Here is a 55,963-nt window from a genome sequence, read left to right as displayed (position 1 = left end):
CGCGTTGCGAGCCCCCGGGATGTGCCCGGCTCGCGGGTCCACGGGCTCGGTCTCGCCCGCGTACCGCTCCGGCGCGCGAGCGTCGAGCAGCACACCGTCACGAGCCAGTTCGGCGGCCTCGTCGGCGTTCAGCACCGGCATGCCACCGGGCCGCACGACGATGTCCCCGCGCACCGGCAACTCTTCCTCCGTGGTGACCGGCCTGCCCTCGGCTTCCCAGGCGGCGAACCCACCGTCGAGCACGGCGACCTCGGTGTGCCCGGCCCAGCGCAGCAACCACCACGCCCTGGCCGCCACCGACGAATCGGCGTCGTCGTAGGCGACCACCAGCTTGCCTTCGCGCAGCCCAGCCGAACGCAGCGCTTCCTGCAGCACCTCGGGCTCGGGCAGCGGGTGCCTGCCACCCTCACCCGGCGGCCCGGCGAGCGCGGTGTCGAGGTCGGCGAACACCGCCGACGGGATGTGCCCGGCACGGAACGACTCGACCCCGGGAGGCCCGGCGAGCCGCCAGCGGACATCCAATACGGTGGGTCGCGAATCGGGCGGGCCGTCCAGCAGCCCGGCCAGCTCCGCGGTCGTGATCAAGGGGGACATACGGCCATCTTCCAGCAGGCCGGGCCACCCGCGCAGCCCGGTCGCCCGAGCGGGGTTTTCCACCTCACCTGCCGTAGTCGTCGGGGAAAGCGACTACCATGAGAGACGCGGACGAAGGGGACAGACGTGAACGAGCTCATCGACACCACAGAGATGTACCTGCGCACGATTTACGAGCTCGAGGAGGAGGGCGTCGTTCCGCTGCGCGCCCGCATCGCCGAGCGTCTCCAGCAGAGCGGCCCCACGGTGAGCCAGACGGTGGCCAGGATGGAGCGCGACGGCCTGGTCGTCGTCGCCGACGATCGCCACCTCAAGCTGACCGACCACGGCCGGGAGCTGGCCATCGCGGTGATGCGCAAGCACCGGCTGGCCGAGCGCCTGCTGCTCGACGTGATCGGGCTCGAGTGGGAGCACGTGCACAAGGAAGCGTGCCGCTGGGAGCACGTGATGAGCGAGGCGGTCGAGCGCAAGCTGGTCAAGCTGCTCAACAACCCCACCACCTCCCCGTACGGCAACCCCATCCCCGGCCTGGACAAGCTGGGCGCGGGTGACCCCGCCCCCGACGTCGAATCCGACCTGGTCCGCCTGGACGAGTTCGCCCGCGCTGGCGGTGGCAAGGTGGAGATCCGCCGGATCGCCGAGCACGTGCAGCAGGACGAGACCCTGATGACCGAGCTGAACTCGGTGGGCCTGGTCCCCGGCCAGACGGTCAGCGTGAGCCGGGCCAACGGCGCGGGCTCCACGATCGAGATCACCGGCGAGAGCATCAGCGTCCAGGTCGCCCCGTCGGTCCTGCACGCGGTCCTGGCGCAGGCCCGGTGAGCGCTGCAGGCGACGCCGCTGCCACGTTCCGCTCGCTCCACGGCAAGGAGCCCATCGGGGTCTTCTCGGCTCCCGGCCGGGTGAACCTGATCGGTGAGCACACCGACTACAACGACGGTTTCGTGCTGCCGTTCGCCCTGCCGCACCGGCTCGCCGCCGCCGTCGCGCCACGGGACGACAAGGTGCTCACCGTCGCGACCCTCGGTTCGGACGGCCGCGTGCAGCAGGCGGACCCGATGGACATCCCCGCGCTGGAACCGGGTCAGATCGAGGGCTGGGTCGCCTACCCGGCAGGCGTCGCCTGGGTGCTGCGCTCCCAGGGTTACGACCGCGGTGCCGACATCGTGCTGGCAGGCGACGTGCCCACCGGCGCCGGGCTGTCCTCGTCCGCGGCGCTGGAGTGCGCCGTGGCCCTCGCCCTGCTCGGCGCGGCCGGCGAGCCCGACCCCGAAGACGCCAGGCGCACCGAGATCGCCCGGCTCGCCCAGCGCGCCGAGAACGAGTTCGTCGGTGTGCCCACCGGCGTGCTCGACCAGACCGCCTCGATGCGCTGCGTCGACGGCTGCGTCCTGTTCCTCGACGTCCGTTCCGGCGAGATCGAGCAGGTCCCCTTCGACGCCGACACGGCCGGGCTGCGGGTGCTGGTCATCGACACCCGGGCCAAGCACAACCTCGCCGAGTCCGGCTACGGCGACCGCCGCCGGGGCACCGAACGCGCGGCCGACCTGCTCGGCCTCAAGGCCCTGCGCGACCTCGAGCTCGACGGCCTCGACGACGCCTCGGCCCGGCTGCCCGAGGACCTGCGCCCGCTCGTCCGGCACGTGGTCACCGAGAACCAGCGCGTGCTCGACGTGGTCGCCCTCCTGCGCGCCGGCCGCCTGGCCGAAATCGGTCCTTCGCTCGACGCCTCCCACGTGAGCATGCGCGATGACTACCGGATCTCGTGCCTCGAACTCGACGTCGCCGTCGAAGCGGCCCGCGCGGCGGGTGCCCTGGGCGCCCGGATGACCGGCGGCGGCTTCGGCGGCTCGGCCATCGCCCTGGTACCCCAAGCCGACCTGGCGAAGGTCGAGGCCAACGTGATGGCCGAGTTCGAGCGCGCGGAGTTGAAAGCACCCCGCCTTTTTGTCGCCGTCCCCTCCCCCGGCGCCCGCCAGGACCCACCCGGCACCTGGGCCGGATAAGGCAACCCCGGGTGCGCCGGAACGTCGGTCAGGGTGGAGACTTTTCGCCAACCCCGACCCGTTCCGCCGCACCGAAGGGCCACCGAGCAGATGCCTACCGACAACCCGAACACGCCACTCAAGCTGGTCGTCACCGGCGGCGCCGGTTACGTGGGCAGCGTCTGCACCAAGCGGCTGCTCGAAGCCGGCCACCAGGTCGTCGTGGTCGACGACCTGTCCACCGGCCACGCCGACGCGGTGCCCGAGGGCGCCCGCTTCGTCGAGGGTGACGCCGCGGACACGCTGCGCACCCTGCTCGCCGAGGGCTTCGACGGCGTGCTGCACTTCGCCGCGAAGTCGCTGGTGGGCGAATCCATGCAGGATCCGGCTCGTTACTGGCACGGCAACGTGGTCACCTCCCTGAAGTTGCTGGATGCCATGCGCGAGCACGGCACCCCCCGGCTGGTTTTCTCCTCCACCGCGGCCACCTACGGCGAGCCGGAGGTGTCGCCGATCCCGGAGACCACGCCGACCCTGCCGACGAACACCTACGGCGCCACCAAACTGGCCGTGGACAACGCGATCACCACCTACGCACGCGCCCACGGCCTGGCCGCGGTGAGCCTGCGTTACTTCAACGTGGCCGGCGCCTACGGCGAATTCGGTGAGCGGCACAGCACCGAAACCCACCTCATCCCGCTGGTGCTGCAGGTGGTCACCGGTGACCGCGAGCGCATCCAGATCTACGGTGAGGACTACCCCACCGAGGACGGCACCGCCATCCGCGACTACATCCACGTCGCCGACCTCGCCGACGCCCACCTCCTCGCTCTCCGGCACGCCACCGCCGGCGAGCACCGCATCTACAACCTGGGCAACGGCACCGGCTTCTCGGTGCGCCAGGTCATCGACGCCTGCCGCGAGGTCACCGGCCACCCGGTGCCCGCCGTGGTCGCCCCGCGCCGCGCCGGCGACCCCGCCGTCCTGGTCGCCGCCAGTGACCGGGCCCGTGCCGAACTGGGCTGGCAGCCGCAGCGCGCCGACCTGACCGGCATCGTTGCCGACGCCTGGCGGTTCACCCAGGAACGCCGCGGCGCGGCGAACCCGGCCTGACCACCCCGGCACGCTCTTTCGCGCCACACCGACGATCCGGCGCGAGCGCCGAGTCAACCACCGAACGGGCTGCCGGACCTGCTTCCGGCACCCGCTCGGACCGGCCACCGCGCCATGCCGCTGTCTCAGCAGGGTCATTCCTCCTTCCCTCTCTTCCCGGATGATTCCGCGGACAGGTCGAGGTCGAGAGCCGGATTGGCGCGGCCGAGGTCGTTCAGGCGATCCGGCGGCAGCATGGCGTCCATCGCCCTGGACAGCAGCCCGGCGAGCAGGTGCCCGGGATCGGCGTCCAGGGCGTTGTCGATGGCCATGCCCGCGAAGGTGCCGTTACCGCGCAGATAACAGCTGAACGCGAGCAGGGTGCCGAACTGCGCGCGCTCCGGCGGCGGGCATTCGCGCACCATGCTCAGCCACAACTGTTCGGCAGCCGAAGCAAGCTCCTCCTCCTGCTTCGATACGGCCAGCGCGAGGCACGCATCTCGAACTTCGTTGTGCTGCAAGGCGAACACCAGGTTCAGTACGTCCTGATCAGACAGCTCCAAGGTATTCCGGTGGGTGCGGCGAATCGCTTCCCGCACCACGATGAAGCCCTCCTCCGGCCCCATTGCCCGTGCCTCGGGTTCGGCTTGGTCCGCGATCTCGTCGAACAGGCGCGACCGGCGCTCGATCGCCTTGGGATCGGCGGGGTTCAGCCGGGCGGCGCTGGCCTCCCGGCTGCTGTAGGCGACCAGGCCCGCCCGCACCGCCATGGCCGCGACCCTGCCGTGCTCCAGGTCGGGCAGTTCGCCGCGGCATTCCGCGTCCTCATAACAACGCCATGGTGCACCGGTGCGGATTTCGCCGACCCACAGGAAATGCTGTTCTTCCACGCCGACCGCGGCCAGCCGTTCCCGCATGGCCACGACGAATTCCGGGCACGCCATTTCGTTGTCACCCCCGATCACGAGCACGGTGGCGCCGAACTGACCTCGGGCGAGCGGGACGAACCGGTTGGCGGCGAGTTCCGCGTGTTCGGGCGGCGGTAGATCGCCACGGAGGATCTGCCCGACCAAGCCGGGTTTACCGTTTTCCCCGCGCTTGTGCACGATGAGCACGGCGGAGTCCGCCGGGCGGAAACCGAGCAGCGGCGGCACGGCCGCGATCAGCTGACCGGGATCACGGCCGAGGCTGATGCGGAGGTCGTTCTGGGCGGTGGGCTGAGTCGAGGTGGTCATGCCTTCACTGTGCGCCGCTTGGGGAGGTTCTGGGGTGCTCGCGGGCAATCTGTGGACAACTTCGGAGTTGTGGACAACTCGGCGACCTCGCTCGCCATCGGGCACCACAAGCCCTACAGTGAGTGGGGCATTGACCGCGGCAGCCGCGAGCAATGCCCCACTCAGAGTTTGATCAGAGCTGTCATTCGCAGTGTTCGAAGGGGCTCTCGTAGGTCGCCGAGCCGACCGACCCGCCCCATTTCACGCAGGTTTTCGAAGCGGCCTTCTTCACCGGGCCGGCGTAGTAGGTGAAGTTGCCCGAGTCGGTCACCCTGGCCGAACCCTGGACTTCCAGGAACGCCGAAGTGGCCGAGGCCGTGCCGAGCGAGACCGATTTCAGCGTAGTCACGCAGTTGTTCGCATTGCTCGCGTTGTAAAGGAGATAAGCAGTGCCCGAGGTACCCAGGTTGGCCGAGTCCACCACGTCGAAGCCCGCGCCGCAGACCTGCTCGGGGGTGTACGGGTTGCCCCCGCCGCCACCGCAGTTGTTCTTGCTGGTGAAGTTCGTCTTGCCGTAGTACGGCACGGAGACGCCGTTCAGCTTCGCCTTCTGCGCCACCCCGTTCAGCCGCTCTTCGAAGTGCAGGTGGGGACCGGTCACGCCACCGGTCGCGCCCGCCTTGCCGATCTGCTTGCCCAGCGCGACCTGCTGGCCGACCGAAACCTCCTGGGAGGACAGATGTGCGTAGCGAGTGGTCCAGCCGCCGCCGTGGTCGATCTCGATCCACCGGCCGTAGCTGGTGGACCCGGTGTTGCCGACCACGGTCACCTTGCCAGCCGCCGAGGCGACCACCGGCATGCCGGTGATGCCGGACTTCTGGAAGTCGACCGAGTTCGCCGGGTTGTGCCCGCTGAACGTGGCCGCGGTGACGGTGACGCCGCACTTGAACGGCACCTGGAAGTTGGGCGCCGCCGACGCGGTGCCCTGCGTCGCCACCAGGCCCAGCGCCGGCAGAATGACCGTGGCGGCCACTGCCGCGAGCCGTCTCAACACAGACATCGATACCTCCGTGGTACGGGGATTTCGTCAGCGATCAGCCAAGCGATCGCGCGTACACGTTCCGTACAAAACGGGCCGCCCCGCAGCGGAACGGCCCGTTTTGCAGTGGATTCCCTAGAAGGCGGCGCGCAGTGCCGCCTTGCCCCCGAGCACCGGCAGGGTGACCGAGGTCTTGGTCAGGTCGATGGCCACCCCGGCGCCCGGCTTCGGCCGCAGGGTGAAGTCGTGGTCGCTGGACAGCAGCACGAACTCCAGTTTGTGGCCGGCGGCCAGCACGTAGTCGTCGGGCTGCAGCTCGAACGACACCCGGTAGGACTTGCCCGGCTCGATCGGCTCGGTCTTCGCCGGGTCGGTGCGGTTCTGCGGATCGGTCCAGCCGCGGGTGATCACCGAGGACTTGCCGTCGGGCGCCCGGTCGAGGAGCACGCCGGTCAGGTTCGCCGCGGGCCGGTCGAACGAGACGCTCAGGTCCACCTTCGCCGTGCCGCTCAGCCGCACCGGCTGCCGCGCCGCGGTGGTCGAGTAGGCCAGCCGGTTGCCGGAGCTGGCCAGGTCGGCGAGCTGTTCGACGGTCTTCGTGGCGTCATCGGCGAGCCGCTCGATCTGCGGGCGTCCTGGCATCTTGTCGCGCACGTCGAGCTTGCCGCGGCCGTTGCCGCCCGGCCACGGGTAGATCTTGGCTTCCGCGGTGCCGGGCACCGGCCACTCGGCCTCGTCGGTCCACGAGCCGTTCTCACGCTGGATCGTCGACTTCGGCTCCTTCTCGATGCCGTTGTCGAGGTCGTAGAGGTAGTGCGAGACCCACTTGTTGAGCGTCGCCAGCCACTGCTCCTTGCGCAGCGAATACGGGTCCGCGTGGCCGGACTGGTGCCACCAGATCTTGTGCTCCACGCCGTGGGCCTTGAGCGCTTCGTACCAGTTGGCGACCTGGCTGGTGGTCACGTTCCAGTCGTTGAGGCCGTGCACCGCGAGCACCGAAGCCCGCACCTTGCCCACGTCGTTGAGGTAGTTCCGCTCGTCCCAGAACTGGCTGTAGTCACCGGTGACCCGGTCCTGCTCGGCGGCGACCTCGTCGAGCACCGGGCGGCACACGGCACGGTCGGCGCGCGTGTGCACGTACTCGGCCAGCACGTCGGCGTCCTCACCCTGGTAACCACCGGGCGCCACCACGGCACCGTTCTCCCGGTAGTAGTCGTACCAGCTGGAGATGGCCGCGATCGGGATGATCGTCTCGAGGCCCTCGACACCGGTGCTGGCCACCGCGTTGGGCAGGGTGCCGTTGTACGACACGCCCATCATCGCGGTCTTGCCGGTGGTCCAGTTCGCCTTCGCCGCGGTACCGGCCGCATCACGCGCGGAGGTCCGGTTGTTCAGCCAGTCGACCACGGACCGGGCACCGATGGTCTCGTTCTCGCCGCCGGTGGTCGGGCAGCCGCTGGACTGGCCGCTGCCGAGCGATTCGCCGTACACCACGGCGAACCCGCGCGAGGTGAAGTAGGACTCGTAGCGCCAGGTGATCGGTGCGGCGTATGGGCCGACGTCGGCGGTGCGGCCTCGGGGGCCGGCCGCGGGCTTGGGCTGGCCCGGCACGTACAGCTCGACGTCGACGTTGTGGTTGGCCACGTCGTTGCCACCGGCGTAGTACGGGCTCGCCTGGTAGATCACCGGCACCTTGAGCCCGTTCTGCGTGGCCTTCGGACGGACCACCTCGACGTGCACTTCGTCGTTCTTGCCGTCCCGGTCGCTGTCGACCGGCGCGGTGACCCAGACGTTGTCGCGGACGACGTCGGCCGGGTCGAACACCGGCTGCGCCTGTCCGTTCTCGAAGACCGGGCCGGAGGGCGGAGCTGCCTGGGCACCGGCCGGGTGCACCAGCGCCATCGGCAGCAGACCGACGAGCACAGCGGCAAGGCGTGCGGATCTCACACGGACCCCCTGTGAAGGTGTGGTGAAAGGACTGCGATGACACTTGCTCCGGCTGACAGGGGTGTCAAGCCCTTCCCAGCGTTAACCGACGAAAGACGGCACAGGCGCTCCGCGTTTGGGCTAGCGTCGGGATTCATGCCGACCCCCGTGCGCGCCCCGATCGTCGCCGTCACCGTCTATCCGCAGCACGCCAGGATCGTCCGCCGGGCTCGGGCCGAACTGGGTGGTGACGGCCGGTTCGCGGTCGGCGGGCTGCCCCGCGGCCTGCTGCCGGACTCCGTGCGGGCCTCCGGGACCGGGCCCGCTTCGATCGTCGGTGTGGACGTCCGGCCGCAGTACTTCGCCCAGCCGACCGAACGTGAACTGGAAGACCTGCTCGAGCGCCGTCGCGTGGCCAAGCGGAAGCTCGACGAGGTGATCGACGCCGAAGCGGTCGAGACCGGGCGCGCGGACCTGCTGCACACCCTGGCCCAGCGATCCGGCCGGGCGTTCGCCGATGCGCTCGCCGCCGGGTCCACGCAACCGTCGCGGGTGGCCGAGATCGGCGACGCGCTCGCCGCCCAGCTGTCCGATGTGCTCGCCAGCCGGCGTGAACTGGCCGATCGGCACGCGCGGCTGGCGGCGGAGCTGGACGCCGTCGATCGAGAGGTCGCCCTGCGGCAGACGGCGCAGGCCCCCGACCGCACCGAGGTGGTGATCGAACTCGAAGCGGCCGAGAGCGCCGGGGCGGCGGAGGTCGAGCTGGAACTGTCCTATGTGGTTACCGACGCGCGCTGGGAGTCCGGGTACGACATCCGGCTCGATGAGGACAGGGTGCGGCTCACCTGGTACGGCCTGGTCACCCAGCGGACCGGGGAGGACTGGCCGGAGTGCGAGCTGACGCTGTCCACCGCACGACCGGCCGCCACCGTGCACGTGCCGGAACCGGAACCCTGGTACCTCGACCGGGCCCGGCCCGCCGCACCCCTGCGCAGGGGCAACGCCGCCGCGGGCGGGCACGGTGGTGGGTACGGGGGCGCGATGCCGGAGATGGCCATGCCCGCCGGTGCACCGCCGATGGCGGAGCTGACGGCTCAGGTCGAGCAGGGTGCCGCGGCGGCGTCGTACCGGCCCGCCCGGCCGGTCGCGGTGCCGTCCGACGGCGGGTCGCACCGCACCACGATCACCACGCTGGGCCTCGACGCCGAGCTGAGCTACGTGACCGCGCCGGTGCTGGCCGAGGAGGCGTACCTGCGCGCGACGGTGACCAACGGCGGTGAGCACACGCTGCGGCCGGGCAAGGCGTCGGTGTTCCACGACAACGAGTTCGTCGGGACCACCAGGCTGGACAACTGGGCGCCGGGCGAAGAGGTCGAGCTGGCGCTCGGGGTGGACGACCGGCTGCGGGTGAAGCGGGAACTGCGGCGCCGCAGCGCCACAAAAACGGCGCTGACCGGCACGCGACGGCGGGAGCTGGAGTACCGGATCACGGTGACGAACCACGGTCCGCGTCTGGCCCCGATCACCGTGCTGGACCAGGCCCCGGTCTCCCGCGATGAGGCGATCGTGGTGCGTGACGTCCGCACGTCCCCCGAGCCGGAGGAACTGAGTTCGCTCGGGGAGGTCACCTGGCGGTTCGAGCTGGCGCCGGGTGCTTCGGCCGAGGCCGCGTTGTCGTTCCGGGTCGACGTGTCGAAGGGTGTGGAGCTGCACGGCTGGCGTGAATGAAACGCGGCGGGCGGCCGCGACCAATCACCGGTGTGCAAAACCTGACCGGCACGAGACCGCCGCTCGCCGAGCTGTACGCCGAACACGCCCGGCTGCTGCACCACTACCTCGCCCGCCGGGTCGGCGCGCAGATCGCGGACGACCTGGTGGCCGAAGCCTTTCTGATCTTCTGGGAGCAGCGCGCCGACTACGACCCGAGCCGGGCGTCGGCCAAATCCTGGTTGTACGGGATCGCCACCAATCTGCTGCGCAAGCACGTCCGGACCGAAGAACGCCGGCTCCGCGCGTGGACCAAGCACGGAGCCCGGCTGGTTTCGCACGATGACGTGGGAACGCGAGCCGTGGAGACCGTGGACGCACAGGTGCTGGCGGAACGGCTGGCCGGCGAGGTGGCTTCGCTGCGCCCCGAGGAGCGAGACGTCCTGTTGCTGACCGCGTGGGCGGACCTCGGCCCGACCGAGATCGCCGAGGTGACCGGTGTGGCGGTGACGACCGTTCGGGTCCGCCTGTTCCGGGCTCGCGCCCGGTTGCGGGAGAGCGCGCGGGCGTTCCAGTCCGAATCCCACACCTCCCAGGCGAAAGGGGACGGCTATGCGTGAAGACGAACTTGTCGACAAAGCACTCGGAGAAATCCATCGGGAAACCCCGGCGATAAGCGAGGAAAGCTATCAGGCGGGTTATGCCAAAGTTCTGGCGCTGAGCAGTGGTGCCGCGGTCGGCACGGCGACTGTGGTGACGCCCTTGGTGACGCGGCCGCGGTCGCCAAAAAGGAGATGGCTCCCGGTGGCGGCGAGCGCCTTGCTCGTGGCCGGGATCGCGACGCCGATGCTGTGGCAAAGCGGTGGGCTCGAAAGCACGCCGCCCGGGGCGGGCGGCCTTCTCGAACGCGCGGCGGTCGCCGCAGAGCGCGGGTCCTCGCTGGCACCCGGTCAGTACGAATACACCCGGTCGACCGTGCTCTCCTCCGAGGTTCCCCTGTTCGCCACCAGCGCGGTCGATCTGCGCGGTTGCCGGTACAGCGTGCTGACGGGGGTGGAAGTCTGGCGGCCCGCCGACCCGGCGGCGGAGTGGTTGCAGGTCCGGCTTCCGCAGGCAACGAAGTGGCCAGCCGAATGCACAGCCGAGCAGAAGACCGCCATCGAAAACCTCGCACCGCAGGACAGCGCCTCGGCGCCCAGGGAACAGCGTGCCGCGTACGGCAGATTCATCACCTATGCCGGTGATCAGCCCGTCGGCGACCCGCCCAGCGCGGCGCTGGCCCGTTCCGCTCCGCGCGACCCGCAGGCACTGCTGAACCGCATCCACACCGAGCTGGGATCCGCCCCGGGCACGGACACACGCCGCGTAGTGATCAAGGCGCTCGAACTGCTGCACCTGTCCGAGACGCCGCCCGACCTCCGCGCCAGCTTGTTCCGGGTGCTCGCTCTGGTTCCCGGCGCGGAAGTCATCGAGGGGACGACGACCTTCGACGGGCGCCATGCGACCTCAATCGCCTTCACCGAGAGGCCCCATCGCGAAGAACTCCTGATCGATCCGGTGAGTGCCGAGCTCATCGGAAACCGCACCAGCTACCTCGATGAACAGCAACAGCACGTGGTCGACGATGCCTACCGGATCTCCGCGACGGTGGACCGGGAGGGGGCGCGACCGTAACGACAGGCAACCGACAGCAAGTGGTAACCGCAGGAAAACACTCGATCGGGTTATATCGGATGCATGCGATCTCGGTCCGTGGTGTTCGGCCTGGTCGCCGCCCTGGTGGTGGCGGGTGGGTTGACCTCGTTGGCCGTGGTCACCGGGCCGGACCCGAAGTCCGAGCTGGCGTTGGCGCTGCCATCGACGGTGGCACTGGCGCCAGACAGCCCCTCGGCGTCCAGCACGGCTGAGCCGGAGGTGCCGCTCACCGAGGAGGAGCGGGCCGAACTGGCGTCGGCGGTGGTCGCAGCGGTGGAGTCGGCCGCACCGGGCACCGAACTCGGGCTGGCGGTGTTCGACCGGGTGACCGGCTCACCGGTGGCCGCCGACAACGCCGGGTCGCCGTTCTACTCGGCGTCGGTGGTGAAGCTGCTGATCGCGATCGACCTGCTGCACGACGCGGGCTGGACCGCGGACGAACGTGCCGCGGAGATCCTCGGTCAGTTGCTCGGCGCGAGCAACGACGGGGTGGCCGACTCGCTGTGGGCGGCCGGGGGTCGCCGTGACATCGTGCGGCAGGCGGTCGCGTTGATCGGGCTGGCGGACACCACTCCCCCGAACGTCTCGGACGAATGGGAAATGACCCGGATGAGCGCGCAAGACGTGGTCACCACCTACGAGTACATCCACCACCGGATCCCGGAGCCCGCCCGCGAAGTGCTGCTGGCCGCCCTCACCGGCCCGGACGAGCACGCAGCCGACGGGTTCGACCAGTTCTTCGGCATTCCGGCGGCGCTGCCCGGAACGACCTGGGGCGTGAAGCAGGGCTGGATGCGGGCGGCGGGGCACGTCGTGCTGCACACCACCGGGGTGGTCGGTGATCGCTACTCGGTGGCACTGCTGACCCACCAGCCCTCGCGGCTGAGCTACGAGGCGGCGGCGCAGGCCCTCACCGCGGGCGTCGGCGCGCTGGCGCCGGTGTTGTCCGGTGCGGAGAAGGGCTAAGTAAGCTCGCTGTCCGTGGTCACGCCAGAGCCGCCCAAGATCCAGCGCCGGGTGATTTCGGCTGCCGGTATCGCGCTGAAGACGAAGAACCAGGTTGTCCCGCTCGAGGTGCTCAACGCGCTCGGGTGGCTGCCGTCCGCCCGTGTGGACGAGTGGCGGCGGGGGCAGCTCGCGCACCTCGGTGACAGCATCGCCGTCGACACCGGCAAGGTGCGCACCGCTTTGCGTTACTTGAGCGACTGGGCGGCCGAACGCGGACTTCGCGCCACCGAGGCGAGCTACCTGGCCGCCACGCGCGACCGTCGCCCGTTGCGGTTCACCGCTGACGGAGACGACACCCTCGAACGCCTCTTCCACACGCACTGGGTCTCCGCGGAGCTGTCGGAGAAAAGGCTCGAACGGTTGCAGGAGCGGCAGAGCAAGGCGCCGGACCTCGTGGTCGTTCGCGCGGCGAAGGCGTGGGTGTGCGGAGGTTGCGGCCTTCGGGGTGACACGGGTTCGCTGGTGTTCGAAGAGGACAAGACCTCGCTTTGCCTGGCCTGCGCCGACTTCGACCACCTGCACTTCCTGGCCTCGGGCAACGCGGCCCTGTCACGGCGGGCGAAGACGGAGAGCAAGTTGTCCGCCGTGGTGGTCGAGTTCAACCGGCGGCGCAAGCGGTACCAGCGCGTCGGCACGCTCGTCGAGGAGGACGCACTGGAACGAGCCGAGCAGCGATGCCTCGCGGACGAGGACGCCCGCGCCCGCCGCCGCGAACGCGACGCCGAACGCCGGATCACCGCCGACGCCGAGTTCCAGTCCGAGCTGACCGCAGCCATCCGAGAGGCTTTCCCGCACTGCCCCGCCGACCGTGCACGTGCCATCGCCGAACACGCGGGCGTCCGCGGCAGTGGCCGCGTGGGCCGCTCGGCCGCAGGCCGCGCACTCGACGAGGACGCCGTACGTGCAGCGGTGGTCGCCTCGATCCGCCACCTCGACACCGACTACGACGCCCTGCTCATGGCCGGCGTCCCCCGAGCCGACGCCCGCGAACGCATCCGCCCCACCATCGACCGCGTGCTCGCCCGCTGGCAAGGCTGACTCCCGCTTCGCGCCACTGCACCCGGTCTTGCTTCGCTGAACCCCGGCTCTGCGATCGGAACTCATTGTGCCGAGCCAGCTCGGCCTGGACTGACTCGGCTTTGCCTGCCACGGCTGGGCCTCTTCAGTTGAAGCCGCTCTCGGCCGAGTGGGCCAGTTCGCCTTGCTCAGTTTGGTCCGATTACGACGGCTCGCTCACCGCTGCGACGGGCTTGTTCGGGTGGGAGCGCGGGCAATCACCGGCGGTGCAGTGCCAGGCTCAGCGGGCACGGCTGCTTGACGGGCACCGCTGGCTCGACAGGCATAGCGGGCTTGGCGGGCATAGCTGGCTTGGCGGGGGCAGTGGGCTCGCCCGGAGACGGTGGGCTCGCCCGGAGACGGTGGGCTCGCCGGAGACGGTGGGCTCGGCGGAGACGGTGGGCTCGCCCGGGGACGGTGGGCTCGCCGGAAGCGGTGGGCTCGCCCGGGAAGGTGGGCTCGCCGGAAGCGGTGGGCTCGCCGGAAGCGGTGGGCTCGCCGAAAGCGGTTGGCTCGCCGGAGACGGTGGGCTGGGCGGGCGTTGGCTGGTTTCGTTGTTGACGCTGGCTTTGGGGTTACGGCGGCGGCAGAATTCGGCGGAGTGCGGGGGTTACCCCTGGGCGATGTAGGCCTGCAACTGGTCTTGGCGTTCTTCCAGTTCGTTGAGGCGCGTCTTGACCACGTCGCCGATGCTGACGATGCCGGCGAGGCGGTTGTCGACGACCACGGGGACGTGCCGGATTCGGCGGTCGGTCATCACGGCGCTCAGATGGTCGACCGAATCCTCCGGGGTGCAGGTGGCCACCAGGGTGGTCATGATCTCCGACACCGGGCACGCCAGCAGCTCCGGGCCCCGGTCGTGCAGGCGGCGCACGACGTCCCGTTCGGACACGATGCCGACGACGGCATCATCCGGGCTCAGGACCACCAGGGCGCCGACGTTGTGTTCGGCGAGTCCGGCCAGCAGCTCGGTCACACTGGCATCCGGCGCCACGGTGGCCACCAGTGTTCCCTTGCTCCGCAACACGTCGGCGATGCGCATAGCTGCTCCCTCCGCTGGTGACCCGGCTCACACCAGGTTAGGGGCAGCGGGCCGGGTACGAAAGTCGCGAACCGGACACCACCGGGGTGGACGTGTCTCAGCCGAGGAGGTCACGCAGCGCGGCGACCACCTCCTCCGGCCGCTCTTCGGGCAGGAAGTGCCCGCACGCCAGCGTTCCGGTGGTCAGCTCCGGCGCCCACGAGCGCCACACGGCCGCCGGGTCGAACGGCAGCGGGCCTTCGCCCGGGTCCTGCCACAGCGCCAGCGCCGGCATGGGCAGCGTCCGGCCGCGCGCTTTGTCCTCCTTGTCGTGTTCCAGGTCGAAGAACACCCCGGCCCGGTAGTCCTGGCAGATCGCGTGGATCACCTCGGGGCGCCGCAGGGCCTGCAGGTACTCCGCCCGGACACCGCCGGGCAGCGCACCGGGCGCCTTCGTCCAGGAATCCAGGAAGTGCCCGAAGAACGCCTCCGGATCCGCCCCGATCATCCGCTCCGGCAACGGTTCCGGGTGCGCCAGGAAGTACAGGTGGAAGGCGAACACCCCACCGGCACCGGCCAGTGCGCCGAAGACGTCCACCGCGGGCAGCGTGTCGAGCACCGCCACGTGCGTCACCCGGTCGGCGTGCTCCAGCGCCAGCCGGAAGGCGACCAGGCCACCGCGGTCGTGCCCGGCCACGGCGAACCGCTGGTGGCCCAGCGTGGTCATCAGCTCGGCGAACGTGGCCGCCGTCGCCCGTTTCGAGTAGTGCTCGACGCCCTCCCCCGGCGGTCCGCTGTCGCCGTAACCGGGCAGGTCGGGGCAGACGACGGTGTACGCCTCGGCGAGCGCGGGCGCCACCGACCGCCAGGTCAGGTGGGTCTGCGGGAATCCGTGCAGCAGCAGGATCGGCGGGCCCTTGCCACCGATGGCGAAGTGCAGCTCGGTGCCGTCGACGGCGAGGCGGCGGGTGGTGAAGCCGGGGATGCGGGTGGTCATGCAGCCAAGGTGGCACGCGGGTACGACAGTTTCGAACCAGAGCGGGATTCAGTGCAGGAGTCCGCGCAACCGCCCCATGCCCGCTTCGATCCTGTCGAACGGGATGCCGCCGTACCCGAACACCAGGCCCGGCCGGTGCCCCGGCCGCACCGCGTACTCGTCCAGCGTGTTGATCAGCACCCCGGCCCGCAGCGCCCGAGCCGCCACCGGTGCGGCCGGTCCAGCACCACAGGCGCTCACGTGCAACCCCGCCGCCGACGGGATCGGCGTCAGCACGTCCGCGAAATCCCGTTCCAGCAAGGAAACCACCAGGTCGTGCCGCCGCCGGTACTCCCGTCGCATGCGCCGGACGTGCGCGGCAAGGCCACCTTCGTCGATGAACCGAGCGAGCGCCGCCTGCACCGGGCCCGCGGAATGCCAGTCGCTGACGAAACGCGCCTTCGCCACCACCCGGCACAGCGAAGCCGGGGCCACCAGGAAGCCGAGGCGCAGACCGGGTGAGAGCACTTTGGAGAACGAGCCGACATAAGCCACGCGACCGCCGGCGTCCAAGCCGTACAACGGCTCCAGCGGCCTGCCGTGGTACCGGAACTCGGTGTCGTAGTCGTCCTCGACCAGCACCGCCCCGGTTTCCCCGGCCCAGGCCACCAGATCCAGCCGCCGGTCGAGCGACATCGGCAGGCCGAGCGGGAACTGGTGCGACGGTGTGACGTACACCAGTTTGGTGCCCCGCGGCAGGTCAGCCACCCGCAGGCCCTCGGCGTCCACGCCGACCGGGACCACCTCGGCCCCGAGCGCCTCGAACACCAGCCGCGCGGGCGGATATCCGGGGTCTTCCACGGCCACCCGGTCGCCGGGGCGCAGCACCGCCCGGCCGATCAGGTCGAGCGCCTGCTGCGCGCCGCTGGTCACCACGACCTCGTCCCGCCCGGCCCGCACGTCCCGCGAAACCGCGATGTGCCGGGCGATCGCCTCCCGCAATCCGGCGTGCCCGGCCGGATCGCCGTACCCCAGCGAGGCCGCGGCCGACGCACGCACCTCGTCACCGAGCAGCCGGCGCCAGGTGTCGAACGGGAACCGGCCGACGTCCGGCACCCCGGCCTGGAAGTCGTACTCGGCGCGGACCCCGGCCGGCGACGGCAGCCGCACCCGGTCCCACACCGCGGCCGTCTCGATCGGGAACTCGGCGCCACGGGCCGGTCGCCGTTCGCCCCGGCTGGTTCGCACGAAGGTGCCCGCACCGACCCGGCCTTCGAGGAAGCCTTCGCCGGTGAGCCGGTCGTAGGCGGCGCTCACCGTGTTGCGCGAGACCGCCAGCCGTTCGGCCAGTTCCCGCGTCGGCGGCAGCGCCTCACCCGCGCGCAGCCTGCCGTCGAGGATCGCCTCGCGGATCTGCCGGTAGATCTCCTCCCGACGCCCGCGGCCCGCCTCGGTGTCGATGTGGATCTCCACGCGGCTGCCTAGCGGACTTCGCCTTCGGCGGCGGAGAAGGTGTTGCACGCCGAGGTCGACGCCTGGAAGCCCGCCTTGGCCCACTTCACCTGGTTCGGCAGGGTGCCGTGGCTGTCGCTGGCGATGGAGTTCTCGAACTCCTTGACCCCCTGCTGCGCGAGCGCCTTGCTGATCGAGCCGCGGCCGCTGGTGCTGGCCAGGAACAAGCCCGCGAAGCAGTTCGCCTGCAGTTCGAGCCGCCGGGTGACCCGCAGTTCCTCCGGGCTGTCCTCGCCGTGCGCCGACATCTCCTCGAACGCGGCCTCCATGATGCCGCTCAGCGACTGCACGTGGTGGCCGTACTCGTGCGCGAGCACCGCCAGGTGCGCCGCCTGCACCGTGCCCACCGTCTCCAGCAAGCGTTTGCGCGGCATGTGGATGGCGTTGTCGGCCGGGCAGTAGAACGCGGTGGCCTGCTCCTTCGGCGGCAATCCACCGCACGAGCTCTGCGAGTCGTCCTTGATCTGCAGGTTCGGGGTGGAGAACGGCTCGCCGACGCCCTCCAGCACCGGCTTCCACGCCGCGTCGAGGCAGCGCATCGCCGCCTCGTAGTACGCCTGGAGCTGTTCCTCCGAGCGGCGCAGCGACGGCAGCTGGCAGTTGGTCTGCGGCAGTTCGACGCCCTCGGCGAGCAGCGGGTTGGCCGCGGTCTCCAGCACCGGCGCCGGCTTGCCCGGCTCGCGCTGCGAATTGACCCCGGTCCCGGCGGCCTGCGCCTGCCCGGTGACGACCGTCTCACCGAAGGTGAGCACGCCGAGGCCGGGCAGGGCGACCGCGGCCACGATGGCCACCACCAGCACGAGCACCCCCAGCACCCGGACGGGTGAGTTCTTCGGTGGCGGCGCGGGTGGCGGCCAGCCCGGCATCGGCTCGATGTTCATTTCCCCCACCCTCGGCAGCTGTGATGAGGATACCGGTAGGCGAGACTGGAGGACATGAGCGAGATCGACAACGACCCGTACCTCTGGCTGGAGGACGTCACCGGCCAGGAGGCGCTCGACTGGGTCCGGGCCCGCAACGCCGAAACCGTGGCCGAACTCACCGGCGGCGAGCGGTTCGGCGAGCTGCGCGACCGGGTCCGCGAGGTGCTGGACGCCGACGACCGGATCCCGTACGTCCGGCGGCGCGGTGCGCACCTGTACAACTTCTGGCGCGACGGCGAGCACCCGCGCGGCTTGTGGCGGCGCACCACGCTGGAGGAGTACCGCACCCCGCGGCCCGACTGGGAGCTGCTGCTCGACGTCGACGCCCTCGCCGAGGCCGAAGGCGAGAACTGGGTCTGGCACGGCGCGAACGTGCTGCGGCCGGACCTGCGGCGCTGCCTGGTTTCGCTGTCCCGAGGCGGGGCCGACGCAACCGTCGTGCGTGAGTTCGACCTCGAAACCCGCGAGTTCGTCGAGCACGGCTTCGAACTGCCCGAAGCGAAGACCCGGATGAGCTGGATCGACCGCGACCGCGTGTTCGTGGGCACCGACACCGGCCCCGGCTCGCTGACCAACTCGGGTTATCCGCGGGTCATCCGGGAGTGGCGCCGGGGCACGCCCGTCGGCGAAGCCCCGGTCGTCTACGAGGGCAAGCCCGAGGACGTGGCGGTGTTCGCCTACCACGACTTCACCGAGGGTTACGAACGCGACTTCGTCGGCCGCAGCATCGACTTCTACCGCTCCGAGCGCTACCTCCGGGCCGCCGACGGCACGCTCACCCGCATCGACGTGCCCGACGACGCGCAGCCGTCGGTCCACCGCGACTGGCTGCTGATCCGCCTCCGCTCACCCTGGACCACCGGGGGCCGCGAGTACCCGGCAGGCGCCCTGCTCGCCGCCGACTTCGACGCCTACCTCGCCGGTGCGCGCGAGCTGACCGTGCTGTTCCGCCCCGACGCGCACACCTCGCTCGAGTACTACACCTGGACCCGCGACCACCTGCTGCTCGGCACGCTGTCCGACGTCAAGGCCAGGTTGCGGGTGCTCACCCCCGGTCCGGACGGCTGGGCCGACGAACCGCTGCCGGGTGCACCGGAGGTGGGCAGCGCGGACATCGTGGACACCGATCCGGACCACAGCAACGAGTACTTCCTCGACGTCAGCGGCTACACCCAGCCGTCGACCCTGGTGCGCGGGGTGATCGGTGAGCAGGCCGAGCCGATCCGCTCGGCGCCGTCCTTCTTCGACAGCGCGGGCGTCACCGTGACGCAGCACTTCGCCACCTCCGACGACGGCACCGCGATCCCGTACTTCGTGGTCCGCCCGGAGGGTGCCGAGAACGGCCCGACCCTGCTCTACGGCTACGGCGGCTTCGAGGTCTCGCTGACGCCGTCCTACAGCGGGGCCATGGGACGCGCGTGGCTCTCGCGGGGCGGAACGTACGTGGTGGCCAACATCCGCGGTGGTGGCGAGTACGGCCCCCGGTGGCACACGCAGGCCGTGAAGGCCGAGCGGCACCTGGTGTACGAGGACTTCGCCGCCGTGGCGAAGGACCTCGTCGCCCGCGGCATCACCACCCCGGACCGGCTGGGCATCCAGGGCGGCAGCAACGGCGGCCTGCTGATGGGCGTGATGCTCACCCGCTACCCCGAGCTGTTCGGCGCGATCGTCTGCCAGGTGCCGCTGCTGGACATGCGGCGCTACCACAAGCTGCTGGCCGGGGCCTCCTGGATGGCCGAGTACGGCGACCCCGACGAGCCGGACGAGTGGTCCTACATCGGTGAGTACTCGCCGTACCAGAACGTCCACAGCGGACGGGACTATCCGCCGATCCTGTTCGTCACCTCGACCAGGGACGACCGGGTGCACCCCGCGCACGCCAGGAAGATGGTGGCGCGCATGCGTGAGCTGGGCTACCCGGTGCGCTACCACGAGAACATCGAAGGCGGCCACGGTGCCGCCGCCGACAACGAGCAGCTGGCCTTCAAGACCGCGCTGACCTACGAGTTCCTGTGGCAGCAGCTCAGCGCTCGGTGAGCCGGGCCAGCACGATGCCGCCGACGATCAGGCTCAGCGCGGCCAGCCTGCCCGCGCTGAGCGGATCGCGGTGCACCACCACGCCGAGCGCGATCGCGCCGACCGCGCCGATGCCGGTGAACACCGCGTAGGCGGTGCCGACCGGCAGCCCGTTCATCGCCCGGGACAGCAGGTAGACCGCGGCCACCCCGAGCACGAAGCACAGCAGGGTCGGCCAGGGCCTGGTGAAGTTCTCGGTGGGCTTGATGCTCTGCGTCCACCCGATCTCCACCAGGCCCGCGGCCACCAGCAGCAGCCAGCTCACGACACGAGCCGGTCGACCGCGGCCAGCGCGGCGGCGTGCGACGCCCGCCGCTTGCCGTCCAGTTCGGCCAGTGCCGGATCGACCACGGCGTTGGTCAGCTCGGTGTTGACGAAGGTCACGTCGGTGACCCCGAAGTGCCCGGCGAAGAAGTCACGCAGGTAGCGCTCCTGGTGGTCGAACGCCTCGCGCGGGGTACCCGGCCCGTACGCGCCACCGCGTGCGCTGACCACCACGAACGCCCGGCCCGCCAGCGACATGCGCGGAAAGGTGACCTGGTCGATCCAGGTCTTGAGCGCCGCGGGCACGGAGAAGTTGTACATCGGCGCACCGATCAGCACGAGGTCGGCGGCCAGCAGCTCGCCGAGCAGCGGCGAGACGACCGCCCAGGCCGCGCGCTGCGCTTCGGTGCGCACGGCTTCGGCGTACCGCGCCGGCTCGGTGATGCCGTGGGCCAGCAGGTGGTCGCAGATCTCGGTCCACGCCTCGCCGATCAGCGGCACGGGATCGGCGGCGAGGTCGCGGCGGGTGTACCCGGCGCCGGGATGAGCGGCGCGCCAGGACTCGGCGAAGCGCGCGGTCAGCTGCCGTGAGAAGGAGTCGCGGCGGGCGCTGGAATCGAGGTGGAGCAGATGGGCCATGACAGGTACCTCCCAGAAGTGGACACGGTGTCCACTTGCACCGTACGCGTCAAGTGGACACGATGTCCACTACGATCGGAGTCGTGACCGAACGCGCCGACGCCGCCAGGAACCGCGCCAAGGTGCTGGCCGCGGCCCAGACCCTGTTCGCCGAACGCGGCGCCGAGAACGTCACGATGGACGACATCGCCAAGGCCGCCGGGGTGGGCCGCGGCACGCTCTACCGGCGCTACCCCGACCGCGCGGCGATCGCGGTCGCCCTGCTCGACGAGCACGAACGGGCGTTGCAGGAGCAGCTGATCCGCGGCGAGCCGCCGCTCGGGCCGGGCGCGCCGCCCGGCGAACGCCTGGCCGCCTTCTACGCCGCGATGCTCGACCTGCTCGCCGAGCACGGGCACCTGGTGCTGGGCAGCGAGATCGGCCACCAGCGCTTCGGCACCGGCGCCTACGGGTTCTGGCGGGTGCACGTGCACGCCCTGCTCACCGAAGCCGGCCTGCCCGACCCCGACGGCCTGGTCGACGCCGTGCTCGCGCCGCTGGCCCCGGAACTGTTCCGCTACCAGCGGGACCGCGGGGTGGAGCTGGACCGGCTCAAGGCGAGCCTGGCCCTGCTGGCCCGGCGGACCTGCGACCACCCGTGACGGCCACGCGCTGATCAGCGGCAACCGCAGCCGGACACCGGCGGGGGCGGGAACACCTGCTCGGCGGCTGCCTTCTCGATCCCGGCCAGCATCCGCGTGCGCTCGTCCGGGCCGAGGTAGCGGCCGCGGTGCACGACGGCGTGGATGCGGGCGGTGCTGGTGATGTCGGCCAGCGGGTCCTCGTCGAGCACCACCAGGTCGGCCACCTTGCCCGGCTCGACCGTGCCCGTGGTGCGCTCGCGGCCGAGGAAGCGGGCGGCGTCCCTGGTCGCGGCCTGCAGCGCACGCATCGGCGGGAGACCGGCTCGCACCAGCAACGCGAGTTCGTCGTGCAGCGAGAAACCCGGGAAGCAGAAGGCGTTGTTCGAGTCGGTCCCGGCTAGCACCGGCACGCCCGCCCGGTGCAGGTCCCCGGTCAGCGCCAGTTCGGCTTCGAAGAACCGGCGGTGCTCCTCGATCTCGGCCGGGGTGGCCGGTGCGGTCTGCTCGAGTTGCAGCCACCAGAAGTCGGTGATCGCCTTCGGCAGGTAGCGCAGGCGCGGGTCGTCGCGGTCGAACCCGCTCAGGGGCAGGGAAAGCGACCGCAGCACGCTGAGCGTCGGTGAGGTGTGGGTGCCGTTGCGCCGCAAGCGGTCGAACAGGCGGCGCGCGCGGCGGCGGTCGTGCGTGGCCGCGGCTTCCCGTTCCAGTGCGCGGGCGACGGTGTACCAGGCCTGCGGGTTCGCCGGGTCGACCGGTGTCGCCGCGAGCCGTTCACGCAGTTCGGCTTCCTTCTCCGACGTCGCGGTGAAGAAGCCGAACAGGTGCTCCATGCTGTGCTGTCCCGCGTCGGCGGCGTCGAGCGCGGACATGCGTTCCGGCACGTGGCCGACGAAGCGGAGTCCGACGCGCCGTGATTCGTCGGCGACCGCCGTCAGCGCTTCCGCGGACAGCATCGAATACACCTTGACGAAGTCCGCCCCCTGCTCCTTCACCGTGCGCACGGCGGCGCGTGCCTCCTCCGGGGTGCTGACCGAGATCGCGCCGGTGGGCCCGTGCACCGAATGCGGCCCGTCGATGAGGTTGCTCGCGATCACCATGCGCGGGCCGGTCACCGCGCCGCTTTCGATGCGCGACCGCAGTTCGGGCAGCTGCGGGTGGAAGTAGCCGTACATCTCCCGGATTCCGGTCACCCCGTTGACCACGTACAACGGCGGGTAGATCGTGTCCAGGGGCACGGTGTGCACGTGCATGTCCCACAACCCCGGGATGACGAACTTGCCGCGCAGGTCGACCACCCGCGCACCGGTGCGGGTGACCGGGCCGACCGCGGCGATCCGGTCGCCGGCCAGGGCGATCGTGCTGTTGCGGCGGGGTTTGCCGCCGGTCCCGTCGATCAGCGTGGCACCGGTGAGCACCAGTGGCGCGGCGGCACCCGCGGTCCCGGTGGTGGTGAGCAGGCCGCCTGCCACGGCGGCACCGCCTTTGAGGAAGTCACGTCGGCTGGGCATGGGGGCCACCGTGCACCTTCACGCAACGTCAGGGTCAAGCTCGGCTAGCGTGGTGGGGTGTTGGTGCTGCACGGCCTGGGCACCGCGGCCGGGGACGTCGCGTTGTGGGCGGAGGACGCGACGCTGCCCGCGTCGGTGGACGGCCCGCTGCCCGGCGCCGCCGTGGCGCACCCGTTCGCCGTCGGGGACCTGTCCGCGCTGGTGCCGGAAGGGCGGCCCGAGGTCCTGCCGCTGCTGCTGCCGTCGACCGTCCGGGGACCGCTCGCCTCACCCGAACTGGTCCGCGATCCGCTCGCCGAACCGGCGCCCGCGGTCGACGTCCGCCTGGAACCGTGGCTCGTCCCGGCCGTGGTGCTCTCCCCCGGGGTGGCCGCCGGTGTGCTGGCCCGGCTCACCGAAGCCCAGGTGCGCCTCGGCACCTCCCCGCACTACCTGCGCCAGGTGACCGCGTTCGCCGCGGACCTGGTCGACCGCGGGCGGGTGTTGCCGGGCTTGGGCACCGGCGTCGGCGGGCCGCGGGCCCGCTGGCGGCCCGCGCTGTCCGGAGTGGACTCCGCGCGGTTCGCCAAGCTGGCCGCCGCGATGCCGCCGGTCTGCCGTGCCCAGCCGGTGCGCCCCGAGGACACCGACGGCCGGGCGGCCACCGAGGTGCTGCGGTCGCTGCTCGACGCGTTGGTCGACCACGAGGTCCGCGTGCGGCTCGACGGCCTGGAGCTGGCCACGGGCTCCGGCACGACCGACTCGTGGTTGCGGGCGCTCACCGGTGAACCGCGGTTCGAGGCCGGCCGTCACGAAACCCGTGAGCTGCGTGACCGGATCGAGGCGTGGCAGGCGAGCGCGACCCACGACAGCGCCGTCCGCCTGGGTTTCCGGTTGCTGTCCCCGGAGCAGAGCGAACGGGAGGACTGGCGGCTGGAGTTCCTGCTGCAGGCGGTGGAAGACCCGTCCGTGTTGATCCCGGCGGACCAGGTCTGGCGGTCCGGGCAGCACGACGTGCTCAGCCGGTGGGTCCACCGCCCGCAGGAACTGCTGCTGACCGAACTCGGCCGGGCCAGCCGTCTCTTCCGGCGCCTGGACGAGGCTCTGGCCGGAGCGCGCCCTTCGGGGCTCGACCTCGACGCCGAGGGCGCCCACGACTTCCTCACCCAGGCCCCAGCGCTCGACGAAGCGGGTTACGGCGTGCTGGTGCCGAAGTCCTGGCGCCGCCCCGGTGACGTCACCCTCCGCCTGGACACGCACAGCAAAGCGGCCATCGGCGTGGTCACGAAGGACCGGCCGCTCGACCTCAAGCAGCTCGTCGACTACCGGTGGGAACTGTCGGTCGGCGCCCAGCGGCTGTCCGAAGCCGAACTGGCCTCGCTCGCCGCGGCGAAGGTGCCGCTGGTGCGGTTGCGCGGCCAGTGGACCCGCATCGACCAGCGCGGGCTCGCCGCCGGGCTGGCCTTCCTCGACGCCAACCGCCGCGGTGAGATGACGGTGGGCCAGGCGATCCGCCACCTCGGCGCCAGCCGGGTGCCGCTGCCGGTGGCCGAGGTCACCGGCGACGGCCGGTTCGGGGAGTTGCTCGCGGGCAAGGCCGATCGCTTCGTCGAACGCGTGGACACCCCGCCCGGCTTCCACGGCACGCTCCGGCCGTACCAGCGCCGCGGCCTCGCCTGGCTGGCGTTCCTCGACGAACTCGGCCTCGGTGCCTGCCTCGCCGACGACATGGGGCTCGGCAAGACGGTGCAGCTGCTGGCCTTGGAAGCGTTGTGCCGCAAGGATTCCCCGCGGCCGCCGACGTTGCTGGTGTGCCCGATGACGGTGGTCGGGAACTGGCGGCGGGAGGCCGCGCGGTTCACCCCCGGCCTCCGGGTGCACGTCCACCACGGCGCCGACCGGCAGCCGGTGACCGCCGCCGAGCACGACCTGGTGATCACCACGTACGCGCTCGCCGCCAGGGACGCCGCATCGCTGGGTGAGATCAGCTGGGACCGCGTCGTGCTCGACGAGGCGCAGAACGTGAAGAACAGCGCCTCCCAGCAGGCGAAGGCGGTGCGCGGCTTCACCGCCCGCCACCGGGTGGCCCTGACCGGCACCCCGGTGGAGAACCGGCTCGCCGAACTCTGGTCCATCATGGACTTCCTCAACCCGGGCTTCCTGGACTCCGCCAACACCTTCCGCGCGCGGTTCGCCGTCCCGATCGAACGGCACGGCGACCACCAGGCCGCCGCCCGGCTGCGCCGCGCCACCGGGCCGTTCGTGTTGCGGCGGCTGAAAACCGATCCCGCGGTCCTCGACGACCTGCCGGAACGCCTGGAGATCAAGCAGCTCTGCACGCTCACCGCGGAGCAGGTGACGCTGTACCGGGCGGTGGTCGACGACATGCTGAACCAGATCGACCAGGCCACCGAGATCAAGCGCAAGGGCCTGGTGCTGGCGACGATGTCGAAGCTGAAGCAGGTGTGCAACCACCCGGCGCACTTCTTCGGCGACGGCTCGGAGCTGGCCGGGCGGTCCGGAAAGCTGACGCGGCTCGAAGAGGTCCTCGAGGAGGTGCTGGCCGAGGGCGACAAGGCGCTCTGCTTCACCCAGTTCACCCGGTTCGGCGCGATGCTGGTGCCGTACCTGTCGGCGCGGTTCGACACCGAGGTGCTGTTCCTGCACGGCGGCACCAGCCAGCCGGAACGCGACCGGCTGGTCGAGCGGTTCCAGTCACCCGGCGGCCCGTCGCTGTTCCTGCTCTCGCTCAAGGCGGGCGGCACCGGGCTGAACCTGACCGCGGCCAACCACGTGCTGCACCTCGACCGCTGGTGGAACCCGGCGGTCGAGGACCAGGCCACCGACCGCGCCTTCCGCATCGGGCAGCGGCGCGACGTGCAGGTCCGCAAGTTCGCCTGCGCCGGCACGCTGGAGGAGAAGATCGACCGGATGCTGGCCGAGAAGGCGTCGCTGGCCAAGCTGGTGGTGGGGGCCGGGGAGCACTGGCTCACCGAGCTGTCCACCGAGAGCCTGCGTGAACTGCTCACCCTGGAGGCGTCGTGAGCTGGTGGTCCCGGCGGTTCCTGGACACCCTCGACGGGCTCGGCCTCGGCGGTCACCGCACCACCGGGCAGCGGTCCGCCCGTGCCGGGCAGGTGCTGCACCTGTCGGTGTCGACCAGCCTGGTCACCGCACTGGTCCGCGACTCCGGGCCCGATCCCCACCGCGTGCGGATCGCGGTCAAGGCGTTCGACTCGGCGGACTGGGCCCGGATCGAGCAGGAACTGGCGGGGCGGGCGGTGTTCGCGGCGAAGCTGCTCGCCGGGGAACTGCCCGCCGACCTCGAGGCCGTGTTCGAGCAGCTGGGCCTGAGCCTGTTCCCGCGCACCCTGCGGGAGATGACCATGGACTGCTCGTGCCCCGGCTGGGAGGTGCCGTGCCGGCACCTGGCCGCGGCCTGCCAGGTGCTCGCCGACTCCTTCGACGCCGACCCGTTCACCTATCTCGCCTGGCGTGGCCGCACCCGCGAGGACCTGCTGGACCGGTTGCGCGCGCTGCGCACGCACACCGCCGGGCGGGAGGCCGGGCCGCCTTCGCTGGCCGATCAGCTGGACTCGTTCTGGGGCGAGCGGACCGAGATCCCACCGGGGCGCGGTGCCACCACGCCGATCCTGGACCAGCTCGACCCGCTGACGCCGGTCACCGAACGCCTGCGCCCGGCCTACCGGGTGATGACCTCACGGCCACGGCCGGAGAACGGGCAGTGACCCGTCTTCCCGGCGACCGGCCAGCCAGGCGGTCAGCTCGGCGAGCGTGCCCCGCGCCTCGGCCTCCGGCCCGCTCCCCCAGGCCCACTCCCGCGGGTCGTCCACCGGCTTGAGCACCAGGCGAACGCCCTCGGGTGCTCGCGGAGCGAGGAAGTCGAGCACGTGCGCGCAGAAGTCGGCGGTCCAGTCGGTGTACCGGTAACCGAGGTCGGCGTCGGCGAAGTGGATCTCCAGCTCGCGCCACCAGCAGTACACCGTGCCCAGCAACGGGCCTTCGCGGTAGCAGACCGGTCGCTGCCAGCCGTCTTCGGGCACCCGTGCCCACACGGCTTCGAGTTCCTCGATCGAGCCGAGCACGCCTTCGCGCAACTCGGCGGCCGAGCGACCCGCGCCCGCCTCGATCCCGCCGTCACGCCCGGCCCGGCCCCCGTCGTAGACCTCGATCGTCTTGCCCACCAGGGCGTATTCGGCTTGGCGGCGGAACGCGCGGCCGAGGTTCTCCAGGTGGGTCAGCACGTGACCGCGGGACCAGCCGGGCAGCAGCGACGGCCCGCGGGCTTCGTCGTCGGTCAGTTCGACGAGCCGTTTCGCCAGCCGTTCGTGACCGGCGGTGATGTTCGCCCGGGGGTTCAGGGCCACAGTTGCTCCTTCGTCCAGCTCCCGGCCGCCCGGCGGTAGTTGACCCGGATGTGGCGGCGCTCTTCGTTTCCTTGCCAGAACTCGATTTCGTCCGGGACCACGGTGCCGACCACCCAGTCCGGCGCGACCAGGTCCGGCTCCAGCCGGACGCGTTCGCGGGCCTCGGCCAGCGCGGTGTCCAGTTCGGCGCGGTCGGCCAGCGGCGTGCTCTGGCGGCCGAGCAACGCGACGGCACGGGAACTGTCGCTCCTGGCGAGGAAGTCCCGCGTGCCGTCGGCGGTCTCCGCCCGGCCGCGCACGCGGACCTGCCTGCCCAGCGGCGCCCAGTAGAAGGTCAGCGCCGCCCACGGGGTGCCCGCCAGCTCCTTCCCCTTGCGCCCCGCCGAGCCGAAGGCGAACTGGAAGCCCTCGGCGGTCAGGTCCTTGAGGATGAGCACCCGGGCCGACGGGCGCCCGCTGTCGTCCACAGTGGACAACGTCATCGCGTGCGGCTCGCGGACCCCCGCGTCGATGGCCTCGCACAACCAGTCCGCGAACAGCACCAGCGGATCGGCCGGGGTGCTGTCCGGGTCGAACGCGGGCAGCGGTCCCGCCAGCGACGGCAGCGCCCGCAGCAGTTCACGCATCCAGTCCCCTAATGGTTCGTGCTTCGTAGTCCGTTAGGAAGTTAGTCGACCGAGCTAATGAGAACAAGAGCTTCGTGCATTAGGATCAACCGGTGCTCGCCCTCGAACTCGCCACCACCGTGCGCCACGGGCCGCACGGCGTGATCGACGTGCTGGACACCGTCGACGGCCTGGCCGGCTGGTTGCGCGAGCAGGAGTTGCCCGAGGTGCCCGTCGACGAGCAGCTGCGGGCGTCGGTGCTCTCGGTGCGCAAGGCCATCCGGTCGTTGTTCGCCGACGCCGTGCGCCCCGGTCCGCCGAGCAAGGCCGACGCCAACCGGCTGCTGGACCCGGCGACCGCGGCACGGCAGCTCAACGAGGCCGCCGCCGCGGTCCCCCGCGTGCCGGTGCTGGACTGGCCGAGCGGTGAGATGGTGTACCAGCCGACCGGGGCCGAACCGGCCGTGCTGCTCACCGCGGAACTGGCGAAGGCGGGCATCGAGTTCCTGAGCAGCCCCGATCGGGCCCGGCTGCGGGCCTGCCCGGCGCCGCGCTGCGTGCGGTACTTCGTGCAGGACCACCCCCGGCAGGCGTGGTGCAAACCGTCGTGCGGCAACCGCGCGCGGGTCAGCCGCCACTACCACCGGCATCAGTGACCGGCCAGGAACTCCTCGAAGGTGATCTCGCCGCCGAACCGGTCGCCGACCAGGTTGTCCCCGCGCCGGAAGGCCCGCATCACCCGCCCGGGCAGCCGCAGCGGCACGAGCAGGCGGCGACGGCCAGTCGCGGCGAAGTACGCGCGGGCGAGGCTCATCGCGTCGCGGATTTCGGGTCCGCCCAGGTCCGCCACCCGCCCGGCGGGCTCGGCGAGCGCCAGTTCAGCGAGCCGCCTGCCCACCTCCCGGGTGTCGACCGACTGGAACCGCATCGACGGCACGGGCACGACCGGTGACCGGCCCAGTACCGAGAAGATGGTCCGGACGAGGTCGTGGAACTGCGTGGTCCGCAGGATCGTGCAACCGAGCCCGGAGGCCGCCAGCTGCCGTTCCACCGCCAGCTTGCTGCGGTAGTACCCGAGCGGGTTGTGGTCGATGCCGACGATCGAGATGTAGACCAGGTGCGCCACCCCGGCCCGCTTCGCCGCGTCGATCAGGTTCCGCGCGGACATCTCGTCACCGCCGGTGAAGGTGGTGGCGCAGTGCACCACGGTGCCCACCCCGGTCAGCGCCTCGGCGAGTCCGTCACCGGTGCGCAGGTCCACCGCGGCGAACCGGCAGCCCGGTTCGACCGGCCGCGGCCGCCTGCTCAGCACCACCACCTCACGACCGGCGTCGAGCAACGCCCGCACCACCTGCCGTCCGGCCGTGCCCGTTCCCCCGGTCACCAAGATCGGCTTCATCGAGTGTCCTCCCTGTTTCCCGGTGGACTGCGCAGCCGTGCCGGATGTGACAAAGCCGCTGACAACAGGTGTCAGTGAGCACTGGTGAGGATGGGCCGCATGACCTTCGACTTCGTCAACGGCGAGTGGCACGTGGCCAACCGGCGGCTGACCGCCCCGCTCACCGGCAGCTCCACCTGGACCGAGTTCGACGGCCACGCCCGCGGCTGGCAGCTGTTCGGCGGTGCCGCGAACGTGGACGAACTCAGCGTGCCGTCGCAGGGCTGGTCCGGCATGACGCTGCGGTTGCAGGACCCGGCCACCGGCGACTGGACCATCCACTGGGCCAACAGCCGCGACGGCCGCCTGCAGCCGTCGGTGACCGGGCGGTTCACCGACGGCCACGGCGAGTTCCACGGCGACGACGAACTCGACGGCAAGCCGATCCGGGTGCGGTACCGCTGGACCGGCGTCACCACCGCGACCCCGCGCTGGGAGCAGGCGTTCTCAGCCGACGGGGCGGTGTGGGAGACGAACTGGATCATGGATTTCCGCCGTCCGTGACCAGAGCCTGAGCACGTCGGACACGAACCCGCGTCGCGTCAGGCCCAGCCGGCGCAACGCGGGCCCGTGGTCGTTGGCGACGACGACCACGGCGCCGAGCAGCAGCACCCACCACACCGCGTGCACCACCCACCGCACGACCGACGGCAACGGGGCGAACGCGGCACCGAGCCGCCGCAGGTGGAACGGCACGTGACGCTCCTCGTCGGCGAGGATGCGCCCGGCCACCTCGGTGGTCAGCGGGTCGGTGGTGCCGTCGCGGAGCGCGCGGTAGTACCGCAACGCGATCACCTCGGCGATCATCAGCACCATCAGTTCCAGGCGCAGCCCCAGCGCCCGCCGGAGCCGCACGAAGACCGCGTCGGTCCAGTGCCCGCCGATGGTCTCGGCACCCGCGGCGGTGAGCAGGTGCTCCAGGAGGCGGGCGTGGTTGCGCTCCTCGTCGACGAACATCCGCACCGCCCGCGAATACGCCGTGTCCCCGGCGGCGTCGGCCTTCGCGATCAGGTTCGCCCCGTCACCCGCCTCCCCCACCTGGAACCGCTGCACACTCGCCACCACCTCGGCGGGCAGCTCGGCGCCCTTTGTCCACTGTGGATCACCCAGCTCCCGGCGCCGCCCGGCTTCTTCCTCGAAGTGCTCGACCCATCCGGTGAATTCGCTCAACTTGCCGCTCCTTTCCCTACGCCCCAGGAGACGAACGGCACCCGAACCCCGTTGGCCTGCCGCCGCGGGAGGTTCGGTGGACCTTGTGTGGAGATCCTGTGTGCACGGATCAGTGGGCGTCGGCCTCGATGCGGTCGAGCTGGACGGCGAGCAGGTCCTCGAAGGCGGCGCGGCGGTCCAAGCCGAGGGGACGGACGTCGCGGGCGAAGTGGGCCAGGGCGGGGAAGCGTTCGGGGTCGGCGCCCAGCACCGCGACGCGGAACAGTTCCAGGCCCTGCTCGTACTCGTCCGGGGCGAGGGTGCCGATCCCGGCGTCGGCGGCGATCAGGGCCGCGATCAGGACCACGAGCCGGTGGTAGCGCACCGGGATCTGCTCGTCGGGCAGCCCCGACGAGCGCAGCGCCTGGAGCACCTGCTCCATGACCAGCCGTGAACCGGTGCCGCTCGAGGCGTACCGTCCCCAGATCGCGGCGAGCTGGGACTGCCTGCCGAACGCCTCCCGCAGGCGCAGGGCCAGTGCGGTGATGCGCTGCTTCCAGTCACCCTCGGGCTGGTACCCCGTCATGGCGGCCAGGAGCACCCGGTCGGCGACCGCGCGCAGCAGTTCGGTCTTGCTGCGGAAGTGCCGGTAGAGGCTGGAGGAGTCGGTTCCCAGCGCCGCCGCGAGCTTGCGCACGCTGAACGACTCGGCGTCGCTCGTGTGCAGCAGTTCTGCCGCCGTGTCCAGGATCTCCTCGGTCGACCAACGCCTTCGGCCCGTCATCACGCCCCTTCCGACGCCGTGGAGCATACCTGTGCACTTGCCGTTGCACGCACTGCGTGCATAATGAGGACAAAACCGAAAGGACGACTCGAGTGCACCCTCCACTGGACCTCCCCGAGCTGGACGCCGCCCTGGAAGGAATCCACCGCGCCGGAATCCCGGGCGTGTTCGCCGAGGTGTGTGACGGCGACCAGGTCTGGCGCGGCGCCGCCGGGGTCGCCGACGTCACCACCGGCCGCCCGGTCACCACGGACCTGCGGCACCGCGTCGGCAGCATCAGCAAAACGTTCACCGCCGCCGCGGTGCTGCAACAGGTCGAGAGCGGTCAGCTCGGCCTGGACACCCCCATCGGCCACTACCTGCCGCAGCTGGTCCCCGGCGACCGCGGGGCCGCCATCACGGTCCGCATGTTGCTCAACCACACCAGCGGGCTCGCCGAATACCTGCCCCACGCCTTCCCGTCGCTCAAGGCGTTCCCCGACGCGGCGAAGACCACCCCGGAGAGCCTGGACGACCACCGGTTCACCCGGTTCGACCCGATCGAGCTGATCGGGCTGGGGGTCGGCGCGCCGGCGACCGGGTCCCCGGGCAGCACCCCTGGGGTCTACTCGAACACCAACTACCTGCTGCTCGGCGCACTCCTGGAACAGGTGACCGGCACCACGGCGGTCGAGTGCATCACCCAGAACGTCATCAAGCGGGCCGGTCTCCGGGACACCGAACTCCCCGACGGGCCGTACGTCAACGGCCCGCATTCGAAGATGTACGAGTCGTGGTTCGGCATGATCGACCCGCCGCGCGACTACAGCGTCTACGACACGGCGTGGTTGACCGCGGCGGCTTCGCTCATCTCGACCGTCACGGACCTCAACCGCTTCTTCGGCCTGCTGCTCGGCGGCGAGATCGTCAGCCCGTCGTCGCTCGCGCAGATGCAGCGCACCACACCGGTCGTGTCGCAGGAGAACAAGGTGATCGACTACGGCCTCGGCCTGTACCCGATGGACGGCTTCTGGGGGCACGGCGGCACGGTCTGGGGCGCCGGCGCGCTGGCCGTGGCCGGTCCCGGCGGCAGGCGGCGGATGTCCATCGCGCTGAACCGGCAGCGGTGGAACCGCTTCGATGCGAACGGCAGGCCGCTGCCCCACGCCATCGACGACGCACTCGCGGCCTTCTACCGGGTGGCGATGTCCAGCGAAAGGAAGGGCGAATGACCGACGCATCACCCGCTCCGGGCCGGTTACCCGCCTACTCGCCACCGCAGGTCGACTCGGCCGCCGGCACCTACCTGCTCCTGCTGCCGGTGCTCGGCGCGCTCGGCTGGCTCGGCACGGCCGGGTTGGTCGAGGCGGGCGAGCGCTGGGCCCGCCCGGCCGCGACCGCGCTGCTCGTGCTCGGCACCACCACCGGGCTGGCCGGGCTGCTCACCCGGGACACCTCCGGTGACACCGGCCTGCCGCCCGCGCTGGGCCGGGCCGGGCTGGCTCCCTGCGCAGCCGGGCTCCTGGCGGTCGTGCTGCTGTGGACCCGGCCCCGGGGAGGCATTCGATGAAGCGCATCGGGATCATCGGGGTGGGCGAGATCGGCCGGGCCATCGTGGCGGGCCTGCGGCACGGCGGTGCCACGGCGCCGGAAGTGTTCCTGTCCCCCCGCAACGCCCGCACGGCCGCCGAGTTGTCGGAACGCTACGAGGGCGTCGAAGTGTGCGCTGACAACCAGGACGTGGTGAACCGCTCGGATCTGGTGGTCATCGCCGTGCGCCGCGACGACTGGCGCCAAGCGCTCGACGGTGTGCGGGTGGGTGCCGGCAAGATCTTGCTCAACGTGATGGCCGGTGTCGGCAACGACAACCTGCGCCGGCACCTCGACGTCGACGTCCCGCTGGTCCGGGCCATTCCCCTGCCCGCCATCCGCGAACGCCGCTCGGTCACCGTGGTGCACCCCTCGCACCCGGAGGTGGACGCCTTCTTCGAGCACCTCGGTGGCGCGCTCCCCGTCGCGGACGAGGCGGCCTTCAACGTCTTCTCCGCGCTCACGGGAACGTTGACCACCCACTACTGGTACCTCGCCACGCTCACTTCGTGGGCGGTCGGCCAGGGCATCGCCGCCGAAGACGCCGACCGCTACATCCGCGGCCTCTTCCAGGGCGTCGGCCGCGCCCTGAGCGACGAGAGCCGTTCCCTGCGGCAACTCGCCGCCGACCACGAGACCCCGAACGGCAACAACGAGCGCATCCGCACCACCTGGTTCGACCCGGCCAATTCCGAAGCCCTCACCAAGGCACTCGACGGTCTTCTCACCCACCTGCGGTGAACGCCGCGGCTCGACTTCAGCTGCACCCGGAAGTCGAGCCGCAGCCTTCGCAGGCGTAGCAGGAGCCGGCTGGCCGCATCTTGGTGCCGCACGTCAGGCACAGGGGCGCATCGGCGGCTTTGCCCAGGTGCAGTTCCATCAGCTCGGTGGAGGAGTGCGGCTGCCGTTCTTCCTCGGAGTAGACGCTGCTCCGGAGCGCGTCCAGGTCGACCGGATCCCCCGGTGGGGAGCCGTGGTCCGCGTCGGCTCGGGTGGCGCGTTCTTCGGCGGTGAAGATGCCGAGCTGCGAGCGCTTCTCGTACGGCAGGTGGTCCAGCGCCAGCCGCCGGAAGAGGTAGTCGAGCACGCTGGTGGCGATCCGGACGTCCGGGTCGTCGGTCATGCCTGCCGGCTCGAAGCGGAGGTTGGAGAACTTCGAAACGTAGAACTCCAGCGGAATCCCGTACTGCAGGCCGACCGAAATGGACATGGAGAACGCGTCCATCACGCCCGCCAGCGTGGACCCCTGCTTGCCGAGCTTGATGAAGATCTCGCCGAGCCCGTCGTCCGGGTACGAGCCCGCGTGCAGATACCCCTCGGCACCACCGACGGTGAACGAAACGGTCTGGCTGGGCCGCTTCTTCGGCAGCCGCTTGCGCACCGGCCGGTACTCGACCTCGGCGGGCCGCTCCGACTTGCCGGTGGACAGCGGCTGGCCGACCTTGCAGTTGTCGCGGTAGATCGCCAGTGCCTTCAGGCCGAGCTTCCAGCCCTGGAAGTAGATCTCCTCGACGTCGGTGACGGTGGCCGACTCCGGCAGGTTGACCGTCTTGGAGATGGCGCCGGACAGGAACGGCTGCACCGCGGCCATCATCCGCACGTGCCCCATCGCCGCGATCGACCGCTCGCCGACCGCGCAGTCGAACACCTCGTAGTGCTCCGGCCGCAGCCCCGGCGCGTCCACCACGTGCCCGTGCTGCGCGATGTACTCGACGATCGCCTCGGCCCGCTCGCCCTGGTAACCCAGCACCGCCAGCGCCCGCGGCACCGTCTGGTTCACGATCTGCATCGACCCGCCGCCGACCAGCTTCTTGAACTTCACCAGTGAGAAGTCCGGCTCGATCCCGGTGGTGTCGCAGTCCATCATGAAGCCGATGGTGCCGGTCGGCGCGAGCACGCTCGCCTGGGCGTTGCGCCAGCCGGACCGGCTGCCGATTTCGATACCGCGGTGCCACTCCTCGGAGGCGAGCCGGCGCACCGCCGCGTCGGTGGTGTGGTGGGTGCGGATCAGTTCGTTCGCGGCGGCGTGCTTGCGCATCACGCGCTGGTGCGCCTCGGCGTTGCGGGCGTACCCCTCGTACGGCCCGACCACGCCGGCGAGTTCGGCGGAACGGCGGTAGGACACGCCGGTCATCAGCGAGGTGATCGCCGCCGCGAGGGCGCGGCCGCCGTCGGAGTCGTAGGCGTGCCCCATCGCCATCAGCAACGCGCCGAGATTGGCGTAGCCGATGCCGAGCTGGCGGAACTTCCTGGTGGTGTCGCCGATCGCCTCGGTGGGGAAGTCGGCGAAGCAGATGGAGATGTCCATCGCGGTGATCACGAACTCGACCGCGCGGGCGAACCGGTCCGCGTCGAAGGTGCCGTCCTCGGTGAGGAACTTCAGCAGGTTCAACGACGCCAGGTTGCAGCTGGAGTTGTCCAGGTGCATGTACTCCGAGCACGGGTTGGACGCGGTGATCCGGCCCGATTCGGGGCAGGTGTGCCAGTCGTTGATGGTGTCGTCGTACTGGACCCCGGGGTCGGCGCACTCCCACGCCGCCTGCGCCATCGACCGGAACAGCTTCTTCGCCTCGACCTCGGCGACGACTTCGCCGGTCCGCCGGGCGCGGAGGCCGAAGGGACCGCCCGTTTCGACCGCCCGCATGAACTCGTCGGACACGCGCACCGAGTTGTTCGCGTTCTGGTACTGCACCGAGGAGATGTCCGCGCCGGACAGGTCCATGTCGAACCCGGCGTCGCGCAGCACGCGGATCTTCCGCTCTTCCCTGGCCTTGGTTTCGATGAACTCCCCGATGTCGGGGTGGTCGACGTCGAGCACCACCATCTTCGCCGCCCGGCGCGTGGCACCGCCGGATTTGATGGTGCCCGCGGACGCGTCCGCGCCGCGCATGAACGACACCGGCCCGGAGGCGGTGCCGCCGGAGGACAGCAGTTCCTTCGACGACCGGATGCGCGAGAGGTTCAACCCGGCGCCGGAGCCGCCTTTGAAGATCAGCCCCTCCTCGCGGTACCAGTTCAGGATCGACTCCATCGAGTCGTCCACGGCGAGGATGAAGCAGTTGTGCACGCGGAGGTTTCCCGCCAGGAACTCCCCGCTTTCGGTCTGGATGTCGAAGACCTCCATCGGGCCGAGGTCCTCGATGCGCGTGACCTCGAGCCGTTTGGTCGGCTCGGCGGGCTCTCCTGGCCGGTCCAGGTCCGCTTCCAGTTCAGCCGACCTGCGCTCGTCGGCGAAGCCGATTTCGGCAGCGAAGATTTCGCGGTCACCGCGCTCCTGGATGCGCAGGCTCCAGCCACCGTGCGCACCCGCGGGCGAAATGCGGGCGAAGACGCCGAACCGGAGCAGCAGGTTCTGCGTGTCGCGCGCCGGCTGCTCGCCGGCCAGGTCCACGCCGACCACGCGGTCCGAGACGTGGCCCGCCACCTGGAACAGGCCGCGCAGGTACGCGGCCACCACCGGCAACGGCGCGGTGCACAGGTGCGGCACCGGTTCGCCGGAGTGCCCCGCCGATGCTGCTTCGGCGACCTCCCGCTGGCCGAGCTCCCGTTCGCCGGACGACCGGACCCGGTGCCACTCGAGCTGGTCCCCCGGGCGCAGCGTGCCCGCTTCGACGAACTCGCCGCCGGTGGCGCCCGCCTTGAAGACCAGGTGGTCGGCGGTGACGTCCAGGGTGTACCCGGCCCCGGTGTGCACCCGGTGGACGTTCCGGCGGCCGTTGGCCTTGGTGGCGACCACGCCGGTCACCCCGTGCCCGTCGTGGACCTTCGTCCCGACCGCGTCGGCGGTCACCAGTTCGCCGATGGGCACCAGGCCGGACGGCGTGCTGACCAGCGCGTGGTGCGGCAGGCAAGCCGAGACCTGCTGCTTCGAGCTGGTGCCGACGTTGAACCAGACCGGGGAGTTGAAGCTGAACACCTGGTGCAGCAGCATCCAGGTGAGTTCGTGCTCGAAGACCTCCGCTTCGCCGGGGGTGGCGAAGTAGCCGTGCTCGGTACCGGCCCGGACGTAGGCGCCGACCACCCGGTCGATCAGCTGCTTGAGGCTGCGTTCGCGCTGCGGGGTGCCGATGGCACCGCGGAAGTACTTGCTGGTGACGATGTTGGTGGCGTTCACCGACCAGTCGACGGGGAACTCGACCCCGCGCTGCTCGAAGTTCACCGTGCCGTCGCGCCAGTTCGTCATCACGACGTCGCGTTGTTCCCACTCCACCTCGGCGTACGGGTGCACGCCCTCGGTGGTGAACACCCGGCGTTGCTCGCCGGCGTCCTCGCCGGTCCCCACGGTCTCGGTCATGGGCACTCCCTCGTTCCGGCGCCCGACGACGAGCCTTACTCGTCGTTCGCGCTCTCTTCGCTCCCGGCCATGGCCTGGCGAAGGTCCGCGATCTCCTTCTCGAAGTCCTCGACCGAGGAGAACGAGCGGTAGACGCTGGCGAAGCGCAGGTAGGCGACCTCGTCGAGTTCGCGGAGCGGGCCGAGAATGGCGAGACCGACTTCATGACTCGGGATCTCGGCGAGCCCGGCCGACCGGATCGATTCCTCGACCCGCTGCGCCAGCTGCTGGAGATCGTCGTCGTCGACGGGGCGGCCCTGGCAGGCGCGGCGCACCCCGCGCACCACCTTGTCCCGGCTGAACTGCTCGGTGACCCCGGACCGCTTCACCACGGCGAGCACCATCGTCTCGGAGGTGGTGAACCGGCGGCCGCACTCGGAGCAGGAGCGGCGGCGGCGGATCGCCTGCCCCTCGTCCACCTCGCGCGAATCGACCACGCGCGAGTCCGCGTGACGGCAGAACGGGCACCGCATCAGCAGACCACCCTTCCTTCCGCGGCGGGTGTGCTCACCCTGGACAACCGGCTCCGATTCTACCCCAAGCTGTGGACCGACTTCAGGCGTGTTACCACTAGATGTAGGGGTGGACTCTAGGAGCGCTCCGGACGGCCCGCAAGCGCGCAACGCCGCTGAACCGGGTGAACGCCGAGCAGCGGTCCCACCGCCGCGCCGATGGCCGGGCAACGTCCAGCACACCTCCGGTTTCGGTCTTGTCGGGCACCCGCCTCTCAGCGGGCAGCGGATTCGGCGGGCACCTCGATCGGCATGCCCGGCACCAGGCCGGCGCCGTCGAGCCGGTTCAGTTCGCGGATGCGGTCGACCACGGCCGCGGCGTCACTGCTCGGCGCCACGCGCCCGGCCACGTCCCACAGCGTCTCCCCCGGCGCGACCGAGACCACCGCGGTCCGCGCGGGCACCGGCGCGGCCATCGCGCCGGCGAGCAGGCCGAAACCGGCCACCACCAGACCGGCGGCCACCGCCGTCGCGGCCAGCCACGGCCAGCGCGCCCCGCCGCGCGCCGGGGCGCACCCCACCTCCGGCACCGCACGCAGGCCGGCCACCACGCGCGGCCGGTGCGGCGGCCGCCGCACCTCGCCCCTGGCCCGTTTGCGCACCCCACGGCGCGCCGCCGGTGGCGCGTCGTCGACCGTGACGTTCTCGTCGATCAGGACCCCCCGCCTGACCACCACTCCCCGCACGTCGCTCACGTCGACCAGCATCGACATCGCCGAACCTCCTCGCGGCCGTCCTCCGCGGCCCGGTACGCTGGCACCGGACCTCGAACAGGCGTTCTATCGAACTCCCGTGCGAATGTGTACCACCCGGGAGCCGCAAAATCGAGCGGCGCCCGGCGTGTCGGTCGAACAAATGTTTGATCTCCACCCCGTGGCGGGCTAGCGTCGCAAGCAGGGGTCCCGGTGCCCGCGTTCCGCGCGCGGGCGGCCAGGGGCCCGGCAACCGAACCGAGCCGGTGGCAGACCCCGTCCACCGGCCGCCAGCACCTGGAGGCGAACCACAGTGAGTGTCAGGAAGGGCCCGCCGGGCAGCAAGATACCCGCGCTTCGGGAGCCCGAGGACGCCGACGAGAGCTTGACCGTCCGGCAGTCGCAGGTCCTCGAAGTCATCCGGGCCTGGGTCGACCGCTTCGGCTACCCGCCGAGCGTGCGGGAGATCGGCGAAGCGGTCGGGCTGAACTCGACCTCCTCGGTTTCCCACCAGCTGCGTGCCCTGCAGCGCAAGGGTTACCTGCGCCGCGACGCGAACCGCCCGCGCGCGGTGGGCGTGCTGGCCGCGGACGCCGAGCCGGGCACGCCGATCTCGCAGATGCCCAAGCCGGCCTACGTGCCGCTGGTCGGCCGGATCGCCGCCGGTGGCCCGGTGCTGGCCGAGCAGTCGGTGGAAGAGGTCTACCCGCTGCCGAAGGACATCGTCGGCGAGGGTGACGTCTTCCTGCTCAGCGTCACCGGTGACTCGATGGTCGACGCGGCGATCACCGACGGCGACTGGGTGGTGGTGCGCCAGCAGCCCACCGCGAACAACGGCGAGATCGTGGCCGCGATGATCGACGGCGAGGCCACCGTGAAGACGTACAAGCTCAAGGACGGGCACGTCTGGCTGATGCCGCACAACGAGGCGTACGACCCCATCCCGGGTGACGACGCGACGATCCTCGGCAAGGTGGTGGCGGTACTGCGGCGGCTCTGAGCGCGTTCCGGCAGGCCCGCTCGCCGAGTTTCGCGAGCGGAGCTTGCCGGGCCCTAACCGCGGCGCAACCGGCGCACGCGGCCCACCAGGAAAACCAGCCCGAGCGCGGCGAGCACGGCGATGCCCGCCGCCGGCAGCAGCGGGATACCGGATTCGGATCCACCGGCCACGGGGTCGCCGGTGGCCCCGGTCGCACCCCGCTGCTCGGCGGCCGGGGTCGCGCCCGCGGCCAGTGCCGCGGCACCGCGGACGGCGCGCACGGGCTGGCCGGTGCCTTCACTGGCGGAGAGCAGCGTGCCGTCCGGCTCGAAGGCGATGGCCTCGCCCTGCGGTTCGTCCGGCAACGGCACCCGCACGGGGTTCTGCTTGAGCGCGGCCGCCACGTCGCCGTCGGGCGCGGGGTAGAGGTAGGCGTCGGTGTAGGTGCGCAGGGCGACGGTTTTGCCGTCCGGGCTCACCGCACCACCGGTGACCAGCATGGAGCCGACCCCGCCGACCGGGCCGCCGGGGGTGTCGGTGGTGGCGATGTCCAGCGTGCCCACCTTCTCCAGGGGGTTCGGCCCGGGGCTCTTCAGCTCGCCCGCCGGTTTGTACACCTCGGCCCGGCCGAGCACGTTCTTGGTGACCACGAAGGGGGTGCCCGAGCCGTCGAGCAGCAGCGCTTCGGCGTCGTGCTGGCCGTCGGGATAGGTGAGCCGGTAGAGCGTGGCCTTGCCTGCCGGGGTGAGCGCGTGCAGCGCCACGGTCTCGCGCTGCTTGCGGTTGTCGCCGGTGTCGGCCAGCCAGAGCGTGCCGTCCGACGCCCTGGCCAGGTCCTCCACGTCGTACGGATCGACCGCGGCGGAGATCACCTTCTGCACGGCGCAGTCCCGGCCCAGCACCACCACCTGCAGTTTGGTGCCGCCGTCACCCATCGCGTACCAGCGGTCGCCGTCGGCCGCGAGGCCGGACAGCTCCGCCAGCCGCGAGTCGCGCACCGTGCACAGCGATTCCGGCGCGGGCACCTCCTCGGCGACGGCGGCGGGCGACGGCACCAGCACCGTCAACACCGCCGCGAGCACCACCGCGCACGCCCGACCGCGCACCCACCCACCTCCGTCAGCGAAAGGAAGATCCTCCGCTGTCGAAGGTACTGGGTCACGCGGGCGAGCCGTTGACCGCGAAGGTCTCCAGCGCGGCGGCCAGCTCGGGGTGGACCCGCGCCCGCAGGTGCGTGCCCTCCTCGATGTGCTCCTCGGTGAGCACCTCGCCGTCGGCGTGCACCCTGGCCACCAGCTCGCCGCGGGTGTACGGGACCACCGCGTCGACCACCACGTCCGGCCGCGGCACGCGCTCGGCGATGGCGGCGCTCAGCTGGTCGATGCCTTCACCCGTCTGGGCGGAGACCACCAGCGCGCCGGGCAGCAGGTGCCGCAGGCGGGCCAGGGTGACCTCGTCGGCGGCGTCGGCCTTGTTGATCACCAGCAGTTCCGGCGGCAGCGGTTCGCTGCGCTTGCGGGTGATCTCGGCGAGCACGTCGCGCACCGCGTTGACCTGCTCCTCCGGCGCCGGGTCGGAGCCGTCGACCACGTGCAGCAGCAGGTCGGCGTCGGCCGCCTCCTCCAGCGTGGAGCGGAAGGCGTCGACCAGCTGGTGCGGCAGGTGCCGCACGAAGCCGACGGTGTCGGTCAGCGTGAAGGTGCGGCCGTCTGGCGTCTCCGCGCGGCGCGTGGTCGGGTCGAGGGTGGCGAACAACGCGTCCTCCACCAGCACCCCGGCCCCGGTGATGGCGTTGAGCAGGCTCGACTTGCCGGCGTTGGTGTAGCCGACGATGGCCACGCTGGGCACCTCGTTGGCCACGCGGCGCCCGCGCTTGGTCTCGCGGATGGTGTCCATCGAGGCGATCTCGCGGCGCAGCTTGGCCACGCGCTTGTTGATCCGCCGCCGGTCGGTCTCCAGCTTGGTCTCACCGGGACCACGCAGGCCCACGCCGCCGTTGGCGCCACCGGCCCGGCCACCGGCCTGCCGGGACAGCGATTCACCCCAGCCCCGCAGCCGCGGGATCAGGTACTGCAGCTGGGCCAGCTCGACCTGGGCCTTGCCCTCCTTGGAGCTGGCGTGCTGGGCGAAGATGTCCAGGATCAACGCGGTCCGGTCGACCACCTTGACCTTGAGCTTGGCCTCCAGCTGACGCAGCTGGCCGGGCGAGAGCTCACCGTCGCAGATCACCGTGTCGGCGCCGGTGGCGCGCACGATGTCGAACAGCTCGCGGACCTTGCCCGAGCCGATGTAGGTGGCCGGGTCCGGCCGGCTGCGGCGCTGGACGATGCCCTCGAGCACCTCCGAGCCCGCCGTCTCGGCGAGCCGGGCGAGTTCGGCCAGCGAGGCTTCCGACTGCGCGGCGGTCCCCTCGGTCCAGACCCCGACCAGGACCACCCGCTCCAGGCGGAGCTGCCGGTATTCGACTTCGGTGACGTCCTCGAGCTCGGTGGAGAGCCCGGCGACGCGGCGCAGCGAGGCGCGGTCTTCCAGTTCCAGCTCGCCGATCGACAGCTCCTCGCCGTCGAGTTCGGCTGCCATATCAGTGTGTGTCAGTTCCGTCATCGTCCTTCCATGGTCCCACGATCCGCGGGAAGTGCCGAATGGATTACTTGCTCGGGTACAGCGCCAGGTACACCGCGGTCCGCTCGCCGCCGGGGTCGACCGGGCGTTCGGCGAACTCCGCGAGCAGTCCGTGGAGGCGGCGCTTGAACTCCGCGTGCTGCTCCTCCGGCAGCTGCACCACCAGGCGCGTCTGCTCGACCTCTGCCGTTCCGACCTCGCCGACTTCGGCGAGGTATGCCTCCAGCGAGGCCCGCCCCAGCTCCTCGCTCTCGTCGAATTCCAGGTTCCAGGACAGTCCGGTCGACAGGTACGGGATCTCCTTCGCGCCGCGGTTGCCGCGGCGGGGCGGTTGCGGCGCCAGGAAACCGGTGTCCACCAGCTTGCGCACGTGGTGGAGCACGGTCGCCGGGTCCTTGCCCAGCCGGTGCGCCAGTTCCTTGTTGGTCAGCGCTTCCTTGAAGGTCAACCGGATGATGCGCAGGCGTATTCCCGAAGCCAGCGCGTTCGCCTCGGCTTCGGTCGCGGTCCGTTGTGCCCTGCTCACGGCGGTCAGCCTACGTCGGCAAAGTGATTGACACTTTCCAATCACTTCCGCTTGACTGCCGTCGTGCGTGAGGATTCCCTGTGGCGGCATGCCGACTTCCGCCGGCTGTGGGCCGGTGACACCGCCAGCCAGCTCGGCACCTTCGTCGGGCAGACCGTGCTCCCCCTGCTCGCGGCCACCGCGCTGGCCGCGAGCCCGCTCGAGATGGGCGTGCTGGGCGCGGCCGAGACGCTGGCGTTCCTGCTCATCGGCCTGCCCGCCGGTGCCTGGGTGGATCGCCTCCGGCGGCGGCCGCTGATGCTGCGGGCCGACTTCGCCAGGGCGGCGCTGCTGCTGTCGGTGCCGCTGGCCTGGTGGGCGGGGGTGCTCACGCTGGTGCAGCTGGTGGTGGTCGCGCTGCTGGTGGGGGTGTGCACGGTGTTCTTCGACGTGGCCTACCAGTCGTACCTGCCCTCGCTGGTCGGCCGCGACCAGCTGCTCGAAGGCAACGCGAAGCTCCAGTCCAGCCAGTCGGTGTCGCACGTGGCAGGCCCCGGCATCGGCGGTGGGCTCGCGCAGCTGTTCGGCCCGGCGAACGCGGTGCTGGTGACCGGGCTGGGCTTCCTCACCTCGGCGTTGTGCCTGCTGCGCATCCGCCGCGCCGAACCGCAGCCGGAACCGCACGACAACCCGAAGCTGTCCGCCCAGATCGCCGAAGGGCTGCGGTTCGTCTTCGGCAACCGCACGCTGCGCGCGATCACCGCGGCGACCGCGACCGCGAACCTGGCGAACGGCGTTTTCCTCGCCGTCGAAATGCTGTTCCTGACCCGCACGCTGGGCCTGTCGGCGGCCGCGGTCGGCGTGCTGCTCGCCGCGGGCGGGGCGGGCAGCGTGCTCGGCGCGCTCACCTCCGGTGCGCTCAACCGGCGGATCGGGCAGGCGCGGGCGATCTGGCTGGTGCCGCTGCTGACCTGGCCGGCGCACCTGCTGGTGCCGCTCGCCGCCCCCGGCTGGCGCCTCGGCTTCGTCGTGGCCGGACTGGTCGTCTTCGGTTACGGCGTGATCGTCTACAACGTCGCGCAGGTCAGCTACCGGCAGGCGATCTGCCCGGACCGGCTGCTCGGGCGGATGAACGCCAGCGTGCGGTTCGTGGTGTGGGGTGTGCTGCCGATCGGCTCGATGACCGGCGGTGTGCTCGGCGAGTTCATCGGCATCCGGAACACGCTGTGGATCGCGGCCGCCGGGGAAGCGCTGGCGTTGCTGTGGGTGCTCGCCTCACCGCTGCGCCACCTGCGCGACATCCCGGCGGCCCCCGCCGAGGTGGTCAGGCGTTAGCCGCCCACCACGCCTCGTCCAGCTCACCCCTGGCGACGATCTCGGCCGGACCGGTCAGCGTGGACTCGCCGGGCGCCACCGTGACGACCACCTGTCCACCCGGGATGTCCACGACGGACTCCCCGGCTTCGAGCCCGGCCAGGTGCAAGGCGGCGGCCACCACGGCCACCGTGCCGGTCCCGCACGCCCGCGTCTCCCCCACGCCGCGCTCGTACACGCGCATGCGCAGGTGCCCCTCGCCGAGGGTGTTGACGAACTCCAGGTTCACCCCTTCGGGGAAGAAGTCGCTGTCGAAGGCGGGCTGGTCGCGCAGGTCGAGCCCGGCCACGTCGTCGTCGGTGAACGACACCAGGTGCGGGTTGCCGACGTCGACCGCCACCCCGGAGAACGACCGCCCGCCGACCATGGTCACCGAGGCACCGGTGACGGCGGCCGGTCCCATCCGCACGGTCACCGACCGGTCGGGGCGGGTCACCACCGGCCGGTCGCCCGCCCGGCTGCCGACCACGAACTCCGGCGTGGTGACCAGTCCGGCGTCGAGCAGGTAGCGGGCGAACACGCGCACGCCGTTGCCGCACATCTCGGCGACCGATCCGTCGGCGTTGCGGTAGTCCATGAACCACTCGCCCGCCGACTCCACGCCCAGGTCGGCGGCGCGCACCACGCGCAGCACCCCGTCCGCGCCGAGCCCGCGCTGCCGGTCGCAGAGGGCGGCGACCCGCGCCGGGGTCAGGTCCAGCCGTGCGGCTGGATCGGGGAGCAGCACGAAGTCGTTCTGCGTGCCGTGTCCCTTGAGGAACTCGATTCCGCCCATGGTCAGAGCTTATCCAGCACCCGCTCGGCCAGTTCCGGCGCGGCGCCGGGAAACCAGCGGATCCGCTGGTCGCGGCGGAACCAGGAGCGTTGCCGCCGCACGAACCGGCGGGTCGCCTGCGCGGTGGCCGCCGCCGCGGCTCCGAGGTCGTCCCCGTGCTCCAGGACCTGCTGGTAACCCAGTGCCCGCGAGGCGGTTTTCCCGTCGCGCAGCCCGTGCCGCTCCAGTTCCCGCACCTCGTCGGCCAACCCGGCGGCGAACATGCGCTCCACCCGCAGGTCCACCCGGGCGTCCAGGTCGGCGACCTCGCGGTCGATCCCGATCATCGCGGTGCCGTAGCGCGGCTCCCCCGGCCGGGGCAGGTTCGCCGAAAACGGTTCGCCGGTGATCTCGATGACCTCCAGCGCACGGACGATCCGCCGGGTGTTCGACGGCAGGATCGCCGCGGCCGCCTGCGGATCGAGACCGGTGAGCCGCTGGTGGAGCACGGCCGCGCCCGCTTCGGCGGCTTCGGCCTCCAGCCGCGCGCGGACCGCCGGATCGGTGCCGGGGAACCGGAGTTCGTCGACGATCGCCTGCACGTACAACCCGGAACCGCCGACGAACACCGGCACCCGGCCCGCGGCGATCAGCTGCTCCGCGCAGGCGCGGGCCTCGCGCTGGTAGGCCGCCACGGACGCGGTTTCGGTCACGTCCAGCACGTCGAGCAGGTGGTGGGGCACACCGCGGCGTTCCTCGGCGGTCACCTTCGCGGTGCCGATGTCCATGCCGCGGTAGAGCTGCATGGCGTCGGCGTTGATCACCTCGCCACCCAGTGCGGTGGCGAGTGCGACGGCCAGTTCGGACTTGCCGGTGGCGGTCGGGCCGACCACCGCGATCGGCCGGATCACGCCCTGGTCCAGACCGCGACGTGGTACCCGACGCCGAACGGCGCCCCGGTGTAGAGCAGTTCGGCGTGCCAGGTGGTGCCCTCGGCCAGCGAGGCGAGCACCTGCCACGGGAACCGCCCGCCCGCGCCCAGTTCGGCGCAGGAACCGGCGTCCAGCGCCAGCAGTGCGCCGGTGTCGGCGTTGGCGAGCGCTTCGGCGACGGCGGTGTCGAACTCGGGGGCGCGCTCGTGCTCCCCGCCGGGTGAGCGCGGACCGTGCCGGTTCGCGCCGTCGCCGAGCACGAGCAGGCCGTGGCCGGGGTGCCGTTCGGCGAGCGAGGCGGCGACCTCGGCGCTCCGGTCGGCGGGGGTGTCCGGCGGGAACCCGTGCACCGTGGCCTCGGCGGCCCCCGCCCGTTCACGCAGCCAGCCGGTGATCAGCGCGGACAGCGGCAGTTCGGCGGGCTCGGCCCCGGGCGCCTCGGACAGCCGGACGCCCACGTCGACGCCGTACCCGCGGAACGAACCGCACGCGCTGGGCGGGGTGGTTCCCTCGCCGGTGCCGACGGCGATCCAGCGGCTCGCGACCTCGGCGAGCCTGCCCGCGGCGGTCACGCAGGCGGTCCGCAGTCCAGCGGTTTCCCGGCGCGCCCCGGCGGCGATTTCGGGCACCAGCAGCGGCGGCTGCGGCACCACGACGGCACGTGTGATCACGCTGTCCGACGTTACCCCGCCACTCGAAAGCGGGTCCTGATGCGAGCACCATGTACCACGACGCGCCTTGACCTGTTTGAATGCCACGACGGACACGAGCGTGGTCCGGCAGCGGCACGACCCGGCCCCACCGTTGGTGGGGCGCCCGCGCGAGCGGGCGTACAGGCGATAAGGAGCCTGCCATGGCGGAGAAGACAACCGAGGGCACGCAGGAAACCGCGGCCCCGGAAGCCCCGGCACCCCACCCGGTGCCGCACGCGCACACCGTTGGCCAGCCGGTTCCGCCGGTGCCGCCGGCGGAACCACACCCGGACCGCTGGGGCCGGGTGGACGAGGAGGGCACGGTCTACGTTCGCGGGGCGGACGGTGAACGCGCGATCGGCGTGTGGCAGGCGGGCACCCCGGAAGAGGGCCTGCTGCACTTCGCGCGCCGGTTCGACGACCTGCGCACCGAGGTGGAACTGCTGGAGACGCGGCTGGCCTCGGGAGCCGGTGATCCGAAGCACGCGCTGACCAGCGCGACGCAGCTGCGCGACGGCCTGGCCGACGCGGCGGTGGTCGGCGACCTCGCGGCGCTGGCCGTCCGGGTCGACCACGTGATCGCGCACGCCGAACGCTCGCTCGCGGACGCGAAGCAGGAACGCGAGCAGGCTCGCGAGGTGGCGGTCGGGCGCAAGCAGGCGCTGGCCGAGGAGGCGGAGAAGATCGCCGCCGACTCCACCCAGTGGAAGGCCGCGGGTGACCGGCTGCGCGCCATCCTCGACGAGTGGAAGACGATCAAGGGCGTCGACCGCAAGACCGACGACGAGCTGTGGCGCCGGTTCTCCAAGGCCCGCGAGGCGTTCAACCGCCGCCGGGGTTCGCACTTCGCCGAGCTGGACAAGCAGCGTGCCGCGGCGAAGTCCCGCAAGGAGGAGCTGATCGCCGAGGCCGAGTCGCTGGCCGACTCGGATGCCTGGGGGCCGACCGCCGCCAGGTACAAGGAACTGATGGGCGAGTGGAAGGCCGCCGGCCGCGCCCCCAAGGACAGCGACGACGCGCTGTGGCAGCGGTTCCGCGCGGCGCAGGACGCCTTCTTCGCCCGCCGCTCGGCGGCGTTCTCCGAGCGCGACGCCGAGTTCTCCGGCAACGCGGCGAAGAAGGAGGAACTGCTCGCCGAGGCCGAGAAGATCGACCCGGCCGCGAACCTGGAGGCGGCGAAGGCCCAGCTGCGCAAGGTCCAGGAGCGGTGGGACGAGATCGGGAAGGTGCCGCGGGAACGCATCCGCGACCTCGACTCGCGGCTCAAGGCCGTGCAGGACCGGGTGCGCAGCGCCGAGGAAAGCAAGTGGCGCCGCACCGATCCCGAAGCACAGGCACGGGCGGCCCAGTTCCGGGAGCGGGTCGAGCAGTTCGAGTCGCAGGCCGCCAAGGCCAGAGCCGCCGGTGACGAGCGCCGCGCGAAGAAGGCGGAGGAACAGGCGGCGCAGTGGCGGGAATGGCTGGACGCCGCCGAACGCGCCATCGCCGACCGCTGAGGTTCGTGAAGGGTGGGGCCTCCTCGCGCTGATCGCGAGGAGGCCCCACCCGTCCCAAACAGGCGGCACAGCGGCGAGACGCCACCGAACGCGCCAGCCGCCGAAGTGCGAGAAGAGGGGTCTCCTCGCACCAAATACAAGGAAATCTGTCCTTGACCGGTCAGGGACGCGGCAAGCTTCGACGGCGCCGCGCCGGGACCGGGGCCGGCCGGGTGCGGGCAGGCGGCGGGGTGGGCTGGTGCGTTTGCAGGTAGGCGGCCCGGGTGTGGTCGACGTGCTCGCGCATGATGCGGGCCGCGGACTCCGGGTCCTTCCGTTCGATGGCGTCGACCAGGGCGTGGTGTTCCCGCCACGCCTGGGCCCCCCGTTGCCGGGTGATCGCCGGGTAGTGGGCGCTCACCCGCAGGTCGACCTGCCCGACGAAGTCCAGCAGCGCCGGGTTCCCGGACAGTTCGGTGACGCACTCGTGCAGGGTGGTGCTCGCGGCGACCATGCCGTCGACGTCGTCGGCGGCGCTCGCGGCTTCACCGTCGGCGCACAGGGCACGCAGCCGCCGCACCTCGTCCGCGCCGGCGTGCTGGGCCGCCAGCCGGGCTGCTTCGGCCGCCAGCACGGCCTTCACGGCCAGTAGCTGCTCCACCTCTTGACCGGTTGGGTGCATACCAAACCCCCACACGTTCGGGTGCGTGAACGACACTTTGGGTGAACCCTACCGGCGGCGGGCGGGTTCAGCTGCGCGACCAGGCCGCGCGCAGCCACTGGAAGGCGATCACCACGGTGGCGATCACCGCGAGGACCAGCCCGAACCCCGGCCCGCCCCCGACCGCGCCGCTGGCCTGCGAGGACTGCTGCGACCAGATCGCCAGCATGCCGTCCACCGAGGCGAACCAGCCGCCGATGGCGCAGACCCACGCGATCCACCACCGCCGCGTCACCAGCAGCAGCATCGAACCCAGCACCCCGAACCCGGTCGAGGTCAGCGCGAACAGCTGCGGGATCGGCCCGGCGTCCCCGGCGAGCACCCGCCAGCCGGGGTGCTCGCCGACCCAGGGCAGCAGCATGCCGACGATCAACACGAACACCGCGATCGAGACGACCAGGGCGCGGTGCCCGAGGTCGACCGTGCGCGATGCCTTGCGCACCACCTGGTCGACGTCGGCACCCAGCTCGTGCTCGGGGTTCGGCGGCGTGCTCACAGCGCGCACCCCCCGGTGGCCACGGGCAGCGGTGGTGGCGCGCCGATGCCCGGCAGGCCGAGGCTCACCCCGTTGGTCTTCGGCCGCAGCCCGGCTTCGGCGTTGTCGCCGGCCCGGGTGCGGCGGTGCGAGAGAAGTTCGCCGTCGGCCACCAGGTGGTGCGGCGCGCCGTAGGTGATCACGGTCTCCACCACGTCGCCCGGCCGCACGTGCCGCTCGCCGGGGGTGAAGTGCACCAGCCTGCCGTCGCGGGCGCGCCCGCTCATCCGCATCGTCTCGGCGTCCTTGCGGCCCTCACCGGCCGCGACCAGCAGCTCGACCCGCCTGCCGACCAGCTTCCCGTTCTCCTCCCACGCCACCTCGTTCTGCAGCGCGACCAGCCGGTCGTAGCGCTCCTGCACGACCTCCTTCGGCAACTGCCCCGGCATCTCGGCGGCGGGCGTGCCCGGCCGCTTCGAGTACTGGAAGGTGAACGCGCTGGAGAACCGGGCCTGGCGGACCACGTCGAGGGTGGCCTGGAAGTCCTCTTCGGTCTCGCCGGGGAAGCCGACGATGATGTCGGTGGTGATCGCCGCCTCCGGCATCGCCGCGCGCACCTTGTCCAAGATGGACAGGAACCGGGCGGACCGGTAGGAGCGGCGCATCTGCTTGAGCACCCGGTCGGAACCGGACTGCAGCGGCATGTGCAGCTGCGGGCAGACGTTCGGCGTCTCGGCCATCGCGTCGATCACGTCGTCGGTGAACGCGGCCGGGTGCGGCGAGGTGAACCGGACGCGCTCCAGCCCGGCCACCGAACCGCACGAGCGCAGCAGCTTCGAGAACGCGTCGCGCTCGCCGAACTCGACGCCGTAGGAGTTCACGTTCTGCCCGAGCAGGGTCACCTCGAGCACCCCTTCGGCGACCAGCGCCTCGACCTCGGCCAGGATCTCCCCCGGCCGGCGGTCGCGTTCCCTGCCGCGCAGCGAGGGCACGATGCAGAAGGTGCAGGTGTTGTTGCAGCCCACCGAGATCGACACCCAGCCCGAGTACGCCGAATCGCGGCGCGCGGGCAGCGTGGACGGGAAGGTCTCCAGCGACTCGAGGATCTCCACCTGCGCCTCGGTGTTGTGCCGGGCGCGTTCGAGCAGGGCGGGCAGCGAGCCGATGTTGTGCGTGCCGAACACCACGTCCACCCACGGCGCCCGCCGCACGATCTCACCGCGGTCCTTCTGCGCCAGGCAGCCGCCGACGGCGATCTGCATGTCCGGCTTGGCGGTCTTGGCCGGGCGGAGGTGGCCGAGCGTGCCGTACAGCTTGTTGTCGGCGTTCTCCCGCACCGCGCAGGTGTTGAAGACCACCACGTCCGGCGCGTCGTCGGTGGCGGGCACGTAGCCCGCCGCCTCCAGCTGCCCGGCCAAGCGCTCGGAGTCGTGGACGTTCATCTGGCAGCCGAACGTGCGGATCTGGAAGGTGCGGGACACAAAAGCTCCTTTGGCGAATCTGCCTCCAGGGTAGGCCCCGCCGGTCACAGCCCGAGATGCAGGCGCAGCGCCGCCTCCAGCCGCTCCATCAGCGCGGGCGTCAGCTTGCCCGCCCGGCGGCCGACCCGCTCCACCGAAACCGACCTGACCTGCTCGGCCTGCGCCTTCGAGTCCACCGCCAGCCCGCACTCGGCCGCGGGCAGCAGCACCTGGAACGGGAACACCCGGCGCACGTTGGAGGTGACCGGCACCACGGTGACCACCCCGCGGCCCAGCCGCCCGGCCACCGCGTTGGCGCCGTCGTTGCTCACGATCACCGCCGGTCTGGTCTTGTTCGACTCGCTGCCGCGCGCGGGGTCGAAGTCGACCAGCCGGATCTCGGCCCGCCGCATCAGCGCGTCAGCACCCCGTCCCCGGTGGCCGCGTCCCATTCGGCCTCGTCGCCGCGGGCGGCCCACTCCTCCCACGCGGCGCGGTAGTCGTCCTCCAGTTGCGAGGCCCGCAGCAGTTCCAGCGCACGGTGCACCACGGCCGAGCGCGACGGCACGTCCGCCGCGGCGGCGTAGTGGTCGATGAAGGCCACGTCCTCGTCGGAAAGGCTGACGCTCAGTTTCATACCGCTCATGCTACTTGGGGTGCCACCACGGCACTACCGGATCGTAACCGGGATGTACGACACTTCCGGTCGCGGAACTGGCACCATCTGCGGGCGTGACAGCTCTGACACGGGTGACCGCCGCCGTGCTCCTGCTGCTCACCGCGCTGACGGCCTGCGGACCGGACTTCACCGGCACACGGCTGCGGATCGCCGCGGGCAACGACCGGGGCGTCTACTACCAGCTCGCGCAGCCGCTGGCCGGGGCGTGGGCGGCCGGGCTGGCGATCGACCGGCCGGAGGTGCAGCAGACCCGCGGCTCCCCCGACAACCTCGCGCGGCTGCGCGCGGGGACCGCCGACGTGGCGTTCAGCGCGGCGGACGTGGCCATCGATCCCAGCGGCGGCCCCCAGCTCGTCGCGCTGGCCCGCATCTACGACGACTACCTGCACGTGGTGGTCCGCGCCGACTCGCCGGTGCGGTCGCTGGCCGACCTGCGCGGACGCCGGGTGGCCATCGGTTCCCCGGAGTCCGGGGTGGCGGTGATCGCGCAGCTGCTGCTCAACGCCAGCGGTCTCGGCGACCCCGGTTCGCTGACCGTGCGCTACCTCGGCCTCGACGAATCGCTCGGCGCGCTGGAACGGCAGGAGATCGACGCCTTCTTCTGGTCCGGTGGCCTGCCGACCAATTCGATCAGCACGCTGGCCAACCGGATCCCGCTGCGGCTGATCGACGTCGGCGAGGCGATGCCCACGATGCGCCGGATCAACCCGGTCTACCGCACGGCCACCATTCCCGGCTCCACCTACCCGCAGTCCGGCGGGCCGGTGACCACGCTGGTGGTGCCCAACTTCCTGGTGGTGCCGACGACCATGTCCGACGACGTGGCCGAGGCGCTCACCCGCGGGTTGTTCGACGCGCGCCCGGAACTGGCCAAGGCGAACACCGCCGCGTTGTCGATCGACCTGCGCCCGGCGATCGAAACCGCGCCGATGGCGCTGCACCCCGGCGCGATGCGGTACTACCGCACCCTCAAGGGCTAGCGGGCAGTTCCACGGTGATCCTGAGCCCCCCGCCCTCGGGCAGGTCGAGCTCCAGCTTGCCGTCCGCCCTGGCCACGATCTCCGCGACGATCGACAGCCCGAGGCCGGAACCGGCCACGTTCTGGTGCGCGGTGCTGCGCCAGAACCGGTCCGTGGCGCGTTCCAGTTCCTCCGCGCGCAACCCCGGCCCGTGATCCCGCACGGTCAACCGCACCGTGTCTCCCCGTGCCGAGGTCTCCACTCGAACCGCGGTACCGGCGCCGGTGAACTTGAGCGCGTTGTCCAGCAGGGCGTCCAGCACCGCTTCGAGCCCGCGCGGCGGCGCCAGCGCGCGCACCCCGTCGGTCGAGCCGACCACTTCGAGGTCCACCTCACGCGCGACCGCGACCACGTTCCAGTCCGACGCCCGGTCGGCCACCACGGTGTCCACGTCGACCGCGACGAGTTCACCCGCCGACGCTTCCGCGCGCGCCATCGACAGCAGGCCGTCGAGCACCTGGTTCAGCCGGTCCGCCTCGGCGACCGCGGCCACGCGGTGTTCCTCGGCTTCCACGGCCACGTGGCTTTCGAGGTTGACCAACCGCAGCTTCAACGCGGTCAGCGGATTGCGCAGCTGGTGCGACGCGTCGGCCACGAAAGCCCGTTGCGCGGCCAGCGCTTCCCCCACGCTCGCGGCCATCATGTCGAACGAGCGGCCCAGCTGCCGCAGTTCGGCGGGCCCGCCTTCGTCCCCCACCCTGGCCACCTCGCGCCCGCTCACCACGGCCTCGACCAGCGACCCGGTGGCCTCATCGAGCCGGCGCACCGGCCGCAGGATCCAGCGCACCAGCGGCAGCGCCACCAGCAGGGCCAGGCAGAAGGCGATCATGCCGATGGTGGCGATCAGCACCCACCACAGCATCACCTCCTGGCGCGCCTGCGCGGTCGGCGACTCGGTCACCACCACCCCGCGCACGTCGCCGTCGATCAGCACCGGCTCGGCCAGCACCAGCGTGCTCTCGTCCCACGGCACCAGCATCGGCCCCGGCTCGGAGTGGCGGCCCGCCAGCGCCGACTGCACCTGCCCGGCGACCCGGGTGTCGGCCAGGTCGAGCCGGACCGCGCCGGGCACCGTGCCGGAGGTGGCCGTCGGGCGGCCGTCCTGGTTGAGCACGGCCACCGCGATGCCGTAGACCTCGGCGTACCGCCGCAGTTCAGCGGTGATCAGGTCCGGCTGGCCCTGGATCAGCGGCCGCTGCGCCAGCGAGGCGAACCGGGCGGTGTCGGTCAGCCGGTCGAGGAACAGCGTCTGCCCGGCGCTGCCCGCCACGCTCAGCGCCAGCGGCACGCCGAGCCCGAACACCAGCAGCGCGACCAGCGAAAGCACCGTGGCCTGGAGCCGGAGCCGCAATGATCACTCCCCGTCCGGGCGCGCACCCAGCCGGTAACCGACCCCGCGCACCGTCTCGATCAGCTCGGCGCGGCCGAGCTTCGTCCGCAGGGTAGCGACATGGACGTCCAGTGAGCGGCTCTCCGCCTGCCCGCGCCTGCCCCACAGCTCGGTGAGCAGCCGGTCCCGCGAGCAGACCGCACCGCCCTCGGCGGCGATCAGCTTCAGCACGCCGAACTCCTTGCGCGAGAGCGTGACCACCTCACCACCCGCGGTCACCTCGTGCCGGTCGAGGTCGATCACCACGTCGGCCACCCGGATCGCGCCGGTGGCCGCCCGCGCCGGTTCCCCGCGCCGCCGCCGGACCGCGTGCACCCTGGCCACGAGCTCGTCCACGTCGTACGGTTTGACCAGGTAGTCGTCGGCGCCCGAGCGCAGGCCGAGGATCCGGTCGTCGACCTCCCCGCGGGCGGAGACCACGATGATGGCGACGTCGCTGATCTCCCGGATCCGCCAGCACAGCACCATGCCGTCCACGTCGGGCAGGCCGAGGTCGAGCAGCACCACGTCGGCGTCGGCGATCCGGTCGAGCACCTCCGCGCCCGAGGCCAGGCGGCGGACCGACAGGCCGCGGCGCAGCAGCGCCGGCACCAGTGCGTCGGCCACCCGGTCGTCGTCCTCGACGAGCAGAACGCGCACGCCGGCTCCTTTCCCCGCGGGGGTTGAGATCGATTTGAAACCCTAAGTGTTGGTCAAGCGGGCTTTACACCCTGACGGAGCAGAGTAAGTTTCCGCCATCGCCGACTCGTCATGCGCGAAAGGGCCCAGTCCAGACCTGCGACAAGGGCCGTATACGGGGTGTGACTAGAGTTACGGCAACCAAGAAGGACACCGCAGCTCGCCGCCTGGAGGCCAGATGACCACAGCGACGCCGGCGCCGCCGATGATCAAGGCGGCCGCCGTGAACAAGTTCTTCGGCGACCTGCACGTGCTGCGCGACATCGACTTCGAGGTGCCGCGCGGCCAGGTGGTCGTGGTGCTCGGCCCGTCCGGCTCGGGCAAGTCCACCCTGTGCCGGGCGATCAACCGCCTCGAGCCGATCAACTCCGGCGAGATCCACGTCGACGGCAAGCCGCTGCCCGCCGAGGGCAAGGCGCTCGCCGCGCTGCGCGCCGACGTCGGCATGGTCTTCCAGTCGTTCAACCTGTTCGCCCACAAGACCATCGTCGAGAACGTGATGCTCGCGCCGCAGAAGGTCCGGAAGGTCTCCGCCGCGGACGCCCGCAAGACCGCGATGGAACTGCTGGAGCGCGTCGGCATCGCCAACCAGGCCGACAAGTACCCGGCCCAGCTCTCCGGCGGCCAGCAGCAGCGCGTGGCCATCGCCAGGGCGCTGGCCATGCGGCCGAAGGTGATGCTGTTCGACGAGCCGACCTCGGCACTGGACCCGGAGATGGTCCAGGAGGTGCTCGACGTGATGACCAGCCTGGCCGCCGAGGGCATGACCATGCTGGTGGTGACCCACGAGATGGGCTTCGCGCGCCGCGCCGCGCACCGGGTGGTGTTCATGTCCGACGGCGAAATCGTCGAGGACACCACGCCCGACGAGTTCTTCACCAGCCCGAAGTCCGACCGCGCGAAGGACTTCCTCGGCAAGATCCTGACCCACTAGGAAGGAACCTGATCAGATGCGGTTGAGTCGAGTTCTGCGTATGAGCGCAGTCGTCGCGGTTGCGGGCCTCACGCTCGCCGCCTGTGGTGGCGGCGAGGACGGCGGCAGCAAGAACCTTGTCGCGCGGGCCAAGGAAGACAAGAAGATCACCATCGGGATCAAGTTCGACCAGCCGGGTCTCGGTCTGCAGACCCCGTCGGGCAAGCCCGAGGGCTTCGACGTCGACGTGGCGAAGTACATCGCCAAGGAGCTGGGCGTCGAAGAGTCCGGGATCACCTGGAAGGAAGCGCAGTCCGCCGAGCGCGAGAACCTGATCGAGAAGGGTGACGTCGACTTCATCGTCGCCACCTACTCCATCACCGACAAGCGCAAGGAGAAGGTGGCCTTCGCCGGTCCGTACTTCGTCGCCGGGCAGAGCCTGCTGGTGCGCGCGGACAACACCGACATCACCGGCAACACCGCCCTCAACGGCAAGAAGCTGTGCTCGGTCAAGGGTTCCACCCCGGCGCAGAAGATCAAGGACGAGTTCTCCAAGGAAGCGCAGCTGCAGGAGTACGGCAAGTACTCCGACTGCATCACCGCGCTGGAGAACGGCAGCCTCGACGCGCTGACCACCGACGACGTGATCCTGGCCGGGTACGCCGCGAAGAACCCCGGCAAGTTCAAGCTGGTCGGCCAGCCCTTCACCAAGGAGAACTACGGGGTCGGCCTGAAGAAGGACGACGCCGAGAGCCGCACCGCGATCGCCAACGCCATCCAGAAGATGCAGCAGGACGGCAGCTGGAAGAAGTCGCTGGAGACCAACGTCGGCCCGTCGGGTTACACCATCCCGGAGCCCTCGCCGCTGACCGAGAAGTAAAACCCGCAACCGAATGACCCCCGGCGGGGGGGGGGGGGGGGGGGGGTGGGGGGGGGTGGGGGGGGGGGGGAGGGGGGGGGGGGGGGGGGTTGTTTCTGCTGGTGCGCT

General features: G+C 71.3%; 55 protein-coding genes (1 of these 55 cut by a window edge). 23 read left to right on the top strand and 32 right to left on the bottom strand.

The annotated features are described in order from the left end of the window. Positions 1 to 594: the 5' portion of a sulfurtransferase gene (locus AC07EG_RS09995; RefSeq protein WP_478252682.1), read on the bottom strand. 255 nt of this gene lie to the left of the window's left edge; 594 of the gene's 849 nt are visible here — the first part of the coding sequence; the start codon lies at positions 592 to 594; its stop codon lies beyond the left edge, outside the window. Positions 595 to 720: 126 nt separating this feature from the next. Here AC07EG_RS09995 and AC07EG_RS09990 point away from each other — a divergent pair, with 126 nt between their 5' ends. The 3 genes from AC07EG_RS09990 to galE all read left to right on the top strand — a co-directional run bounded on the left by AC07EG_RS09990 (position 721) and on the right by galE (position 3,692). Then, a complete protein-coding gene (locus tag AC07EG_RS09990; RefSeq protein WP_478252681.1) occupies positions 721 to 1,416 on the top strand; it encodes an iron-dependent transcriptional repressor DtxR in 696 nt (231 codons plus the stop codon). Beyond that, complete coding sequence (gene galK / locus AC07EG_RS09985) at positions 1,413 to 2,600, top strand: galactokinase (protein WP_478252680.1); 1,188 nt, start codon at positions 1,413 to 1,415, stop codon at positions 2,598 to 2,600. The genes AC07EG_RS09990 and galK overlap by 4 nt, the downstream gene beginning before the upstream one ends. 90 nt (positions 2,601 to 2,690) lie before the next feature. Next, complete coding sequence (gene galE, locus AC07EG_RS09980) at positions 2,691 to 3,692, top strand: UDP-glucose 4-epimerase GalE (protein WP_478252679.1); 1,002 nt, start codon at positions 2,691 to 2,693, stop codon at positions 3,690 to 3,692. 134 nt (positions 3,693 to 3,826) lie between these two features. Here the strand turns inward: galE and AC07EG_RS09975 are convergent, their stop codons facing one another. From AC07EG_RS09975 to AC07EG_RS09965, 3 genes are all read right to left on the bottom strand, one after another. Continuing rightward, complete coding sequence (locus tag AC07EG_RS09975; RefSeq protein WP_478252678.1) at positions 3,827 to 4,906, bottom strand: DUF4192 domain-containing protein; 1,080 nt, start codon at positions 4,904 to 4,906, stop codon at positions 3,827 to 3,829. A gap of 181 nt (positions 4,907 to 5,087) precedes the next feature. Then, on the bottom strand, positions 5,088 to 5,945 hold the full coding sequence (locus tag AC07EG_RS09970; RefSeq protein WP_478252677.1) for a M23 family metallopeptidase: 858 nt from the start codon (positions 5,943 to 5,945) through the stop codon (positions 5,088 to 5,090). Between the two features lie 114 nt (positions 5,946 to 6,059). Continuing rightward, positions 6,060 to 7,871, bottom strand: coding sequence for a Xaa-Pro dipeptidyl-peptidase (locus AC07EG_RS09965; protein ID WP_478252676.1), 1,812 nt, complete (start codon positions 7,869 to 7,871; stop codon positions 6,060 to 6,062). 135 nt (positions 7,872 to 8,006) lie between these two features. On the opposite strand from AC07EG_RS09965, the gene AC07EG_RS09960 reads away from it, so the two are divergent. The 5 genes from AC07EG_RS09960 (at position 8,007) to AC07EG_RS09940 (ending at position 13,298) form a co-directional block, all read left to right on the top strand. Then, entirely contained in the window at positions 8,007 to 9,578 is a 1,572-nt protein-coding gene (locus AC07EG_RS09960; protein ID WP_478252675.1) for a DUF4139 domain-containing protein, read from the top strand. A 32-nt stretch (positions 9,579 to 9,610) separates the two neighbouring features. Continuing rightward, entirely contained in the window at positions 9,611 to 10,177 is a 567-nt protein-coding gene (locus AC07EG_RS09955; protein WP_478252674.1) for an RNA polymerase sigma factor, read from the top strand. After that, the gene (locus AC07EG_RS09950) at positions 10,170 to 11,231 is read left to right on the top strand and encodes a CU044_5270 family protein (RefSeq protein WP_478252673.1); all 1,062 of its coding nucleotides are present in this window, start codon (positions 10,170 to 10,172) and stop codon (positions 11,229 to 11,231) included. Before AC07EG_RS09955 ends, AC07EG_RS09950 begins: the two co-directional genes overlap by 8 nt. A 63-nt stretch (positions 11,232 to 11,294) precedes the next feature. Next, positions 11,295 to 12,218, top strand: coding sequence for a serine hydrolase (locus AC07EG_RS09945; RefSeq protein ID WP_478252672.1), 924 nt, complete (start codon positions 11,295 to 11,297; stop codon positions 12,216 to 12,218). A 15-nt stretch (positions 12,219 to 12,233) separates the two neighbouring features. Next, positions 12,234 to 13,298: a DUF2293 domain-containing protein gene (locus AC07EG_RS09940; protein WP_478252671.1), complete on the top strand. Its 1,065-nt coding sequence runs from the start codon at positions 12,234 to 12,236 to the stop codon at positions 13,296 to 13,298. Positions 13,299 to 13,926: 628 nt separating this feature from the next. On the opposite strand, the gene AC07EG_RS09935 is transcribed toward AC07EG_RS09940, so the two are convergent. The 4 genes from AC07EG_RS09935 to AC07EG_RS09920 all read right to left on the bottom strand — a co-directional run bounded on the left by AC07EG_RS09935 (position 13,927) and on the right by AC07EG_RS09920 (position 17,706). Beyond that, complete coding sequence (locus tag AC07EG_RS09935; RefSeq protein WP_478252670.1) at positions 13,927 to 14,358, bottom strand: CBS domain-containing protein; 432 nt, start codon at positions 14,356 to 14,358, stop codon at positions 13,927 to 13,929. 97 nt (positions 14,359 to 14,455) lie between these two features. Continuing rightward, complete coding sequence (locus AC07EG_RS09930) at positions 14,456 to 15,334, bottom strand: alpha/beta fold hydrolase (protein ID WP_478252669.1); 879 nt, start codon at positions 15,332 to 15,334, stop codon at positions 14,456 to 14,458. A 48-nt stretch (positions 15,335 to 15,382) separates the two neighbouring features. Further along, entirely contained in the window at positions 15,383 to 16,786 is a 1,404-nt protein-coding gene (gene pdxR / locus AC07EG_RS09925; RefSeq protein WP_478252668.1) for a MocR-like pyridoxine biosynthesis transcription factor PdxR, read from the bottom strand. An 8-nt stretch (positions 16,787 to 16,794) separates the two neighbouring features. Continuing rightward, the gene (locus AC07EG_RS09920; protein ID WP_478252667.1) at positions 16,795 to 17,706 is read right to left on the bottom strand and encodes a neutral zinc metallopeptidase; all 912 of its coding nucleotides are present in this window, start codon (positions 17,704 to 17,706) and stop codon (positions 16,795 to 16,797) included. Positions 17,707 to 17,760: 54 nt separating this feature from the next. On the opposite strand from AC07EG_RS09920, the gene AC07EG_RS09915 reads away from it, so the two are divergent. After that, the gene (locus tag AC07EG_RS09915; RefSeq protein ID WP_478252666.1) at positions 17,761 to 19,785 is read left to right on the top strand and encodes a prolyl oligopeptidase family serine peptidase; all 2,025 of its coding nucleotides are present in this window, start codon (positions 17,761 to 17,763) and stop codon (positions 19,783 to 19,785) included. On the opposite strand, the gene AC07EG_RS09910 is transcribed toward AC07EG_RS09915, so the two are convergent. Beyond that, complete coding sequence (locus tag AC07EG_RS09910; RefSeq protein ID WP_478252665.1) at positions 19,772 to 20,089, bottom strand: DMT family transporter; 318 nt, start codon at positions 20,087 to 20,089, stop codon at positions 19,772 to 19,774. The genes AC07EG_RS09915 and AC07EG_RS09910 overlap by 14 nt on opposite strands. Continuing rightward, positions 20,086 to 20,727: an FMN-dependent NADH-azoreductase gene (locus AC07EG_RS09905; RefSeq protein ID WP_478252664.1), complete on the bottom strand. Its 642-nt coding sequence runs from the start codon at positions 20,725 to 20,727 to the stop codon at positions 20,086 to 20,088. Before AC07EG_RS09905 ends, AC07EG_RS09910 begins: the two co-directional genes overlap by 4 nt. A gap of 83 nt (positions 20,728 to 20,810) precedes the next feature. On the opposite strand from AC07EG_RS09905, the gene AC07EG_RS09900 reads away from it, so the two are divergent. Then, entirely contained in the window at positions 20,811 to 21,368 is a 558-nt protein-coding gene (locus tag AC07EG_RS09900; RefSeq protein WP_478252663.1) for a TetR/AcrR family transcriptional regulator, read from the top strand. A gap of 14 nt (positions 21,369 to 21,382) precedes the next feature. Here the strand turns inward: AC07EG_RS09900 and AC07EG_RS09895 are convergent, their stop codons facing one another. After that, positions 21,383 to 22,858, bottom strand: coding sequence for an amidohydrolase family protein (locus tag AC07EG_RS09895; RefSeq protein WP_478252662.1), 1,476 nt, complete (start codon positions 22,856 to 22,858; stop codon positions 21,383 to 21,385). Between the two features lie 57 nt (positions 22,859 to 22,915). Here AC07EG_RS09895 and AC07EG_RS09890 point away from each other — a divergent pair, with 57 nt between their 5' ends. Together AC07EG_RS09890 and AC07EG_RS09885 are read left to right on the top strand one after the other, a co-directional pair. Further along, positions 22,916 to 25,882 (top strand): DEAD/DEAH box helicase, encoded by a 2,967-nt coding sequence (locus AC07EG_RS09890; protein WP_478252661.1) that lies wholly within the window; start codon positions 22,916 to 22,918, stop codon positions 25,880 to 25,882. Beyond that, entirely contained in the window at positions 25,879 to 26,586 is a 708-nt protein-coding gene (locus tag AC07EG_RS09885) for an SWIM zinc finger family protein (RefSeq protein WP_478252660.1), read from the top strand. The genes AC07EG_RS09890 and AC07EG_RS09885 overlap by 4 nt, the downstream gene beginning before the upstream one ends. Here AC07EG_RS09885 and AC07EG_RS09880 read toward each other — a convergent pair. Further along, a complete protein-coding gene (locus tag AC07EG_RS09880) occupies positions 26,557 to 27,225 on the bottom strand; it encodes a maleylpyruvate isomerase family mycothiol-dependent enzyme (protein ID WP_478252659.1) in 669 nt (222 codons plus the stop codon). The genes AC07EG_RS09885 and AC07EG_RS09880 overlap by 30 nt on opposite strands. Next, positions 27,216 to 27,851: a pyridoxine/pyridoxamine 5'-phosphate oxidase gene (locus AC07EG_RS09875; protein ID WP_478252658.1), complete on the bottom strand. Its 636-nt coding sequence runs from the start codon at positions 27,849 to 27,851 to the stop codon at positions 27,216 to 27,218. Before AC07EG_RS09875 ends, AC07EG_RS09880 begins: the two co-directional genes overlap by 10 nt. A 92-nt stretch (positions 27,852 to 27,943) precedes the next feature. Here AC07EG_RS09875 and AC07EG_RS09870 point away from each other — a divergent pair, with 92 nt between their 5' ends. Next, positions 27,944 to 28,486, top strand: a complete 543-nt coding sequence (locus AC07EG_RS09870) for a CGNR zinc finger domain-containing protein (protein WP_478252657.1) — start codon at positions 27,944 to 27,946, stop codon at positions 28,484 to 28,486. Here the strand turns inward: AC07EG_RS09870 and AC07EG_RS09865 are convergent. Further along, positions 28,480 to 29,229 (bottom strand): SDR family oxidoreductase, encoded by a 750-nt coding sequence (locus tag AC07EG_RS09865; protein WP_478252656.1) that lies wholly within the window; start codon positions 29,227 to 29,229, stop codon positions 28,480 to 28,482. The two genes, AC07EG_RS09870 and AC07EG_RS09865, sit on opposite strands and share 7 nt — an antisense overlap. Positions 29,230 to 29,328: 99 nt before the next feature. Between AC07EG_RS09865 and AC07EG_RS09860 the strand changes: the two genes are divergently transcribed. Then, positions 29,329 to 29,772 carry a hypothetical protein gene (locus tag AC07EG_RS09860; RefSeq protein WP_478252655.1) on the top strand — a complete coding sequence of 148 codons (444 nt, stop codon included), beginning with the start codon at positions 29,329 to 29,331 and terminating at the stop codon, positions 29,770 to 29,772. On the opposite strand, the gene AC07EG_RS09855 is transcribed toward AC07EG_RS09860, so the two are convergent. Continuing rightward, entirely contained in the window at positions 29,716 to 30,438 is a 723-nt protein-coding gene (locus AC07EG_RS09855; protein WP_478252654.1) for a ferritin-like domain-containing protein, read from the bottom strand. The genes AC07EG_RS09860 and AC07EG_RS09855 overlap by 57 nt on opposite strands. A gap of 109 nt (positions 30,439 to 30,547) precedes the next feature. Continuing rightward, the gene (locus AC07EG_RS09850) at positions 30,548 to 31,201 is read right to left on the bottom strand and encodes a TetR/AcrR family transcriptional regulator (protein ID WP_478252653.1); all 654 of its coding nucleotides are present in this window, start codon (positions 31,199 to 31,201) and stop codon (positions 30,548 to 30,550) included. Positions 31,202 to 31,293: 92 nt separating this feature from the next. Between AC07EG_RS09850 and AC07EG_RS09845 the strand changes: the two genes are divergently transcribed. Genes AC07EG_RS09845 through AC07EG_RS09835 form a run of 3 tightly spaced genes read left to right on the top strand, consistent with a single transcriptional unit; the run spans position 31,294 to position 33,511 of the window. After that, on the top strand, positions 31,294 to 32,412 hold the full coding sequence (locus AC07EG_RS09845; RefSeq protein WP_478252652.1) for a serine hydrolase domain-containing protein: 1,119 nt from the start codon (positions 31,294 to 31,296) through the stop codon (positions 32,410 to 32,412). Then, positions 32,409 to 32,750 carry a hypothetical protein gene (locus tag AC07EG_RS09840; RefSeq protein WP_478252651.1) on the top strand — a complete coding sequence of 114 codons (342 nt, stop codon included), beginning with the start codon at positions 32,409 to 32,411 and terminating at the stop codon, positions 32,748 to 32,750. The genes AC07EG_RS09845 and AC07EG_RS09840 overlap by 4 nt, the downstream gene beginning before the upstream one ends. Beyond that, positions 32,747 to 33,511, top strand: coding sequence for an NAD(P)-binding domain-containing protein (locus tag AC07EG_RS09835; RefSeq protein ID WP_478252650.1), 765 nt, complete (start codon positions 32,747 to 32,749; stop codon positions 33,509 to 33,511). Before AC07EG_RS09840 ends, AC07EG_RS09835 begins: the two co-directional genes overlap by 4 nt. A 16-nt stretch (positions 33,512 to 33,527) precedes the next feature. Here AC07EG_RS09835 and AC07EG_RS09830 read toward each other — a convergent pair whose 3' ends face one another. From AC07EG_RS09830 to AC07EG_RS09820, 3 genes are all read right to left on the bottom strand, one after another. Next, positions 33,528 to 37,064, bottom strand: coding sequence for a vitamin B12-dependent ribonucleotide reductase (locus AC07EG_RS09830; RefSeq protein ID WP_478252649.1), 3,537 nt, complete (start codon positions 37,062 to 37,064; stop codon positions 33,528 to 33,530). A gap of 35 nt (positions 37,065 to 37,099) precedes the next feature. Beyond that, on the bottom strand, positions 37,100 to 37,576 hold the full coding sequence (gene nrdR, locus AC07EG_RS09825; protein WP_206809657.1) for a transcriptional regulator NrdR: 477 nt from the start codon (positions 37,574 to 37,576) through the stop codon (positions 37,100 to 37,102). A 254-nt stretch (positions 37,577 to 37,830) separates the two neighbouring features. After that, complete coding sequence (locus AC07EG_RS09820; RefSeq protein ID WP_478252648.1) at positions 37,831 to 38,328, bottom strand: LysM peptidoglycan-binding domain-containing protein; 498 nt, start codon at positions 38,326 to 38,328, stop codon at positions 37,831 to 37,833. A 325-nt stretch (positions 38,329 to 38,653) separates the two neighbouring features. Between AC07EG_RS09820 and lexA the strand changes: the two genes are divergently transcribed. After that, positions 38,654 to 39,307 (top strand): transcriptional repressor LexA, encoded by a 654-nt coding sequence (gene lexA, locus AC07EG_RS09815; protein WP_478253075.1) that lies wholly within the window; start codon positions 38,654 to 38,656, stop codon positions 39,305 to 39,307. Positions 39,308 to 39,360: 53 nt separating this feature from the next. Here lexA and AC07EG_RS09810 read toward each other — a convergent pair whose 3' ends face one another. From AC07EG_RS09810 to AC07EG_RS09800, 3 genes are read right to left on the bottom strand one after another with little or no spacing between them, the layout of a single operon-like run. Continuing rightward, positions 39,361 to 40,392 carry a hypothetical protein gene (locus tag AC07EG_RS09810; RefSeq protein ID WP_478252647.1) on the bottom strand — a complete coding sequence of 344 codons (1,032 nt, stop codon included), beginning with the start codon at positions 40,390 to 40,392 and terminating at the stop codon, positions 39,361 to 39,363. A 52-nt stretch (positions 40,393 to 40,444) separates the two neighbouring features. After that, positions 40,445 to 41,890, bottom strand: a complete 1,446-nt coding sequence (gene hflX, locus AC07EG_RS09805; protein WP_478252646.1) for a GTPase HflX — start codon at positions 41,888 to 41,890, stop codon at positions 40,445 to 40,447. 43 nt (positions 41,891 to 41,933) lie between these two features. Then, positions 41,934 to 42,434, bottom strand: coding sequence for an ArsR/SmtB family transcription factor (locus AC07EG_RS09800; protein WP_478252645.1), 501 nt, complete (start codon positions 42,432 to 42,434; stop codon positions 41,934 to 41,936). Positions 42,435 to 42,497: 63 nt separating this feature from the next. Between AC07EG_RS09800 and AC07EG_RS09795 the strand changes: the two genes are divergently transcribed. Next, positions 42,498 to 43,748: an MFS transporter gene (locus AC07EG_RS09795; protein ID WP_478252644.1), complete on the top strand. Its 1,251-nt coding sequence runs from the start codon at positions 42,498 to 42,500 to the stop codon at positions 43,746 to 43,748. Here the strand turns inward: AC07EG_RS09795 and dapF are convergent. The 3 genes from dapF to AC07EG_RS09780 are packed head-to-tail and all read right to left on the bottom strand — an operon-like array spanning position 43,738 to position 46,144. Next, on the bottom strand, positions 43,738 to 44,562 hold the full coding sequence (gene dapF, locus AC07EG_RS09790) for a diaminopimelate epimerase (protein ID WP_478252642.1): 825 nt from the start codon (positions 44,560 to 44,562) through the stop codon (positions 43,738 to 43,740). The genes AC07EG_RS09795 and dapF overlap by 11 nt on opposite strands. Positions 44,563 to 44,564: 2 nt before the next feature. Beyond that, a complete protein-coding gene (gene miaA, locus AC07EG_RS09785) occupies positions 44,565 to 45,452 on the bottom strand; it encodes a tRNA (adenosine(37)-N6)-dimethylallyltransferase MiaA (RefSeq protein WP_478252641.1) in 888 nt (295 codons plus the stop codon). Continuing rightward, positions 45,449 to 46,144: a class III extradiol dioxygenase subunit B-like domain-containing protein gene (locus tag AC07EG_RS09780; RefSeq protein ID WP_478252640.1), complete on the bottom strand. Its 696-nt coding sequence runs from the start codon at positions 46,142 to 46,144 to the stop codon at positions 45,449 to 45,451. Before AC07EG_RS09780 ends, miaA begins: the two co-directional genes overlap by 4 nt. A gap of 182 nt (positions 46,145 to 46,326) precedes the next feature. Between AC07EG_RS09780 and AC07EG_RS09775 the strand changes: the two genes are divergently transcribed. After that, positions 46,327 to 47,661 (top strand): DUF349 domain-containing protein, encoded by a 1,335-nt coding sequence (locus tag AC07EG_RS09775; protein ID WP_478252639.1) that lies wholly within the window; start codon positions 46,327 to 46,329, stop codon positions 47,659 to 47,661. A gap of 160 nt (positions 47,662 to 47,821) precedes the next feature. Here AC07EG_RS09775 and AC07EG_RS09770 read toward each other — a convergent pair whose 3' ends face one another. The 5 genes from AC07EG_RS09770 to AC07EG_RS09750 form a co-directional block, all read right to left on the bottom strand. Beyond that, on the bottom strand, positions 47,822 to 48,301 hold the full coding sequence (locus AC07EG_RS09770) for a GntR family transcriptional regulator (protein WP_478252638.1): 480 nt from the start codon (positions 48,299 to 48,301) through the stop codon (positions 47,822 to 47,824). A gap of 88 nt (positions 48,302 to 48,389) precedes the next feature. Further along, positions 48,390 to 48,857, bottom strand: coding sequence for an Rv2732c family membrane protein (locus AC07EG_RS09765; protein WP_478252637.1), 468 nt, complete (start codon positions 48,855 to 48,857; stop codon positions 48,390 to 48,392). Beyond that, entirely contained in the window at positions 48,854 to 50,317 is a 1,464-nt protein-coding gene (miaB, locus tag AC07EG_RS09760) for a tRNA (N6-isopentenyl adenosine(37)-C2)-methylthiotransferase MiaB (protein ID WP_478252636.1), read from the bottom strand. Before miaB ends, AC07EG_RS09765 begins: the two co-directional genes overlap by 4 nt. 44 nt (positions 50,318 to 50,361) lie before the next feature. Continuing rightward, positions 50,362 to 50,709, bottom strand: a complete 348-nt coding sequence (locus AC07EG_RS09755) for a type II toxin-antitoxin system PemK/MazF family toxin (RefSeq protein WP_478252635.1) — start codon at positions 50,707 to 50,709, stop codon at positions 50,362 to 50,364. Continuing rightward, entirely contained in the window at positions 50,709 to 50,933 is a 225-nt protein-coding gene (locus AC07EG_RS09750) for a ribbon-helix-helix protein, CopG family (protein WP_478252634.1), read from the bottom strand. Before AC07EG_RS09750 ends, AC07EG_RS09755 begins: the two co-directional genes overlap by 1 nt. Positions 50,934 to 51,028: 95 nt before the next feature. Between AC07EG_RS09750 and AC07EG_RS09745 the strand changes: the two genes are divergently transcribed. Further along, positions 51,029 to 51,955 carry a TAXI family TRAP transporter solute-binding subunit gene (locus AC07EG_RS09745; protein WP_478252633.1) on the top strand — a complete coding sequence of 309 codons (927 nt, stop codon included), beginning with the start codon at positions 51,029 to 51,031 and terminating at the stop codon, positions 51,953 to 51,955. On the opposite strand, the gene AC07EG_RS09740 is transcribed toward AC07EG_RS09745, so the two are convergent. Both AC07EG_RS09740 and AC07EG_RS09735 read right to left on the bottom strand, forming a co-directional pair. Beyond that, on the bottom strand, positions 51,945 to 53,345 hold the full coding sequence (locus tag AC07EG_RS09740) for a sensor histidine kinase (protein WP_478252632.1): 1,401 nt from the start codon (positions 53,343 to 53,345) through the stop codon (positions 51,945 to 51,947). The two genes, AC07EG_RS09745 and AC07EG_RS09740, sit on opposite strands and share 11 nt — an antisense overlap. Positions 53,346 to 53,348: 3 nt before the next feature. After that, positions 53,349 to 54,023, bottom strand: a complete 675-nt coding sequence (locus AC07EG_RS09735; RefSeq protein WP_478252631.1) for a response regulator transcription factor — start codon at positions 54,021 to 54,023, stop codon at positions 53,349 to 53,351. Positions 54,024 to 54,267: 244 nt separating this feature from the next. Here AC07EG_RS09735 and AC07EG_RS09730 point away from each other — a divergent pair, with 244 nt between their 5' ends. Both AC07EG_RS09730 and AC07EG_RS09725 read left to right on the top strand, forming a co-directional pair. Next, positions 54,268 to 54,996 carry an amino acid ABC transporter ATP-binding protein gene (locus AC07EG_RS09730; RefSeq protein ID WP_478253074.1) on the top strand — a complete coding sequence of 243 codons (729 nt, stop codon included), beginning with the start codon at positions 54,268 to 54,270 and terminating at the stop codon, positions 54,994 to 54,996. A 40-nt stretch (positions 54,997 to 55,036) separates the two neighbouring features. Further along, positions 55,037 to 55,855: a glutamate ABC transporter substrate-binding protein gene (locus AC07EG_RS09725; RefSeq protein WP_478252630.1), complete on the top strand. Its 819-nt coding sequence runs from the start codon at positions 55,037 to 55,039 to the stop codon at positions 55,853 to 55,855. Positions 55,856 to 55,963: the final 108 nt, after the last annotated feature.

The organism is Amycolatopsis sp. NPDC045836, from assembly GCF_056431745.1.
The sequence above is the reverse complement of the archived record's forward strand: the minus strand, read 5'-3'. Positions and strand labels throughout refer to the sequence as shown.

Bases quoted from the DNA above. Each gene is read 5' to 3' on its own strand.
- galE (WP_478252679.1), top strand. From the start codon at position 2,691: ATGCCTACCGACAACCCGAACACGCCACTCAAGCTGGTCGTCACCGGC.
- AC07EG_RS09975 (WP_478252678.1), bottom strand. From the start codon at position 4,906: ATGACCACCTCGACTCAGCCCACCGCCCAGAACGACCTCCGCATCAGC.
- AC07EG_RS09970 (WP_478252677.1), bottom strand. From the start codon at position 5,945: ATGTCTGTGTTGAGACGGCTCGCGGCAGTGGCCGCCACGGTCATTCTG.
- AC07EG_RS09960 (WP_478252675.1), top strand. From the start codon at position 8,007: ATGCCGACCCCCGTGCGCGCCCCGATCGTCGCCGTCACCGTCTATCCG.
- AC07EG_RS09950 (WP_478252673.1), top strand. From the start codon at position 10,170: ATGCGTGAAGACGAACTTGTCGACAAAGCACTCGGAGAAATCCATCGG.
- AC07EG_RS09945 (WP_478252672.1), top strand. From the start codon at position 11,295: ATGCGATCTCGGTCCGTGGTGTTCGGCCTGGTCGCCGCCCTGGTGGTG.
- AC07EG_RS09935 (WP_478252670.1), bottom strand. From the start codon at position 14,358: ATGCGCATCGCCGACGTGTTGCGGAGCAAGGGAACACTGGTGGCCACC.
- AC07EG_RS09930 (WP_478252669.1), bottom strand. From the start codon at position 15,334: ATGACCACCCGCATCCCCGGCTTCACCACCCGCCGCCTCGCCGTCGAC.
- AC07EG_RS09920 (WP_478252667.1), bottom strand. From the start codon at position 17,706: ATGAACATCGAGCCGATGCCGGGCTGGCCGCCACCCGCGCCGCCACCG.
- AC07EG_RS09915 (WP_478252666.1), top strand. From the start codon at position 17,761: ATGAGCGAGATCGACAACGACCCGTACCTCTGGCTGGAGGACGTCACC.
- AC07EG_RS09905 (WP_478252664.1), bottom strand. From the start codon at position 20,727: ATGGCCCATCTGCTCCACCTCGATTCCAGCGCCCGCCGCGACTCCTTC.
- AC07EG_RS09895 (WP_478252662.1), bottom strand. From the start codon at position 22,858: ATGCCCAGCCGACGTGACTTCCTCAAAGGCGGTGCCGCCGTGGCAGGC.
- AC07EG_RS09875 (WP_478252658.1), bottom strand. From the start codon at position 27,851: ATGCGTGAACTGCTGCGGGCGCTGCCGTCGCTGGCGGGACCGCTGCCC.
- AC07EG_RS09865 (WP_478252656.1), bottom strand. From the start codon at position 29,229: ATGAAGCCGATCTTGGTGACCGGGGGAACGGGCACGGCCGGACGGCAG.
- AC07EG_RS09860 (WP_478252655.1), top strand. From the start codon at position 29,329: ATGACCTTCGACTTCGTCAACGGCGAGTGGCACGTGGCCAACCGGCGG.
- AC07EG_RS09850 (WP_478252653.1), bottom strand. From the start codon at position 31,201: ATGACGGGCCGAAGGCGTTGGTCGACCGAGGAGATCCTGGACACGGCG.
- AC07EG_RS09840 (WP_478252651.1), top strand. From the start codon at position 32,409: ATGACCGACGCATCACCCGCTCCGGGCCGGTTACCCGCCTACTCGCCA.
- AC07EG_RS09835 (WP_478252650.1), top strand. From the start codon at position 32,747: ATGAAGCGCATCGGGATCATCGGGGTGGGCGAGATCGGCCGGGCCATC.
- AC07EG_RS09830 (WP_478252649.1), bottom strand. From the start codon at position 37,064: ATGACCGAGACCGTGGGGACCGGCGAGGACGCCGGCGAGCAACGCCGG.
- nrdR (WP_206809657.1), bottom strand. From the start codon at position 37,576: ATGCGGTGCCCGTTCTGCCGTCACGCGGACTCGCGCGTGGTCGATTCG.
- AC07EG_RS09820 (WP_478252648.1), bottom strand. From the start codon at position 38,328: ATGTCGATGCTGGTCGACGTGAGCGACGTGCGGGGAGTGGTGGTCAGG.
- hflX (WP_478252646.1), bottom strand. From the start codon at position 41,890: ATGACGGAACTGACACACACTGATATGGCAGCCGAACTCGACGGCGAG.
- dapF (WP_478252642.1), bottom strand. From the start codon at position 44,562: ATGGGCGGAATCGAGTTCCTCAAGGGACACGGCACGCAGAACGACTTC.
- AC07EG_RS09775 (WP_478252639.1), top strand. From the start codon at position 46,327: ATGGCGGAGAAGACAACCGAGGGCACGCAGGAAACCGCGGCCCCGGAA.
- AC07EG_RS09755 (WP_478252635.1), bottom strand. From the start codon at position 50,709: ATGCGGCGGGCCGAGATCCGGCTGGTCGACTTCGACCCCGCGCGCGGC.
- AC07EG_RS09750 (WP_478252634.1), bottom strand. From the start codon at position 50,933: ATGAAACTGAGCGTCAGCCTTTCCGACGAGGACGTGGCCTTCATCGAC.
- AC07EG_RS09730 (WP_478253074.1), top strand. From the start codon at position 54,268: ATGATCAAGGCGGCCGCCGTGAACAAGTTCTTCGGCGACCTGCACGTG.
- AC07EG_RS09725 (WP_478252630.1), top strand. From the start codon at position 55,037: ATGAGCGCAGTCGTCGCGGTTGCGGGCCTCACGCTCGCCGCCTGTGGT.